Here is a 55340-nt window from a genome sequence, read left to right as displayed (position 1 = left end):
CCTTCAATTCCCGCACTGCCGCTTCATACGGCCCTTCTCCCTTCAGCGCGCTCCCTCCGGCGCCCGCTACGAATAATCCGGGAAACATTGCCTTATCCTCAGACCTCTGCATAAGAAGAAAACTACCGTCCTCATGTCTGACCACCACTTCACTGACCAGATGATAGCACCCTTCCGAGATTTCCTGCCCCCTTATCAGCTCTCCGCCGATTTTATTCCCCTGCCCGTCATAGGCATCCCACAATTCCATATTACTCCTGTCCACGCATTGCAGCATTAATGCATGCCATATCACCATGATTCCATTTCGTCATATGTTTCTATTCTAATCTCATCCTCTTCCAAAGTCACTTTCTTTTTCTGTTGTTTTTCCCAATCCTGGCATATAATCAACTCAGGGAGAATTCCCCGTAAAGAAATCATAACAACAGTTCAGACAGCTCTGAGCTGCTACGGCATCCGGCCATTAAAAAACGCTGCACAATGGACCGGATACCTGCCGTCACTGTATATTCTTATAGTCTGTGCAGAAAATGCGCAGACCTGCTGAACCGAAAGGAGACATCCCATGTCAAAAATATTCGGCATCCATTCCCGGCTCACAGAGCTTCCCGCTTTCCCGGAAGCCTCTGCGTCCGCACAAAACAATACGCCTGCCATAGAAATTCTTACGCCTGCGGAAGCCGCTTCAAACGCTTATCTGCAGGAGCATGGCTTTATGAATCTGAAATACCCCCAGGAAATCCATTTCTGCAAAGCGGAGGTGCATATGGACTTTTTATATGGCACCTTCGTCATTCCTCCCAAAGGGAAAAACACCCATGAGGCCTCCTTCCGCTATGCGATTTTTAAAGATCGCATCATATTCATTGATGACGGAGACTATGTCCTTCGTATCGTAGAAAAAATCCGCGATTCTATCACCCGGCCCAATCCCGGCATCGGCTTTTTCTTCGCAGATTTCCTGGATGCCTTGATTTCAGAGGATCTGCTCTGCCTGACCGATATTGAGAACCAGATTGCCCATCTGGAGGATGAAGTCCTGTCCGGCACTCTTGATAATTTCAATCACAAAATCATGAGCTGCCGCAGAAAAATCCTCATTTATTCCCACTATTATCTGCAGCTTTCCGACATCAGCAACGTACTGCAGCAGAATGATCACGGCTTCTTTAACCGCAGCGAACTGAATGCCTTCCGCCTTTTCAGCGAACGTGTGGGAAGGCTGCATGAGGAAGCGCTCATGCTCCGGGAGTATTCCACGCAAATCCGGGAGGTTTACCAGTCCCAGATCGACATCAGGCAAAATAAAATCATGAAAATCCTCACCGTCGTCACCACCATCTTTCTCCCCCTGACGCTCATTGCAGGCTGGTACGGCATGAATTTCAAATATATGCCTGAGCTGAATTGGAAATACGGCTATCTCACCGTATTCCTGCTCAGCCTTGCCATCGTCATCCTCTGCATCCGCCTCTGCCGGAAAAAACATTTTCTGTAAATTTTAATATGACATACCGCTGTCATATTTAATGTTATATAATGGCCTTAAAGACAGCAGCCCAAAGCGCCAGACTTACTCTGAAAAATTATTTTTGCACCGGCCGGAGGAAGGAATCATACAATGGAAATTATCACAATCACCGCGGACAATATTGACAGCGAGCACATCTGCTGCGCCGTTTCTGATAAAAAGGACAGTACAGGAGCCAATGCCAAAAAGTCCTGGATGAAGGACCGTTTTCAGGACGGCCTTGTATTCCGCCGCCTGGATGCGAGGGGAAAGGTTTTCATCGAATATATACCCGCGGAAAAAGCCTGGTATCCCATCCTAGCGGATGGCTACATGCATATCGACTGCTTCTGGGTATCCGGCCAGTTTAAGGGACAGGGGTATGCCAATCAGCTGCTTTCCCAATGTATTGAGGATGCCAGGTCGCAGGGGATGCATGGCCTCACCGTCCTTTCCTCCTCCAAAAAGAAGCCCTATTTATCTGATCCGGATTATCTGAAATACAAGGGCTTCCTTACTGCAGACACGGCCCATCCCTTTTTTGAACTCCTCTATCTTCCTTTTACGGACAATGCCCCCCTGCCCCGGTTTAAGGACTGCGCCAGAAAAGGAACCATCGAAGAAACCGGCATGGTGCTTTACTATACCGCCCAGTGCCCCTATACCTCCCAATATGTCCCTCTTATAGCCAAAGCCGCCCGCGCACGCGGACATGAACTCACGCTCCACCCCATAACGACAACAGAGCAGGCACAAAATGCGCCCGCTCCCTATACTACCTACAGCTTTTTTAACAACGGCCGGCTGGTTACCCATGAAATATTCTCTGAAAAAAAATTTGAAAAATTCCTGGACTCCCTGCCCGTGTAAGCACCCGCCAATCTCCGGCAGATACCATTTACTCCAACTATTTGTAAGCCTCCCGATTTTATTTTATCCACTGGTAAAAAATGCCTGCCGCTCCATCTGCCGGAGCCTTATCAACGCGGCAGGCATCTCTCCTGACTTTACTACAGCGTCCCCAGCATCTGCTCTGCATTCTCACCGGCCTTCACCTTGGTAAATGCCTGACGAATAATTCCCTCTTCATCAATCAGGTAGGTGGAGCGCACTACACCCATAACCTTTTTCCCGTACATATTTTTTTCCTGCCATACATCGTATGCCTGGATGACCTCCAGCTCCGGATCCGCCAGAAGCGCAAAAGGAAGATGATATTTCTCCGCAAATTTCTTATGAGACGCCACGCTGTCCTTGCTGACTCCCAGCACCACAGCCCCTTTCTCCTGAATCTGAGGATATCTGTCCCCGAAAGAGCAGGCCTGTGTGGTACAGCCCGGCGTATTGTCCTTGGGATAGAAATAAAGAATCACCTTTTTCCCACGGAAATCCTTAAGCGAAACCTCTTCTCCATCTTGATTTTTTAATGTAAATTCCGGTGCTTTTATTCCTGTTTCCAGCATAATCTGACCTCCTGTCAATTTCTGTAAATTAGTATTAACCGCCGGCTTTCTTTAATATAGAAAAGACACCAGCCTTTAAAATTAAGAATCTTACTGTCTCACGCAATATTTACAAAAAGCAGAACCGCCTCCCGGCAGATAACATGCTCACAACGCAATATCGTTTTATAAAAAGGTATTCTTCTGTCAGCCACCTGTCCCTTCTGTCTGCGCAATGCAGGGCGATACATGCTGCGGTCTACTTAACGACAGGCGGCCATTCACATATTTTCTCCCCGCCTGCCCAAAAGTATCCGGCAGCTTCTCAACTTCCCAAACTAACAGCTCCGTTTCATTCCTTCTGCACTCCGCAAATACCTTACCGTCCCTGTCAAAAAACGCCGTCGGTGCAGTCTGGAATGGACCTGCGTCATTCACAGCCAATACAGGCATCACGTTTTCCACAGCCCTTGTCCTCAGGTGTGCTTTTATGAGCTCATACCTGTCCGCATTTTCCGTCTCTGAAATATCACAGAAACAGACTACTCCCAAATCAGCCCCCTGCCTGTATAATTCCCGGAAATACTCCGGAAACCTTACTTCAAAACAAATACGGATGCCAATTCTTAAGCCATCGATATCATAGATTCCATCGCTGCCGCCTTCATAAAAATTCTCCCGGTCCCATCCCCAGAGTGCCCTTTTATCATAAGCCGGAAGTTCTCCTCCTCTCGGGGAAAATACCCTGACGGAATTAAATATCCTGCCGCCGCGCCGAACTGCACACCCCAACGCAATATACATACGATACTTCACCGCAAACATCTGCACCTGGGCACAGTATTTCTCCGCAGCCTCGAAATCAATACACTCCATACTGACTTCCAACGGCGGATATCCCGTCAATGCACATTCATAAAAAGCTAGGAACCGCACATCAGCCCCTGCCGCCTGCCGGATTCCCTCAGATATCTTTGCAAAATTATATTCCATGTCACCGCTTCCGGCAAACTGGAATGCCCCTATCTTCATTTTCCCCTGCCTTTCCGTCATAACCGAAGTCCTTTAATATCCTTCACCCTGGAAAGAATAATATTACAGCTCATATCCCGCACGCCGGGAAGACAGTGCATCGTCTGTTCCAGGAAGCTTTCCAGCTCTTCCTGGGAAGCCGCCACCGCATGAACATGCAGCCTGCTCCTCCCTGACACAAGATAAATCTGGGTCACCATCTCATTTTTTTCCAGAATATCAGTGACTGTCTTCAGACTGGAAGGCTCTGTCTCTATTTCAAAATAACAGGATACCGCGCCGCTCAGCTTCTGCGGATTAATTATCGTTGTATACTCTTCTATAATTCCTCTTTTCTCCAGAGCATCGATTCTGGACTTTACAGCCACACGGGACAGACCCACCAGTTCTCCCAAATCCGAATAGGAAATCCTGGCATTCCGTATCAGCGCCTCCACAATCTGCCTGTCCGTTTCATCCAATCCGCTCAAAAACATGCCGCCCTTTACCCCTTCCTACTGCCCATTACCTTTTGTCCCATTGCATAATGTTTTCTTTTATACCATTATAAAAATATTTTCTTCTATATCATTATAATAATGCTGCCTTTTATATCATTATAATAATTGACATGCCGCATGTAAAGTGTTATCTTTTACTTGCAAAATGTAAGTTTAAACTTTCAATATGTAATTACAAAAGGAGAATTCCCTTGGAGAAAAAACTTATTCACGGCCCCATCACCAAATCCATTCTGCTTTTTTCAGCTCCTATTATCCTGGGCAACCTGCTCCAGCAGCTTTATAATGTTGTGGACACTCTGATTGTCGGCCGTTTTCTTGGCGCGGATGCGCTTGCTGCCGTAGGCTCCTCTTTTACCCTGATGGTATTTCTGACCTCCGTTATCCTCGGGCTTTGCATGGGAAGCGGGATCAGCTTCTCCATACTGTATGGCGCCGGCAATACGCAGCGCCTTCATGCATGTTTTCTTCTTTCCTTCATTATGATCGGGCTGATTACTATTTTAATCAATCTTCCTGCCCTGCTCCTGCTGGATCCTATCATGACGCTCCTGCACATTCCTGTAAGCATACGCCCGGAAACCAGAAGCTACCTGCAGGTCATTTTATACGGACTTTTTTTTACTTTCCTGTACAATTATTTCTCATCGCTGCTTCGTGCTTTGGGGAATTCCCTTGTGCCGCTTCTTTTCCTTGCGCTTTCCGCGCTCATGAATATCGCGCTTGATTTACTTTTTGTGATTTCTTTTGGCATGGGAATTGCAGGAGCCGCATGGGCAACCATCATATCACAGGCATTTTCCGCCCTTCTATTGGCCGTTTATACCATACGCAGGCTCTCCCTGCACCGTATCCGGCCGAAAACCCTGCATTTTGATCGCCTGCTCTTAAAAGAACTTCTTCAGTATTCCCTCCTGACCAGCGTCCAGCAGTCTGTAATGAATTTTGGCATCCTTATGGTCCAGGGACTGGTCAACAGCTTCGGCGTCACGGTCATGGCCGCCTTTGCCGCCGCAGTTAAAATCGATTCCTTTGCCTACATGCCTGTTCAGGACTTCGGCAACGGTTTTTCCACCTTTATCGCCCAAAACCTGGGCGCCGGCAAAACTGACAGGATCCAAAAAGGTATCCGCTCCGCATTCCTGTGCTCCTTCCTGTTCTGCCTGTTTATCTCCGCCGTTGTCCTTCTGTTTGCAGAACGGCTCATGCTTATCTTTATACGCCCCGAAGAACTGGAAATCATAGCAATCGGCGCAGGCTACCTGCGTATCGAAGGCGCCTGCTATTTTGCCATTGGATTTCTCTTCCTGTTCTACGGCCTTTACAGAGGGCTTGGCCGGCCAGGAATTTCCGTTGTCCTCACCGTCATTTCCCTGGGAACCCGTGTTCTTCTTTCTTACATGCTCGCACCAATTCCGGCCTTCGGGACTTCCGCTATCTGGTGGTCCATCCCTATCGGCTGGTTCCTGGCGGATGCCGCGGGGGTGTTGTTTTTCTTCTTTAATAAGAAAAAGATTATAAAAATTCAATAATCATCTTCTAAGAAAAAGGCTGCTATCTGGACCTGAAACCATATTCTCTTTTCAGTCTTTCAAATATCTCAAAAGCCACCGGACAAACCTCAACAGCCTCCTATGTATAGACATAATAATCTTCATTCCGCCGCCAGGCGGCGGCACAAATAGTAATGAAAGGGCTACGTTTTGCATTTCAAAACGCTTATGCTGCTGGGCCGGACTACGCCCGGAAGCCATGAATCTGGTAGTAAAAAGAAATCTGTTTGGATTACACGTGCCGTAGTCTTCCTCAAACCTGCATTGGATTCGAATTTGTCCACCGTGAGCATGTCCTGCAAGTATCAAGGCGGCCTGTGAATTAACCTCCCCTGCAAAAAGTTAAAGTCTATGATATAACACCATCCTTTTACTAGGAGCTAATATTTTCCACAATCGACATGTCATGCAACCTTCTGGCAGGTCCATGTACTGACAGTACTGTAGTTGCCAGAATGACACCTATAATCAAGAACAATTCCAGCCACGGGATACTCCACGGAATTCCAAAAGTGCGTGTAATAAGGCTGGAATACAAAAACCAATGAAACCACAGTCCGAAAATACAGCCCAGAACAATACCCCCCACAGAATAGGAGGCAGATTCCGCAGCAATCATGCGTGTAAGCTGTTGATTGCTCATGCCGATAGCACGCATAACTCCATATTGGCGTGTACGCGCAGATACTCCCATTCTAATTGTATTCATAATATGGAAAACGGTAATAGCTACAATAATGGACAGGAATCCATATATCATTGCTGCAAATGCGTAATAAAGTCCTCGCTGTTGCTGCACCCTGCTCAAATTATCTGAAAAAGAGACACCTCCGTCAAAAAGTGATTCTACAACAGCTGCATCTTCTTCGTCAGCGCCAAAGTAAAACTGTATATCCAGAATAGTGTACCCCGTTGCTCCTGTCAGCCGGGTAAATGTTTCTTCAGAACAGATAATCGTTTCGATTCCATCCGCACGGGCCAGCGGGCTATCGGACAAAATACCACCGACAGTAACTTTTTTCTCCTTTCCGTTTATTGTCAAAAAGATGCTATCTCCAGGTTGTACCTCTGTATCACTACTGGCTACAAATAGAATTTGTCCGGGAGTATTCATCACAATTTCTATGGAACCGGAAGTTAACTGTTCCTTTGCCCAATGAAATTGATTTTCTTCATAGGATATTATATTACTGTTATAGGATGTTCCGTTTATTTCAATAGGAACGTCATAGGCGAACATTCGGCCAAATACACGACTGACACTGGAATTTTCAGCCACGGCATCCCTCCGGTCTGCGGGGATAGAGCAGGTGTTCGTTTTGCTGACAACAGAAATTTCAGCTGCCCATGCTTTCGGCATAAAAGCATTTTCTATAAAGGGAACCAGAGTACAGAACCCTAAAAAAAGCGTAATGCAGACGGCAAACGCACCGGTCATCAGAAAGAAACTTTTCCGCTTTGCTTTTGCATGATAAATCCCCAAGGCTGTCTCCACATGCCACCGATGAGTATTCGCCCCATGACGAAATGAGGTATTTTGCCGGGAATTGCCGGTGAATGCTTCCAATGGCGAAGCTTTGGCCGCCATTTTGGCCGGCGAACGGGCCGCAAGTAAAACGGTAATAAGCCCCAATACGCTACCGGCTCCAATACCCAACCAACTAATGCCGAAAACGGGCAGATAGCCGAACCATGCATTACTGAGCTGTCTCATAACCGCACACAGGCCCCAAACCACCACGATACTGAGGCCAGTGCCGATCGGTATGGCGGTAACGCACCATTGCAATGCCTCCCTGCGTACATAACGCAAAATCTGGCGTCGAGTAGCACCAAGGCAACGCATCAGACCAAAAAACTTGATTCTCTGACTGATATCACTGTTCAGACTACTGGAGATCATCATAATGCAGGTTCCCATCACTACGATTGAAAGCAACAATGCCATAGAATAAATTTCTGACACATTTGAACCCGGCACCTGTCCCAACATGCTAAGCAGTTCCATGTTTTGAACTACTTGTGTTTCAGATATTTTGTATTTCCGGATTATATCCGTGATGTTTGATAAAACATTACAAAACGGAGAGAAACGTACTGCGTATTGCCATTTCGCTGATAAATCAGATGAGTCAAAATCAGCCAAACCTTTGAGTGTCAATAATACAACATTTGTATTTTCCGTGGTCAGCGTGTCAGCGGCATTCTCATAAATACCGGAAATTGTCAGTTGTGACGGACTGCCATCAGGAGCATTTACTGTAATGGTATCACCTGTCACCAATCCTGCTGTCTGTGCCAATGTCACGGAAACTGCGGCTTCTTCGGCAGACTTTGGGCTATTTCCAGAAATGAAACTCCCCAAATATATATGAGAAAATATTGTTTCATCCATACCATAAAACGAAACAGGCTGCTCACAAAAAGAATATCCAGCTTCCGGGGGAATCGTTCCTTCCCAACCTGACAAACCTGTTTCAGGCCGTGCCGCAATATAATCAGATGTAATTTTGTCGATAGAAGTAAATTTACAATGCCAGTCTCCAGTCTGATGGCGTGTTTGTTCTGTCATACTTTGTATATCCATATCGGCCAACCCGAATATGACAGCGACCAGAAATACAGCCAAGATAATGCAGATACGGGTCATTCGGCTCTGTCTTCGGTGAACTTTTCCGGATATTGAAACTAACTCAAGATAGCTTTTCAATGAGATGGCACCCCCAATTCCTTCAACACACCGTCGGACATATTGATAATTCGATCTGCTGTGCTGGTGTGAAAAGCGCCCACTACATTCAAAAGGGGACTTTTGCCGGAACCGGATTCACCGATGATGGCGATAAATTCGCCTTTACGTACAGAAAAGGTTATATGTCTCAATGCGTGAACCGCAGATTCACCTGTACCATAGCTCTTACACAGGTCTTGTACTTCAAAAATATTCATTTTATATACCTCCTATCTTACAGGTTCATCATACCTCCTTTGGCTTACTTTCAAGTGACCCCTGTCTTACTCATTTGTAAGCTTGAAAAAATTCAATGTAAAAACAATTCCCTCATGCAATGTACTGATCACAGAAATTGTCTCTCCGTGCGCTTCTGTAATAGCTTTTGCCAACGGCAGGCCCAGGCCGATTCCATGCACATCTGATGAAAAACGACTACGGTAAAACTGTTTGAAGATGTTATACAAATCTTCATATAAAATTGATACAGGGAGGACACCTGAATTTATTGAAGGTAACGTATTCCAAACTTTTGTACAGTCCACTCCGATTACTGCTACATAGGTTAATCTGAAAAAACAACCCCTGCTGGAACCAAAGTCAAGCCCTCTGTGGCAGTTGCGGACAGCTCCTCTCAAAAAAATAACGGCCTGATAAACAGACCGTTGTTGGTTATTCAAATGATTCATCCTCATCATTTCAGTCTTGCTGAACTCCGTACGCCCAAAATAACGCCATTATTAAGCCATTTGTCAGTTACGTGTTAGTTACCCACAGATTCTAATAATATCCTACACTGTTTAATTACTCAAATTTTAGTTAAAGAACCGCCCTTACTCGCCAAAGTACAAGGGCGGTTTTACTATGTAGAACTACTTACAAAACAAAAAAACGAATGTAAGTAATGCCAAAAGGAACAGACCAAAAGTCATTATATCCTTAAAATCAAAATGATTTTCCATAAGCATCACCCCTATTCTCTAAGAATAGGAGTCAACTCACCCTGCAACACGATTATTCTTGCGTCCATTTTATCATATGGAGTATCTCAATACAATCTATAAATTATATTGATTTTCGATACCCGCTACTCTTTTTGCCCAGACTTCAAAACACCACTAATCAAATTTATTTCTGACAAACCTTTATTGACGCTTGTTGATCTACCACCATATAAGTCTGCCCGCATTTCTTTAATTAAGTTGGTAAAGGCTTCTGTGTATTTTGCTTCATAATCAGAAATATCGTCATATTTTAGATGCCTTATCATTAAATTTGAAAACTCATATAATGAAGACAAAACCGTAGGACTTGCAACAATGGTCAAGTTATTAAAAGCATAGTTATACCTTATTGTTGCTTCATCATATCCAGAATTCATATTTTCGCTTAATGCATATATGAACTCTAAATAATACTGCTCCTTTAATTTCCGTTCCTCAAATTTAAGCATACTGTTTTTGCTCAAAAAATTTGTGATAATGGCTGTTACAATAGCAGTAAGTGTTGCTAAAAGTGCAACAATTATTGTTGTATTCATTTTTATTTCACCTCATGCATATTATACCGCTCATCTCAACAAAAGTCTATTTGTATCATACAAATAATTTTGTCTTTTCTTATATCGCAAATACCCATTTTTTGTCTGTTATGTGTCAGTTACTTGTCTGTTACGAACATGTTTTCTTAACTTCTTAGGCTTTCACATAATTGCTTTAGACATAGAAAAACCCTTGAAAACACTGAGTTTTCAAGGGTTCTAATCATTTTCATATAATACTTCTTATTATCTCTTGCTGAACTGAGGCGCACGACGTGCCGCTTTGAGACCATATTTCTTTCTTTCTTTCATACGAGGGTCACGTGTCAGGAAGCCTGCTTTCTTCAGAGTAGGTCTGAATTCTGTATCAGCTTCAAGAAGCGCTCTTGCGATGCCGTGTCTGATGGCGCCAGCCTGTCCTGTGTATCCGCCGCCCTTTACGTTAACCAGAACGTCAAATTTGCCGTCTGTTTCCGTAGCTGTCAGGGGCTGACGAACGATAACCTTCAGAGTCTCCAGTCCGAAGTACTCATCGATGGGTCTTTTATTAATAGTAATATCACCTTTTCCAGGTACAAGATATACTCTTGCGATAGATTTTTTTCTTCTGCCAGTTCCGTAATATTTTGCTGCGTTAGCCATTTTCTATTTCCTCCTTAATAGATTCCTTTGGATTAAAATGTCAGTACTTCAGGTTTCTGAGCTTCATGCTTGTGCTCCGGTCCTGCATATACGTGAAGTTTCGTGTACATCTGTCTTCCTAAAGGTCCCTTGGGGAGCATACCCTTAACAGCCAGTTCGATAACCTGTTCAGGTTTCTTAGCCATTTTCTCTTTCAGGGTAACTTCTTTCATTCCGCCTACGTAATCGGAATGATGATAGTAAACCTTCTGATCCATCTTCTTTCCGGTTACCTGAATCTTCTCTGCATTGATTACGATTACGTAATCTCCTGTATCAACATGAGGAGTGAACTCCGGTTTGTTCTTTCCTCTTAAAACCTTGGCAATTTCGGATGCAAGGCGGCCCAGTGTCTGGCCTTCTGCATCAACAACATACCATTTTCTATCAATCTTAGCCGGATTAGCCATAAATGTCTTCATAGTATACCTCCATCGATTTGTACGGATTTGGACCCTTTGGTCCGTATGACTGGCTCACATGGTATCGCTCTGGGAATTGGAGCTTTCCACGTATTATTTATATATCAAAATGTCTTTCCGGGGCTTTGGTAAGACATTTTTCAACATCGTCACATTGAGTTATTATATTATACGGATCCGCGCGTGTCAATATCTTTTCTTAAGAAAATTCGCAGAAAATTGGCCTTTTTGCGCCTAAAACAGGGCATTTTCAGGTTCGTCCGTCCTACCCTTAGCTCCCAGGACCGTGTTTCTTATTTTTCCGATGGAAATATACCGCTCCAGGACCGCTTCCATATCCGTTCCGGGCGCCGCCGCTTTAGACGGGATCCCACAGACGGAAAGCTGCAGACCTCCCTCCGGGCCTTCCTCCACCAGATAATTATCCATATAAAACTGTGTTTTCTCCGGGATACGGTTTTCACGGATTCCCCGAAGCTCCCGCAAGGGGCAGCCGGGAAAATTCACATTCCATATTTCATCCGGCGCACACCCCGCCTCCAGCAGCTTTTGGGCGACAGGCAGAATATAGGCATCCGCCACCTCGCTCGTCCCGCCCCGTTCTTCGGAAAAAGCGATGGCCGGAATCCCGTTCAGCAGCGCCTCCATGGCTGCGCCCACGGTTCCTGAATATAAAATATCCACGCCCACATTATAACCGCAGTTGATTCCTGAAAATACCACATCAGGCCTGTCCTGCATAAGGTGGCGGATTCCCACCTTCACACAGTCGGCGGGCGTTCCCGCCACGCTGTAGGCCATGACGCCCGGTACCGGGAAATCCTCCTGCCTGATTTGCAGGCTTCCCCGCACCGTAATGCAGTGGGACATGGCGCTGCACTGCTGTCCGGGCGCCACCACCCACACCTCTCCCAGGTTCTTTGCCGCTGCCGCCAGCCTGACAATTCCTTCGGCGCCTATGCCGTCATCATTTACCACAAGTATCCTTCTCATACCGTTTTCTCCGATTTTTCCTCAGCCGCCTGCTGCCCGGCCTTCTCCTTCAGCGCAGGAAATTCATAGGAAATCAGCGTCAGCCCTCTGCCAGGTGCCGTGGGGCCTGCCGCCGCCCTGTTCTTAGCCGCCAGCATTTCCTTTACCGCTTCCGGGGGATATTTGCCGCTGCCGATTTCCATCAGCGTCCCCGCAATGATGCGTACCATATTATATAGGAAGCCCGCCCCCGAAATGCGGATGATAAGCTCCGTCCCTTCCCGCGCCACATCACAGCTGTAAATAGTGCGCACCGTGGATTCCACCTGGGCGTTGACGCTGCAGAAGCTTTTGAAATCATGCTCTCCCACAAACAGAAGCGCCGCTTCCCGCATTCTTTTTTCATCCAGCGGGATATAAGTAAAATGGCTGTAAAGCCGCTTCACCGGGTTGGGAAATTCTTCATTCAGGATGCGGTATTCATAGGTTTTTATGCTATCCGTTTTTCTGGGATGGAAATCCGCGGGCACCTCCCTGGAATCCCGGATGCGGATATCCTCCGGAAGACGCTGGTTCAATGCATAGGAAAACTTTTCCCCGGGCATGCGCGCCTGCGTGTCAAATACCGCAATATTCCCCCAGGCGTGCACGCCTGCGTCCGTCCGGCTGGCTCCTATGACCTGCACAGGCTCCTTCAAAAGCTGCGTCAGGCAGCGGTTTAAAACCTCTTCAATGCTGATTCCATTGGACTGCAGCTGCCATCCGTGATAGTTCGTACCGTCGTAGGCAACCGTCAGCATCACTCTTTTCATAGCAAAATCCTTCCTATTACAACAGCGGCCGCCAGGTAAAGCGCCAATATACCATAGGCGGTATAATCTCTCTTTTTATAAATCAGGGGCTTCATCTTCGTCCTGCCGTCCCCGCCCCGGTAGCAGCGCGCTTCCATCGCCATGGCAAGGTCATTGGCACGCCGGAAGGCGGAAATAAAAAGCGGCACAAGAAGAGGCACCATGCTTTTGGCCTTTTTAATCAGATTCCCGCTCTCAAAGTCTGCTCCCCTGGCAATCTGCGCTTTCATGATTTTATCCGTTTCCTCCAAAAGGATGGGGATGAAACGAAGGGCGATGGACATCATCATGGAAATTTCATGAACCGGCACATGGATTCTCTTCAGCGGATGAAGCAGGCTTTCCATTCCGTCCGTAAGATTATTCGGCGTTGTTGTCAGCGTCATGACGGAGGAGCCGATAATCAGAAAGCTCAGACGCACTGCCATTTTAATTGCCGTTATCAGGCCCTCTTTTGTAATAGTCAGCTTCCACAACGTAATCAGCGGTTCTCCCGGCGTCAGAAAAAGATTGAATACCACGGTCAGGATCAGCAGAAGCAATATCGCCTTCATGCCCTTGACCATGAATTTAAAGGGTACGTGGGAAAGACGGATAACGAGCGCCAGGAACCCTGCCGCCAGCAGATAGCCCCAGAAATTATTCACCACAAACAACGATATAATAAAAATCACCGTGGCCATCAGCTTGACCCTTGGATCCAGCCGGTGCACCACCGATTCGGTCTGATAATACTGCCCTAATGTAATGTCTCTTAACATAGCCTATTTTTCCTTCCCGCAGCCGCAGGCAGCCAGAATGGCATCCCTGGCCTCCGTCAGCGTGGTTGCGTCCGTTTCCACCGCAAGCCCCGCTTCCTTCAGCGTATGCATGATATAAGTCACCGAAGGGGCAGCAAGTCCCACCGCTTCCAGCTCTTTTACGTGGCGGAACACCTTTTTCGGTTCATCGTCATACATCACGCTGCCCTTGTTCATCACAATAATACGGTTTACATAATTAGCAACATCCTCCATACTGTGGGATACCAGCACAATCGTCATTCCTGTCTTTTCACGCAGTTCTGAGATCTCCCCCAATATCTCATCTCTTCCCTTCGGGTCCAGCCCTGCGGTAGGCTCGTCCAGGACAAGCACATCCGGTTTCATGGCAAGCACGCCCGCAATGGCCACTCTTCTTTTCTGCCCGCCGGACAGGTCAAAGGGTGACTGCTGATAATATTCCTCACCGATTCCCACAAGCTCCAGCGCTTCCCTGGCCCGGCCTTCCGCCTCTTCCCTGGAAAGCCCCAGGTTCTTCGGTCCGAAGCATACATCGGTAAAAACATCGATTTCAAAAAGCTGATGTTCCGGGTACTGGAATACCAGCCCAACCTTGCTGCGCAGCTCCTTCATATTATAATCTTTGTCATAAATATTCTTTCCATTATAATAGATCGCGCCGTCCGTTGCCTTCAGCAGGCCGTTCAGATGCTGCACCAGCGTGGATTTCCCGGAACCGGTATGCCCGATAAGCCCGATAAACTGCCCGTCCTCTATGGAAATGCATACATCCTTCAGCGCCGCCACAGACAGCTCGGTGTCCGCGCCATATATATAATTCACATGCTCCAGTTTAATCGCCATTTTGTTTCTCCGTAATTTTAAGCAGCTCCCTTTTCAGCTCTTCCGTGGTAAGGATTCCATCAGGCAGCATAAGTCCTTTCTTTTTCAGTTCATAGGCAAGCAGCGTCACCTGCGGCACATCCAGCCGGAGCTTCTTCAGCTCCTCCACCCTGGAAAAAACCTCCCGCGGCGTTCCTTCCATAACCACCTGTCCCTCATCCATGACAAAAACCTTATCCGCATGAATGACCTCTTCCATATAGTGGGTGATGAGAATAACCGTCACATTTTCCACATCGTTCAGCGCCCGTGCCGCGCGTATTACTTCCCTGCGGCCGCTGGGATCCAGCATCGCCGTAGGCTCGTCCAGCACGATGCACTTGGGATGCATGGCCAGGACACCCGCAATGGATACTCTCTGCTTCTGTCCGCCGGAAAGCTTATTGGGCGAACACTTCCTGTATTCGTACATTCCCACTGCCTTCAGGCTTTCCTCCACGCGTTCCCAGATTTCCTTTGTGGGGACTCCCATGTTCTCCGGTCCGAAGCCCACATCCTCCTCCACCACCTGCCCGATGATCTGGTTGTCCGGATTCTGGAACACCATGCCCGCCGTCTGCCTGATATCCCAGACATTACTTTCTTCAGCGGTTACCCTGCCGTCCACCCAGACGGTTCCCGAGGTGGGCACCAGCAGCGCATTGATGTGCTTTGCCAGCGTGGACTTGCCGGAACCATTGTGCCCCAGGATGGCGATAAAATCACCCTGCTTCACCTCCAGGCTCACATTGTCCACAGCCCGGATTGTCCCCTCCTCGTTTCCTTCCTCATCGTGCCTGATATAATCGAAGGTTAATTCCTTTGTTTTAATAATCTCTTTTACCGCTTCGTTTTCCATATGCTATCCTGTATCTGAAAATTGGTGCAGCCATAGGTATACAGCTGCAAATATTGGTTTCAATTACGGCCACCTTCCTATTTTACTAGAGTCTATAAAGAATTACAAGAGTAACAGTTCAGGCAGGTTTGCGCATTCACTGCACAAACCGTGAGAAAACGTGGAAGAAGCAGGCATCCGCCCCTCGCCGGAGGCGACTTATCATGGGCGGATGCAATAACAATTCGGCCCGGGCGGAGGCCGGACTGTTAATTACAAGAAAATGGTGATAATAATTCTTGCAGTTGGCGGCACAGTTGGTTATAATCTATAGCTGGTGCAGAAAATTCTTTCTACGCCAATTTATCCATCAGGGGGGAGCTATGAAAACACAAAAGAAGCATGTCAATGATTTTGGAAATGATTCCGTACCAGGACTGGTGCTCAGGGTATCCGTCCCGTTTATGTTCGCTCAGTTCGTCAACGTTATGTACAGCATCGTTGACCGCATTTATATAGGTAATATTCCGGCTGTCGGGGCCGATTCCCTGGCAGGGGCCGGCGTATGCGCGCCCATCATCACCCTTCTGTCCTCCTTTGCCACGCTCATCGGCATCGGCGGATCCATACTCTTTTCCATGCGTCTCGGACAGAATGATAAAAAAGATGCGGAAAAAATACTGGGGAACTGTTTTTCCACGCTGATTCTGTTTTCTGCGGCGCTGACCCTGATTTTCCTGCTCAGCAAGGGAATGCTTCTCCATTGGTTCGGCGCCAGTGATGTGACCTATCCTTATGCCAATACCTATCTGACCATATATACCTGCGGCACCTTTTTTGCACTGCTTTCCATGGGGATGAACTACTTTATTACCGCCCAGGGGTATCCGCTTTTAGGCATGGTGACCACGCTCATCGGCGCCATCCTGAACATTATACTGGACCCGTTGTTTATCTTTGTTTTCCATATGGATATCGCAGGTGCCGCGGTGGCCACGGTGCTTGCCCAGCTGGCTTCCTGCATTTTCGTTCTCTGCGTCCTTTACAGGAAAAGCATGCCGGTCCCCCTCCACCTGCGCAGGCCCGATCCTGTACTTGTCAAAAGGATCCTGGCTCTGGGTTTTTCCCCTTTCCTGATTCTGGCCACCGACAGCATTATCATCATTGCGATGAATGCGGTCCTGCAGTATCACGGCGGGCCGGGCTACGGGGATACGCTCATCACCTGCGCCACCATCGTCCAGAGCTATATGATGCTGATTACCTCCCCCATGCTGGGGATTACCGGTGGTTCCCAGCCGCTTATCAGCTTTAATTACGGTGCGAACAAGCCGGAGCGTATCCGGAAAATCGTGTTCTGCGTGCTTATGCTGTGTATCGGCTTCACTTCCTTTATGTTTCTGGTATCCAGGTTCCTGCCCGCGGCATTTGCAGGTATTTTTACCAATAATGCAGAATACATAGAGCTTTCCGTCTGGGGCATACGCGCCTTTACCATGATGATAATCCCCTTAAGCCTGCAGTATACCTTCGTGGATTCCCTTACTGCACTGGGAATGACCGGGCTTTCCCTGTTCCTGTCGCTGTTCCGCAAGACCACCTATTTTGTGGCCACCTGCCTGCTGCCCTTCGCTTTTACCGCGGCAAGCGCATTCTATGCGGAGCCGATTGCGGACGGCATTGCGGCGCTCACCTCAACCACCGCCTTTGCTATTGTGTACATGAAGTATCTGAAAGGGACCGGCAGCCTGATGGAAATTGGCACCGGACGCGGACAGGCGGCGTAAAAGCCCACGTTTTCCTTTTCTCATAAAAAAAAGCGTAATCAGAAAGGTCCGGCCCCTTCCGGCCGCCCTGCTGATTACGCTTTTGTTGTTTTTATGTTTTCGGCCTACGCCTCATCCCACAGCCTCTCCATAAACTCTCTGGCTGCCACCGCGTTCTCCGGCACGGTATCCTCCAGCGTCGCATGGATGTAAGGCTTATCCTTTTTCATAAAATGAATGAGATCGCTGTAGTCCATAATTCCCTGCCCTGCCGCCATGGAAATCACCTTTCCATCCTTCACGGTAAAGTCCTTGACATGGATCACCGCCACATCCTCTCCCAGAATATCAATGGCGTTCTTTACCACATCCTTCTGATTTGCAGCGTTGGATCCATCCAGAAGATTCACCGGATCCAAAATGATCTGCAGGTTCGGGGAAGCAATGGCACGAAGCACCTGCCTCGCCCGTTCCGGGCTGTATACAATGTGCTGGCATACCGGCTCAATCGCCACCACCACACCCATTTTTTCCGCATACTCCACCACGTAGGACAGATTCTTAATGAAAAAATTCAAAGCCTCCCGGGTACGCGCGGCCGGGTCCGGCGCATAGAACACATTGGGGTTCCCCGTCTCAGTCCCCACCACGCCCGCTCCCAGCCAGGAAGCGAAACGGATCTGCGCTTTGTAGGTTTCTATTGTTTTCGCAAGCTCCGTACTGTCCGGTGTGGCCAGGTTCAGATAACAGCCCAATACGGCCACATCCAGATCATTTTCGGCAAACAGCCTTTTCAGATACATGGCAAAGCCCGGTGTCAGTGTTGTGTTCTTTATGGGGAAATCATCAATCACCTTTCCCAGGGCCACATGGGCGCAGGTAAAGCCCTGCTCCCTGGTATGCGCTAGTCTCTGGGGAAGCGCCATTTTTACTGTATCATGCAAACGGATTCCTATCTGCATCGCATTATCTCCTCTGCGGTAACAGCCCGGATAACCGAACTGTTACCTTTTTAATCAGATATTCAGCATCTTCGTCGCGTAAGGCTCCAGCTGCGTCTCCACACTACCCTTCTGCGTCCGCACCGCCGTGGTCTGCGGCTGATCACTGTTGTTGATGACCACCAGACGGCCGCTTCCCGGATAATAAGCGCATTCCGTATTCGCATTATCCGTCAGGTAAAGACCGTTCAAATCCTCCCGTCCCGCCAGCAAAATCAGGTTCAGGAGCAATCTGGTATTTTCAATCGTCTTTTCAAAGGAAGCCAGATAAATTCCAAGGCCTTTTCCAAATTCATTGATTGTAAACACAGGCACGCCGCCGTCCTCTGCCAGAACCTTTGCTTTTCCGTCGGTGAGATAAGGAATTCCCTTGCGGTAATCTCCTTTCTTCTTTACAAAGCTGCCTTTCGGCATCAGGCCTTCTATGTTTTCTACGGCAAACTGCCATTTACCATGGCAGATACGCGCGCCGGTGTCCTCATCCACACCCAGCACAGGCGCCATACGGAAAAATGTATCATAGCCTTCCACCGCGGAAGGTTCATTCACGCCGATAAACGCGCCCCCTTCATAAACGAAGCGTGTCAGCTTCTCCACAACCGCAGGGTTCTTCCACACATCGCCGCCGCTCCATGCACTGCCTGCAAAGCCCGCATTAATAACTACGTCCACATCCTCAAGCGCGCCGTTTAACACGTCCTCAAAGCTGATAAAGGATACATCCACCGGCAGGCCGGATAACGCTTCATTGATATGTATCAAATCGTTCATATAGGTTTCATGGAAGTGTCCGGAAAGCGTCCAGGAACGCAGTTTTCCCCAATAATGCAGCACCGCCACCTTAGTCCTGATACTGTAAGGCTTTCCTTCCTCATGGAAGCTGCCAAAGGTGCGGAATTCATCCCCCACCTGTTCTATATAATCGCAGAAATCCGGATAATCCTGCACCAGATGCAGATATCCTCCCAGGCCGATCCGCTGTATCGGCTCACGCAGAAGCGCCCTTCTCACGCTGTTCCAGTACTTTTTCGCCTCCAGCGTGGGATCTCCGCCCTCCATAAAGGTAGGCGCGCCGCCAAGCCCCACAGGGAACAGATAAGGATGCAGGCGAAGCTCATGGGTATCCACCTTAACCCCCGCGCACAGCCTTGCTTCATAGCCTGAAAAAACACACTTAATCAATCCGTCAAAGCCGAACTCCTGGAACCTGCCGTTATAAGGCTCGATTCCCACCCAGCTGTCGTCGTAGAATACATATGCCTTTTTACCGTACTCATGCACCATATCAATCAGCTTACGGCCAAAGGAAATCACAAAATCATTGATAAACTCCATCCAGTCGGCCTTATGCTGATTTCCCGGCATATGAGTCACATGCAGCTTGCCCTGATTGACAAAATCCTCTGCCGTAAGCTCATATCCGTATTTATCCGCAAATGCGTTAAGCGCCCTCTCACTCACCGTGAAATCATAAGAGCCCCAGTCCGTAAACAGATTCCTGTTTCTTACATCGCTTCCCCAAATCCAAACGAAATTATAGAACATGGAGGTAAAACGCACTACCGTTGTCGCCGGATGCGTCTCGCACCACTCCTTCATCCAGCCCGTTAAAAACTCCTGAGTCTCCGGATACATGGGATCGATCTGCATCAGATGTTCCTTATCCCAATTGTTTGTCGTATGGTTATACATGGAGATTTCTTCCCAGATACGATAAGCCATAAAGCTCACCGTATAGGAATGAAAGGCTGCAGGCTCATTGACCGTCACACTGCCGGCCGCCTTGTCGTAGCTCCACTTCTCCCGCGGTACAAGCGTATCCGTAGTCCTGTCATATACCTGCCAGTAACGCATGGCATTTTCACTGTCATTAATACGGAACTGCTCCTCAAAAAAACCTTCCATCAGGCAGACAGTCAGCTTACCTTCCACTGCCACCGCCGGGCTGGTCATAAGGAAACACTGCTGCAGCTTATCCTGATTCTCCCTGGCCCATTCATTATGATCCCTTATCATGCAAATGGTGGAATAAATTCCATAGCCTGCATCTAAAATTTCATCTGACAGCACCGTTCCGTCACTGTCCCGGATCACATCCGCGCCCCATTTTTCCGCCAGCTCCAACGTCAGCTTCTCATAGCCTGCCTCACCGGGCAGGGTAAAATTCCCTTTTCTTTTCACTTCACACATCTTTTTACACTCCTGTCTGATTATAAAGCGCCGTCCTTCGCCGCATCATTGGCCGTAAGCAGCCCCGAGAAAAATGCCAGAGCCAGTCCCTGGCCCCAACCCTGAATCCAGCGTTTGGAAATCTCCCTGTAACCGTCCCGATCCTTCATTACTGCCGTACCGCCGGATACATTCATCACCTTGCCGTCCTTACTCACATTGGCAAGAAGCCCCTTGATTGCCTTGTTAATGTACTTGGAATGGAGAGGATTTCCTTTTTCCAGCATAGCCGCCGCTATTCCCGCGGAAGCAGAAACCTCTTCATAAGACTCCTCATCATCCAGAATGGTCCTCCACAGGCCATTTTCCGTCTGTAAAAGCTTCAGCGCCGCCAGCTGCTCATTCAGCGAACCCGTCACCTCCAGGAACTTCGGATACAGATAAGCCTCCGGAAGAATTGCCCCTACCTGAGACATGGTATACGCCGCCCAGGCATTCGCCCTGCCCCAGTAAAAACCGGACATATGATCCCCAGTTATATTATTGTAGCCATGATAATACAGCCCCGTTTCCGGATTCTGCAGATAATGGATATGCCAGTAATACTGATTCAGCGCATCCTCAATAATCTCCTCATCCTTCAGCTTCACGCCCACTCTGAGCAGGAAAAACGCCGCCATAAAAAGCGTATCGGCCCAGGCCTGTTCCGGGAAATCATTATTTGCGGAAACCGTATGCTGCAGCACATGGTCCCCAAACCGCAGCGCATCCTTACGCAGATAAGCCACCTTGCTCATCGCCACGTCCCAATACTTCTCATCCCCGGTCGCTTCATACAGCGTGATCAGGCAATGCCCCATAGCGCACGTATTCACCGTCCACTGCGGCGGCAGCCCCAGCTCCATATACTCATCCACCCTGTTTTTCAGAAGCTCCAGATACTCCTCATTCTTCGTAACCTCCCACGCCTTTGCGATTCCATAATAAGCCACACCGCAAGGCCAGTCCCAGGTCAGGTCCATATTCATTGTCTTATGGACAATCCTGTCAATAACCTCCGCTATCTCTTTCCTGTCAAAATCCAGTTTCAGCATCCCTGCACTCTCCTTCTCCGGATATCCCCGGTTTTATTATGTAAATAGGTAACTGTTCCATCTCACTACAGCTACTCCCACTTATTCTGCCATCTTCTCCAGCCTGTCTCTATCATAAATGATAATCCCCTCTATTTCTATTTATTTTCAATAATATACTTTGCAATTTCAACCATTTATGCTATCCTGATTTTAGATTCCGCGCAATATTTCATTCTTTTTTAGAGCTTTTAAAAATCAAAACCGTTAAAATGCTTATTTTTCAGGAAGGCAGACAATTTTTATGGTTTTTCTACACAATTTATAGCATATCCTGTTCGTTATTTTTTTGCCAAAGTGGTTGTAATTACTATCTTTTTATTCACATAGCCTTATTAGAGAATTGTAACCCCTATAGAAAATTTGAATTTATTGAAAGGGTGAATTGAGAGATGATAGCATTAATTGTAGCCCGTTCCCGAAATAATGTAATTGGAAGGAACGGTCAGATACCTTGGAAAATTAAAGGAGAACAGGCGCAGTTTAGAAAACTAACTACTGGTAATGTTGTTGTTATGGGACGTAAATCTTATGAAGAAATTGGTCATCCTCTTCCAAATAGAATGAATATCATAGTTTCCCTTAGTGCTAATTATTCAGGCGAAAATCTAGTAACAGTGAGTTCTCTTCAGGAGGCAATTGAAGCTGCTGGAGATGCTAATATTTATGTATGTGGTGGGTATGGTTTATTCATGGAAGCAATCCCTATAGTAGAAAAGATGTATATCACTGAGATAGACATTGAAATAAAGGATGGAGATGTGTTTTTCCCTGAATTCAATAAGGATGATTTTGATATAGTTGTTAGTAAAACAGAGGGTGAAGATATTAAATTTACCAGAACAATTTATACTCGAAAGAAATAGGCAACTTCCAGTTGATTGGGCAGACAATTTTGAAGTTGTGGAAGGGATAACTAAAAAGTATTAAGATTTCAGCATACGCCTTAAAGCTGCACAAATACCACCGCACCAGATATAATACCCAAAAAGAGGAACTTCATCATGCCAAAACAGAAAAATTCCGTCATGGAATACCGCAATTACTACCTTCCCGTTGACTTCCCCGTCCTGATTCTAAGCGGGGAGCATTGGAAAATATCCGATATTCCCAGCAGCCGCCTGCACTTCCACAACTGCCTGGAAATCGGCCTCTGCCATTCCTGCAGCGGCACCATGAAGTTCTACAGCGAACCCATGACCTTCAAAGCGGGGGATGTCACCTGCATCCCCCGTAATATTCCCCATACCACCTATTCGGACAAGGGTACGGAAAGCCGCTGGTCCTATATCATGTTTGATCCTGCCGAGCTGTTCCGCGCTCTGCTTCCGGCTTCCGAATCCGGCCCGGATCTTTCTCTGTTTTCCTATCGAAATTACAGACATATCCTGCCCCGGGCGGAATATCCCCATATCCATTACCTGACCCAATCCATCATAGATGAAATGGAGAACACACGCCCTAACTACCAGTCCTGTGTAAAAGGGCTGCTGCTCGCCCTTTCCATTGAACTGAACCGCATCCAGGAGCAGGCCAATGCCCCGGAAAATACCTGCGGCGGCCCGACTCCTTCCTCCGGGCCGGATGCAGTCCACTCCATCCCGGAAAATGCCCTGGTCATCTCACCGGCCCTGGATTATATCGAGGATCACTACAGCTCCCAGTTCCCCATCGAGGTGCTGGCCGATCTTTGCCACATGAGCCTCACCCATTTCCGGCGCGTTTTCCATTCCATCATGCAGACCAGCCCGCTGGATTACTTAAACAGCACCCGCATCATGAAGGCCTGCAACCTGCTGCGCAGCACGGAGGAATCCATTCTTTCCATTTCAGAAATGGCGGGCTTCGCCTCCGTTTCCAACTTCAACCGGCATTTTCACGCGGTGATCCACATGACGCCCCGGGAATACCGCAACCAGATGCTTTTTGCCCGCCAAAAGGAAGGGACCGATGTCCGCCATACCATCCTGGAATTCTCCGGCTGGATGGAACCGGAAAGCGATCCCCTCTAATATTCCTGCGAAACAGTTCAGCAGAGCCGGACTGTTTCGCTTTTTTCATTCATCCTTATAATACTCCGCCAGCGCTTCCTTTACGGCATAATAAGCCGGCTTGGGACGGCACTGCGTATCCACAATCCCCCAGTAACACTCGGCCGGACAGTCAGAGGCGCCGCAATGATAACAGTGATAGGCATCCCTCCAACAGAACATAAAGGACCCCAGACAATGAGGATGCTGCGCAAAAATCCTGTGGCCCCTTCTGAAATAATCCGCCTGAACCTCCGGGGTATGCCCGCCCTTCGCCTCATGAAACCACTTCTTCACATAGCATACCTCAGGAAGTCCCTTGGGCACCAGCGCCGGATCCGGCATTTCCTCCGCCAGCTCCCCGGCTGAGGAGTACCCCCATTCATTGGCCAGTACCGGAAGCCGGTATCTTTCATACAGCGCGTCCAGCACCCCAATCCAGTTTTCCGCATCCCCGGGCTGCCAGGAACCAAAATACTGATCCACGCCCATATAATAAAAAGAATGCCCTTCCCGATACACCAAATCCGCAATTCTCACCGCATTCTCATTATAGCAGGAAATATTGATACCACACCTGGCTTCCGGATTGCCCCGCCTGATTCCTTCCGCACATGCCCTGGCGGTATCTGCAAGAATGTCATCCGGGTAGTCATTGGAAAATACGGGAATGTCGATTTCATTCATACACTGCCAGTAAATCCCCGCTGCCTCCCCCAAATCCTCACAGATAAACCGCATGCTTTCCCTCACATTTTCATAAAACTCTTCCGTCCCCTTCTTTCCCACGAACTCCGGGAAATGCTCATGCCAGCATGTTTTTCCCTCCTCTTCATCATAGGTGAAACCGCCCAGCGGCGGTGTCGCAGGCATTACCTGGAAGCCTTTGGCATGGGTATCACGGATTTCCTGCCTGGCTGCTATGTATTCCTCGCTTAATGTCCCGAACATCTCATCCTTCCAGGGAAAACAGATGTTTAACCGCATCCATTCCACCCCCAGCTCCTTTACCATGTCATATTCCCCATTTGTGTCATAAGCAAATACAATCCCTTTAATTTTTTCAGATGCCTTCATACCCCATTTTACCTCCATCCTCTTCAATCAGGCGCAGCCATGCCATTTCGGCTCCCCAGACTGCCGCCAGCTCCTTTTCCTTCCTTGCTTCCTGTTTTCTCCCCAGGCCCGTCAGCGCATAGAACCTGGCCGGATGAGCCTTCCTGTGATTTGCCTTTTTTATACTGTGCTCTCCCGGCAGATTGGAGACAAAGCCTCCAAAATAAGGAAGCCTGTCTTCCTCCTTTAATATGGCATCCGCTCCGTCCAGCATCGACAGATACAACGCCGCCGCTTCCCGCTCTTTTCCCAGCCGCCGCAGCGCACAGGCCGTATAAAAATCACTCTCATCCAGCCGTCCCGTCTGATGGGCCGCCGCCTTTTCGTACCAGGCAAAGGCTTCCCTTTCCTCTCCTGCTGCCTCCAGCGCTTTCGCCATATGGAAATATACTGCCGCTTCCCGTGCAGTTACACCGCGGCCCTCCTGATAATTTTCCGGATATTCCAGAGCCGTTTTATAAAAAGCAATGGCCCCGGCATAATCTTTTTCCCGGAAAGCCCGCCTTCCCAGCTGAATATAAGCAAGAATATGCGCTTTTACCAGGATACCCTCTCCGCCCTCATATGGGTTGAAAATACGGTTCTTCAAGTACGTCGCCGCCTTTTCCGGCATTCCCGCCTCATTATAAAGCACCAGCTGTTGATGATACAGATCCTCTCTTTTATAAACCAACTGAGGATATGCTTCAAGAAGCTCCAGCAGCTTTTCTACCGGAACACCTGATTCCCTGCGTATTTCCATAAGCTCCAGAAGATACCGCCCGTCCTGATGCATGGCAAAGGCCTTTTCCATTTCCCGCCTTGCTCCCACCTTGTCTTCAAATACCTCAAGCAGGGCAAGGGCCATACATCTGTGGGCCTGATGCAAACCGTCTTCCCTGGTAACAGACACTTCCCAGCATTTCACGCCTTCTTCGCGGTTATCCCTTCCATAGAATAAACAGCCAAGATAATATGCGCTTTTCCCTCCATCCTTTCTTTGCGCAAAGGCATATTGGAGAACACGCCTATCCATATCCGTATATGGAAAGCAGTAATCCGGGGACATCTCCCCCGCCTGTGTAAGGAAATCTACTGCTTTTGCTTCTTTCCCAAGACCTGCCGCCGCATATGCCCTGTAATAACAGTTCATCGGATCCGCAGGCGCAATCCGGCCCAGCTCCAGCACCTCCTGCCAGGCTCCCAGCTCCAGATATTCCGCCATCAGGACACGCCATGCCGTTTTTCTCTCACGCAGCACATTTTTCAGTCTATCCAGTGCTTCCTTTTCATCCTGCAGAAACCAGCTTTCCCCCAGCAGACCGTATCCGAGCGGATCCACGGCCAGCATATCGCGGACCACCTTCCCCGCTTCTTTGCTTCTTCCCGATTTCCGCAGTATAAAAGCCTTCAGGAAGGAAAGCTCCGGGCTTTCCCCATTCACTGTGAGCGCTTCCTTGATACAGGAAAGCGCATCTTCAAAACAACCCTTACGCACATAAAGCTTCGCCGCCTGTTTTAGTCCGGCTCCCTTATACCCATAATTCCAGGCTGCTTTCCGGTAAAAACGGATCGCTTCCTCCTCCTGCCCATCATTCTCCAGCGCCCAGGCATAATTAAAACAGCATTCCCCATCCCTGGGATTGGGGTTTCTGAGCATACTGCGTTTTACCGCTTTTTCAAAAAACGGAAGCGCCTTTTTGTAGTCCCCCTTTCTCATCCACAGAAGCCCCATTCCATTATTGCAGCGGATATCTCCGTTGTCCCGTCGCAGCGCTTCCCGATAATAATCTTCTGCCCGAAGCGTTACATGCCGGTACTGCTCCAAATGAAGCCCCTCCAGATACAGCTCCTCCTGCGTGGGTATCTCCTCCGGCTTCCGTGCCGGCCTGTGAGGCGCCGGTTTTTTCCGGCCCTGGAAAAAGGACGGCCCGAAGGTATAGGAAACCAGGGTTTTCCCCGATTCATCAAGAAGAAACAGCGATATATCCTTTTCCTGCGTCCCCTCCGCCGTTTCCAGGCTCCGCAGGCACGGCTGTCCCGGTTCCAGGAAAAGGCATTCCTCCAGAAGCCGCTCTCCCTTCACCTCCACACAGATTCTCGCCTGTTTGTGAACCGCAGTCACCTGAAAAGCAGCCTCCAGCCTTCTTCCGTTTAAAACAAAGCCCACAGCCCCATCCTTTTCCGCATTTTTCAGCCCCGGCATATGGGCGGTGGCATACCAGGTCTGCTCAAAGGTCTTCGTTTCATCCGGTGCGATAAAGGAAAAATCCGGCTGGTTATCCGTATAGCAGCCCGTCATGATTTCCAGATAGGCGCCGTCCTCATCGGTCAGGTTACGGTGCCATACATCACCGAACTCCCTGCTTCCCCAGGTAAAAAACTTTTTGCCCACAGAAACGTTATGATCCGCCACATGCACTGTTCCCCGCTGTCTTCCGTGATCGAACCCGGCCATAAAATTATAATCTGAGTTCAGAATAAAAAAGGAGGCCGGAGAAGGAATATTTTTAAACCAGGTAATATCCGTTCCCTCACCGAAATCAGCTCTGGCAAATTCTCCCTTCACTACCGGGAATTCTGATACCGCATCCTTATAATGATAAGTAATGTAGTCAATATCCGGCGGAAACTGCAGCTGATAGTCCTCATTGGCATGCACTGCCAGATTGGCCCACCAGTGAAAAGTCTGCATGGCATTAGACGGATTATACAGCCTTGTTTTTACCGTCACATAGGATTTGTCCGGCCAGATGGTTACCCCCACCATCCCCTTCATGCCGAACAAAGGCTCATATTCTCCCATCCAGGCTGTCTGTGCTCCATCCTCCCCCTCTTCAATCACACAGTCCACAGGCATATACGTGGTAGGACGGTGATGCTGCGGCCAGTTGAATTCAATCCCCCCTGAAATCCATGCGCCGCACAGCCCTATCAAAGCTGGCTTAATCACCTGGTTTTTGTAGACGAAATTATAATCCAGCTTTTTATCGTAGCCTTCATATATCCGCCCTCCCAGTTCAGGCAGCACCGTCACCCGGATGAATTCATTTTCCAGCACAACAGCGTCATACTCCCTGTCCGTCTTCACGTTTTTAAAGGTATCGATCATGGGAATGGGATAAATGTTCCCCCGTGTCCCCTGATGATTCCTTACATCATAAAAATAGGGTGATCTCTCCGCCTCATCCATCTCATAGGTGGGAATCACAAGCTTTTGCCTGCAAATCATGCCTACCCCTCCCCTCTGCGCGCCGAAACGCGCATACGCATACATTTGTTATGCTTATATTGTAAAGGAGCCGGCGCATTTTTACAAATACACTGGCTCCTTTTTTCAGACAGTGCAAGCTATTACTGCTCTCTGTCCGCTTTTATTGCATTGTTCATATCAACAAGCTTGGCAACATCGTCGGCCTGAGCGAGGGCTTCATCATAGAAATACTGGAATACCTCATCCACATGATAATTTTTCTGCAGCTCCTCAATTATCTTTGTGCGGACGGCTTCAAATTCTTCATCACTCTTGGCTGCAACCGCAGTAACTACATTCTTGCCCACATAAGCATTGATTTCATTTACATACGATGCAATATCACCTTCCGGATCCCCAAAGGAAATATACATGCCGGCATCCGTAACAGGCGTTTCGGCGCGGTATACGTCAACCTGTGTTTCCTGTCCGTAATGGGAGATAAAATCCTTCACGGTATCGTTCATCTTTTTATCCAGCGCCTTCTGGGAGAACTGATACAGATCAATGGCAACACCATCGTCAGGATTAATTGTTCCGTTGCCGAAGCCGCAGAAATGATGGTAAACATTCACACCTGTTTCAGCGCCTAAGGCATCATCCTTGGTAACATTCAGATACTCATCCGTAGGTACCGGCTCTCCATCCTCTACATTCCAATAGGTGCCTTCCAGACCGTTCCATGCAGTTCTGGAGAAGTCATAGGTAGATAAGAAATCAAGCAAAGCAACGCATCTTTCCGGGTTCTCCGTATTGGCGTTTACCACATACTGTCTTTCACCGCGGTACATATTGCCGAATCTGTCTTCTGCATCACCACTCAGGCTGGGCAGGGAAATAAAAGCTTTCTGATTTCCTTCTGTCTTGTTGAATTCCAGATTGGCGTTTGCAGACATCCAGCCGGGTACGTTAAACATATATTTGCCGGCCTTCAGATTTTCTTCATAAATATCAGAGGTCATCGTAAAAGAGTCAGGGTCCAGCAGCCCTCTCTGGTTCGCTCTGTTATAAAAACGGACCGCTCTCCAGAAAATGCCTTCCGGATCAATCAGCTGATTGTTTTCCAGCGGTTTGGAATCCACTGTAGATACTCCCAGGACACGTCCGGTAGTTTCAATCAGGTTTACGCCCTCCTGAGGCCCAAGACCGAAGGTAAACACCCATTCACCCCAGCCCTGTCCTGCGCCGAACCATGCGCCGCAGCCATAGGTTTTCTGTCCGTCATCTGTTTCCGGCTCTGCCGCTACCATGGCTTCCATAACGTCCAGCAGATCCTCATCATAGGATTCCAGCTTGGGATAGCCGGCTTCTTTATAAACATCCCATCTGATATAGTGGCCGCAGGTAGGCACTGTGCCGTCATCCCATGACCCCTTGCACATTCCCCAAAGGTATGCGTTTCCGTCAGGGCTGTTGGCAGCCATTCTTTCAGCCTCAATCATCATTTTTCCTGCAGGGTCATTCATGGTATTCGGCGCGTACTCCTCCAGATAAGGCTCCAGATTCAGTGCGGATCCGGATTCCAGGAGCATGGGCAGCTGCTTGGTAGGATCGGATAACATGAAAATATCCGGCAAATCCCCATCCGCCATCATGGCCGACAGCTGGCTCGGCCAGTCCGCCTCCGTAACACCGGTCAGATACAGGTCGATGTTTAAAGTGTCCTCAATATACTTGCTGACGGGATCAGAACGCAGGCCATCCGCCTCCCCCCTTCCAACAAAGGCCACCACATCCAGGGCAACACGGTCCTCAAAATGTGGAATGATTACTCCTGAATCCGAGGCCTGTGCAGCCCCATCCGCAGTTTCTCCGGCAGCGCCCTCTTCAGCTGTTGTCTGTGCGGCTTCACTGGATGCCGGTGCAGGTTCGGCCGACGATTCATTGGAGGCGGAACCGCATGCCACAAGTCCGCCGAGCATGGTGACGGTAACTGTCATGGCAAGCACTTTTTTAAGTAAGTTCTTTTTCATATTCTCTCCTTCCTTTTCAGGCTGCTTTAAGCGCCCAAATCTCTTACTTTATTTAATTTCATTTTTGCAATGCGGAATCATCGCAGCAATGAAAGTAAGATCCTGTCATCCCTTTACGGCACCCAGCATAATTCCTTTGGTAAAAAACCGCTGCATATAGGGATATACACATAAAATCGGCACCACCGTAATAAAGCTCATTGCCATGCGAAGCGTAGTTGAGGTTACCTTGACAGCCGCACCTGCGGCAGCGCCGGCTCCGGTAGTGGAAACCACATTGGACTGCAGCTTGGTATACAGCAGGTACTGCAGGCAGTGAAGATTGGCCGCCTTCCTGCCCTGCATGAAGAACATGTCATCCGACCAGGTATTCCACTGATTTACCGCTGCAAACACGACGATACAGGCCAGAATCGGCTTGGCCAGAGGCAGTATAATCCGGAAAAAGACCTTTACCAGCCCCGCGCCGTCCATCTCCGCCGATTCCACCAGTTCCGATGGTATGGATTCAATATAAGTCTTAATCAGAATGATAAAATATGCCTGAACCGCATAAGGCAGTATGTATACAAGAAAATTATTTTTCAGTCCGATATTGCTGATTAACAGATAGTAAGGGATAAATCCTGCGTTCACATACATGGTCACTATGAAAAAACGGTACAGCAGCTTTCTGCAGGGCAAATCCCTGTTTGCCAGCAGGTATGCCGCAAAGCTGCAGCACAGCAGCGTAAGCAGCGTTCCAAGTATCGTACGGGCAAAGGCGATGCCGATACTGGAGGTCAGGCCCGGAATTTCCAGCAGATTCGTATAGGCCTCTGTGGAAAACTCCTGTGGAATAATGTACACCCCGCGGTTGACAGCCGCCGGAGAAGACCATGAGTTAATAAATATATACCACAGCGGATAAACACATATTAAAGTAAACAATCCAAGAATAATGGCATTTATTATGCCGGCAAAGGTAATCCTGTTTTTCTTTTTACTCATATTGCAACTTCCTTTCTTCCTTGCTTCCCATCGTCAGTGTCAGAATATGGACTCTCCCCTCAGTCTCTTGGAAGCCCAATTGGCAAATGACAGAAGGATAATGCTGACAACGGATTTAAAGATACCCATGGCAGTGGCAAGGGAATACTCCATATTTTTAATACCCATACGATATACATAAGTATCAAATACCTCCAGCTTATCCCAGGTCATGCCGTTTCCCAGCAGCCAGTACTGGTCGAAACCATTGGAAAGCATGTTGGAAATTGCCAGCAGCAGCAGTACAAAGAAGGTGGATAACAGTCCGGGAACGGTAACATGTACTATTTTCTGCCAGGTATTGGCGCCATCCACATCCGCCGCCTGATACAGCTCCTGATCAATTGATGTAATGGCCGACAGATAAATAATTGCATTGTAGCCCAGCGTCTTCCATGCTCCAATCGCCACCTGTATCAGCCATGCATGCTTTGCGTTTGTCAGCGGATTAACCGGCTCTTTGACTAATCCCAGTCCCATCAATATGTTGTTCAGAGCGCTGCTTTCCGAGGACAGGAGCATAAATACAATGGAATACACCAACACCCAGGAAATAAAGTTCGGTATGGAGGTACCAGTCTGTACCATCTTTGCATATTTCTTATTCTTCAGCTGCGAAATAGCTATGGCGAAAATTGCCGGCAACACAGAACAACAGATGTTCAAAAAAGAAATGCAAAGCGTATTACGCATTACATTCAGAAAATCCCTGGGGTTAGCCACGATTTTCTGAAAATATTTTAAGCCTACGAAATCAGAATCAAAAACGGAAACGCCAGGCTTAAAATCAACGAATGCATAGCTCCAGCCCAGAAGCGGTGCATAATTAAATATCAATACAAATACCATAAAGGGCAGTAGCAGCAATACCAACCGTATCTTCTTCAGCTGCCTACCCGTCAATTGTTTTTTACTCTTTTCCATTGCCTGTGCCATACGCAGTCCGCTCCTTTCTCCTCTTCCAATGTAACCGGTTTCGCATGAGTGCTTTTAAAAAGGTCCCGAAAAAAGTAACCTTCCTGTCATGACCAGATATTGCATTGTCATTTTTTCACTTATATGCTCTGTACAATTTCCTGTTTTATCACTTTTTACTCAAATAGCATTTTGCAAAATACACCAGTTTTGTTTATATCGCTTTAATTTGTTTATGTTACATAATATTTTTTGTGCGTTTTATCTATATGTATTATCTTATATTTACCAAGCTCTTTCATCCACTTTTTTGTCAAATAACTGTGCAGTTTTAACCATATTAACAGAATGGTTTTTTTATGCTATACTGTCCATATGTGCAATATGACTTAATATCAACAGAAAGGAGGCAATTATGCCGCTAAAAAAACCAAAACCGGTTGTTGAATATCGGAACTATTATCTTCCTTCCAGCTTTCCGGTTCTTCTGCTTACCGGAAGCAACTGGACAATATCTGACATCCGCAGCGAAAATCTGCACTTTCATAATTGCCTTGAAATCGGGATCTGCCATTCTCACGACGGCACCTTGGAATTTTATAACGGACTGAGCATTCCTTTTTCTGCAGGAGATATAACCTGCATACCCAGAAATATCCCTCATACTACCTATTCGTCTCCCTCCGTTAAAAGCAGATGGTCCTATCTGTTTTTTGACCAGCGTCAGCTTTTCAGGGATATCCTGCCTCCTGATTTCAGTTTTAATATGATACATGATGATATTCATAAATATCTGATACCTAACGGTGCTTCTTCCCGCATCCCGCTCCTTGCACAGGCATCCATTGAAGAACTCTCCGCAGAAAAGCCCGACCATCAACTGATAAAAAGCTATCTGTTCGCCCTGTACATGGAAATTATCCGTTTCCAGGATAAATATGCTGTAAATTATAATGTAGAAAATACCCCCCCCCTGGCAAAATCCACCAATATCCGGCATTAGCTCACTCAGTATTACGCCGGCGCTGGACTTTATCGAAGATAACTACATGAACAAGTTTCCTGTCGATAAGCTTTCGGAACTATGCCATATGAGCCCTACCCATTTCCGAAGAAGCTTTCAGGCTGTTATGCATACCAGTCCCCTGAATTACCTGAATACTATCCGGATTATGAATGCCTGCAACCTGCTTCGTAACACAAACCATACGATTCTCAATATTTCTGTTATGACAGGCTTCAGTACGCTGAGTAATTTCAACCGGCATTTTAATGAAATGATGAAGGTCTCCCCCAAAGAATACCGGAAGCAGACTCTGCAGGGTCGAAAACCCGGCGAAGTCCCCTCCATTATCGAATATTCCGGATGGATGGAACCGGATTAAGCACTTGTGCAGCGTATAAATGTCACGGTCGTTAATAAACGCAAAAAGGCATCCGCCAACGGAATTTTCTTCCGCGGCGGATGCCTCTTTTTTTAGGAAAGCAAAATGCTCTCTGCTATTTTTATTCCATAGCCGGCAGAACCGGCCTGTGGAAATATGGATTTGACTTATACAAGCTCCAGAACAACTTCCATTGCTCCGTCGCCCTTTCTCTGGCCAATCTTGATGATACGTGTATAACCGCCCTTGCGGTCAGCATACTTGGGAGCGATTTCATCAAAAATCTTAGCAGGCATATCAACCTTCTTGGTACCTTTCTTACGTCCGGCTGCAGTTGTCGGAACTTCGGTAATAGGGTACAGAACTTTCAGCATCTGTCTTCTGGCATGAAGTCTGCTGGGCATATCCTTCTTGATTTCCTTCTCCACCTCATCGTATACGGTAACCTTCTTGCCGTCTACAACTTCCTTTACTCTCTTGCCGTCTTTGTCTTTTCTGGCAACCTTGGCAGTAACCTTAACGGTTTCGTAGTTATCTCTTTCCTTTACGCCCATTGCAATGATGCCTTCAGCGATCTTGCGAACTTCTTTAGCTCTTGCTTCAGTGGTAACGATTTTTCCGTGATATAACAGATTGGTTACCTGGTTTCTCAGCAGAGCCTTTCTCTGATCTGAGGTTTTTCCTAATTTTCTGTACTTTGCCATTTTTCTATTCTCTCTTTCATTCTTGGTACATCCGGCCACGCTCTTTGGACTTACTTACCGAATGCTGTGTAAAGCCAAAGCCACCCTGCGGACAGCTTTGACCGCCAATCATGTGACAGGCATCCTGAAGGATGCCGTGACGCCTACCGTGCCGTTCGGACTTACCGGGAAACGCCGGAACTTTTATTCAGAATTATGCATTCACGTCATCGCTGGGGTTCAGCTGAAGACCGAGTTCCTTTAATTTAGCAAGAACCTCTTCCAGAGACTTGCGGCCCAGGTTACGAACCTTCATCATATCTTCAGAAGTCTTGTTAGTTAATTCTTCTACCGTATTGATACCAGCACGCTTTAAGCAGTTATAGGAACGAACGGACAGCTCAAGCTCGTCAATGCTCATTTCCAATACTTTTTCTTTCTCATCATCTTCTTTTTCCACCATAACCTCTGCGGTCTTGGCGTTTTCAGAAAGGTCGATGAAAAGGCTTAAATGTTCGCTGAGTACTTTTGCAGCAAGGCTGACAGCTTCGTCCGGAGCCAGAGTGCCATTGGTATAAACATCCAGTGTCAGTTTATCAAAGTCAGTTACCTGACCAACACGGGTATTGGCTACAGTCATGTTTACTCTTTCTACCGGGGTATAGATGGAATCAACAGCGATTACGCCGATAGGCAGGTCTTCGCTCTTGTTCTTCTCTGCGCTGACATATCCACGTCCCTTGGTAATGGTCAGTTCCATGTACAGCTTGCTTTCCTTGCCGCCGCTTAAGGTAGCAATTACCAGGTCGGGATTAAGAATCTCAATATCCTGGTCTGCCTGAATATCTGAAGCCCGGACAACACCTTCGCCCTCGTATTCGATATAAGCGGTCTTAGGTTCATTGGTTTCGCTGTTATTCTTGATTGCCAGACTCTTGATGTTCATGATGATTTCAGTCACATCTTCCTTGACACCAGGAATAGAGCTGAATTCATGCAGCACGCCTTCAATCTTGACCTGGCTCACAGCCGCACCCGGCAGGGAAGAAAGCATGATTCTTCTCAGTGAATTGCCAAGGGTGATACCGTAACCTCTTTCCAGCGGTTCTACAACGAATTTGCCGTATTTCTTGTCCTCAGAGATTTCAGCAACCTCGATATTGGGTCTTTCAAAATCAAACACTGCAAATACCCTCCTTTACGAACGAAAAGTTTCTTAATTGAAACGTTCACGCCAGTTACAAGAAATTACTTGGAATACAATTCGACGATAAGCATTTCGTCTACAGGTACATCAATCATTTCCCTGGTCGGAAGTTCCTTAATCGTTCCTTTGAAGTTTTCCTGATCTACATCCATCCACTCCGGAACAAGTCTTCCTGCTGTAACTTCGAGGATATCTTTATATCTCTGCATTCCTTTTGCTTTTTCCTTGATTTCAACCACATCGCCTGCTTTTACCAGGTAAGAAGGAATGTTGATGCACTTTCCGTTTACCAGTACATGCTTGTGATCTACTACCTGTCTAGCTTCTCTTCTGGTTCTTGCAAAGCCCATTCTGAAAACAACGCTGTCCAGTCTGCTCTCAAGAAGAGTCATCAGGTTTTCACCTGTCATACCCTTCATTTTGTCGGCTTTCTTATAGTAGTTTCTGAAAGGTTTTTCCAGAACGCCGTAAATGAATTTGGCTTTCTGTTTTTCTCTCAGCTGTGTGCCGTATTCGCTGACCTTCTTACCAGCTCTTGCGCTGGTTCTGTTGGACTTTTTATCGTATCCCAGGTACATGGGTTCAAGACCAAGGGTTCTGCATCTTTTTAAAACAGGGGTTCTGTTTACTGCCATTTAAAATTTCCTCCAAATATTGTTTACAGTACGCTCCGCCGGTCCTGCCGGCGAAAAGCCGTTTCCTCATGAAACAGCCTCACTCACTGTGCCGTACTTTCTTCCAACGTTTTCTCAATTTATTATTTACGCAACCATCCGTTCCCGGATGAAAATCACAAAATGCTGATTAAACTCTACGACGCTTGGGCGGGCGGCATCCGTTGTGGGGAACGGGAGTAACATCCTTAATGCTGGTTACTTCCAGACCACATGCAGAGAGTGCACGGATAGCAGCTTCACGTCCTGAACCAGGACCCTTTACAAAAACGTCCACAGTCTTCAGGCCGTGCGGAATAGCAGCCTTTGCAGCAGTTTCTGCAGCCATCTGTGCTGCGTACGGAGTAGATTTCCTTGAACCTCTAAATCCCAGACCGCCGGCGCTTGCCCAGCTTAAAGCATTTCCTTCAGTATCTGTCAGGGTAACAATTGTGTTATTGAAAGATGACTGAATATGTGCCTGTCCGCGTTCAACGTTTTTTCTGACACGTTTCTTTGTTACTTTTTTCGCAACTTTCTTAGCCATTTAAACTAACCTACTTTCCTCAATAAATTGATATTATTTCTTCTTGTTTGCAACCGTTCTCTTAGGACCTTTTCTTGTTCTGGCATTGTTCTTGGTATTCTGGCCGCGAACCGGAAGTCCTTTTCTGTGACGGATACCCCTATAGCATCCGATTTCCTGTAATCTCTTGATGTTCAGAGCGATTTCTCTTCTCAGATCACCTTCAACAGTCATTGTTTCATCAATAACAGCGCTGAGTCTCTTTACCTCATCGTCTGTCAGTTCCCTTACACGGGTGTCAGGGTTGACATTTGCCTTTTCGCAGATTTTTGTTGCGCTCGGTCTACCGATACCATAGATATAGGTAAGTCCGATTTCCACACGTTTTTCTCTTGGTAAGTCAATACCTGCAATACGAGCCATTTACGTTTCCTCCGTTTTCTTTCGCGCAATTCCCACCCGGAAGGCTCCGGGCCGCGCGTTTCTTCACTGCGCAGTCAAATAACCGGTCTTTATTTCCGCAGCCGGCAGCTCTGAACCATCCCTGGCTCCGCCCTCCGCCGCGGTCGTCAAATCCCTGCAGGCTTCCGCATATACCATCAGATATCTGCATTCCCTTAAAGTTCTTCAACTAAGTATTTAACGCGCAACGAGCACATGGCAGACTATCCCCTTCCACGTTCCACACGCTTCCGAGTGTATCACACCCTGTGCATACTAAAAAATAGTTACTAATTGACTGGGGTACTCCCATGAATCTCCCTTCCGGCGATAACCAAAAGCTCCCGTCAGCCATTTCTGGCCTCCAACAACTCTCTCTATCTCTCCCGGGAATCCAATAGGAAAAACAAAGCAAATCGGAGATTTGTTTTGTTTTTCGAGCGACTGCCCCGCAGTCGCTTACCCAGCCGGACATCCATCCGGCCTTTCCGATACTCCGGTATTCTCACGAATACTGAGGACGCTGTGCATCCTAATTTTCGGTATCAAAAAGTAATCTCCCGTAAACCCATGTAAGATTTTCTGCGGCTCTGCCGAAACATCGCCGCATCCCAACACGAATTGTCTTACGTTCAATTATCTACAAGCACCTTTTTTATAATTGGTGCTGATGCCGCCTGAATGGAGCGACAAGGATCAACCCTGTCTCTGTTTGTGCTTCGGGTTCTCGCAGATGATTCTGATAGCACCCTTTCTCTTGATGACTTTGCATTTTTCGCAAATCGGTTTTACTGATGATCTAACTTTCATGTTAAACCTCCTTTCAAAAAAGACCGTTTTAAATTATAACATGGGGCAACGGTTTATGCAAGCTGTTTTCACGAAATTAACCCGGTTTTTCCTGAAAAATCCGGTAATTTCCTGACAGCCGGCTGTAAGGACCTGAAACTCATTCATTCCAGTGTCCGGTTACACGGATTATTTATCTCTCCAGATAATACGTCCTTTGGACAGATCATAAGGAGAAAGCTCCAGAGTCACTTTATCACCGGGAAGGATACGGATAAAATTCTGTCTTAATTTTCCGCTGATATGTGCAAGCACTCTGTGTCCATTCTCCAACTCCACCTGGAACATGGTGTTGGGCAGCTTTTCAACTACGGTTCCTTCGATTTCAATTACATCTGCTTTTGACATATTTTGCTTCCTTTCTGTTTACAATCATTATCAATTTACTCAGGTTTCATTCTGCGGTTAAAAAGCTCTATCCTCTCTCTGATTTGAGTGTCGGCCCAGGCAGGATTTTGAAAGAAGCGTTCCAGCTCTTCTTCGGAAACACCTTTGTGTATCACCTGAATATGCCTTCGGTTCTTCTTCTTCGGATTCAGCAGACCGCGTTTACGTCCGTCCGCCAGATATACCGTATCCTGCTCTTCCTTTACAATCAGATAAAGCTTATCTTTGTCATGCCCCGCTTTTGAGAGCGCCAGTTTTCCAGTCATAGATTTCCTCATTTCAGCAGATTGTGAGAATCTCCGGCTCGCCTTCCGTTATCAGAATTGTATTCTCATAATGGGCGGAAAGGGAACCATCCCTGGTCACAACAGTCCATCCGTCATCCAGAAACTCCACCGGCCAGCCGCCCATATTGATCATGGGCTCTATTGCCAGAGTCATGCCGGCCTGCAGTCTTACGCCCCTGCGTTTCTGCCTGAAATTGGGGATCTGAGGATCCTCATGAAGCTGGGTGCCAATGCCATGACCAACTAAATCACGGACAATCCCATACCCAAATCCGCTCACATAATCATCAATCGCTTCGGATATATCATGAAGGTGGTTTCCTGCTTTCGCGAGTTTAATTCCTTCAAAAAAGCTCTGCCTGGTCACCTCAATCAGCTTTTTGGCATCTTCGCTGATATTGCCCACCGCATGGGTTCTTGCCGCATCGGAATGATACCCCTTGTAAATAAGTCCCGCATCCAGGCTGACAATGTCACCCTCCTCCAGGATATGGTTCCTGTTGGGGATTCCATGTACCACCTCATTGTTGACCGATACACAGATAGACGCCGGATACCCGTTGTAATTCAGAAAGTTGGGTGTACAGCCGTAGCTGCGTATTAATTTCTCGCCCAGCATATCAATGTCCAGCGTGGAAATGCCGGGACGGATAAAAGCACCGAGTTCTTCGTGGACCTCTGCCAGTATCCTTCCGGCCTCCCGCATAAATTCAATTTCTCTTGCAGATTTAATGGTCACTGCCATACAAATAACCTCCGAAGGCCGCTATCCTTAACCAAGGATTTTTACAATTGCATCAAAGACTTCTTCCATCGGAAGAGTGCCGTCAACTGTTCTCAGCACACCTTTGCCTGTATAATACTCAATCAGAGGCTGTGTCTGCTCATGATAAACCTTAAGACGGTTCTTTACTGTCTCAGGCTGATCATCATCCCTCAGCACCAGTTCGCTGCCGCATACATCGCAGATACCTTCTTTTTTGGGCGGTATGTTCACAATGTGGTAGGTAGCGCCGCAGTTAAGGCATGCACGTCTGCCGGACATTCTTCTGATAATATTCTCGTCGGGTACATCCACGTCAACTGCAAAATCAACGCTGTCACCCAGCTTGGTCAGTTCCTTGTCAAGAACCTCAGCCTGAGGAATCGTTCTCGGGAATCCATCCAGAACATAACCGTTTTTGCAGTCATCCTGGGCAACTCTGTCCAGAAGAAGGCGTACGGTGAGTTCATCCGGAACAAGGAGTCCCTTATCCATATATTCCTTGGCCTCTTTACCAAGCTCGGTACCATTTTTAATATTAGCCCTGAAAATATCTCCTGTTGAGATATGGGGAACGCCGTATTTTTCAGCAATCAGTTTCGCCTGAGTTCCTTTTCCGGCGCCAGGAGCACCTAACATAATAATTTTCATAGCATTTTCTCCACTTTGAGGACGCGTTTCTCCGGTAACTGTTTCTTGCCTGTACAGTTACCTCCTCTGTTCTATATCGCATTTTGGGACAAAACAAATGTTCTGTCCCAATTACCATTAGTATATATGATTAGTCATTCAAAAAGCCTTTGTAGTTACGCACAAGCATCAGGGATTCAATCTGCTTTAATGTTTCAAGAACTACGCTGACAACGATGATAAGGCTCGTTCCGCCAAAGGAAACGCTTGCGCCGAAGATACCGTTGAATACAAAGGGCAGTACACAGACAATTGTCAGGCCGCATGCACCGATGAAAATAATGTAGTTCAGGATTCTGTTCAGATAATCACTGGTGGGCTTGCCGGGCCTGATACCGGGAATGAATCCGCCCTGCTTCTTCATATTGTTTGCAATCTCAAGGGGATTGAAGGTAATCGATGTATAGAAATAAGCAAAAAAGATTACCAGAACAATATATACAACAAGGCCGATAGAATATACCGGCTCACTGGGCTTGCACCAGCTGCTTGAGCTTAATCCCTTCAGGATATGGCTCCATACGCCTGTTCCCTTATAGCCCAAAAGCTGAGCGATAATTACCGGGAACTGCATGATGGAGGATGCAAAAATTACGGGGATAACGCCTGCAGTATTCACCTTCAGCGGGATATTGGAGGACTGGCCGCCCACCATTTTCCTTCCCTGAACCTTCTTTGCATACTGGACCGGGATTTTCCGGGTTGCATCATTCAGGATTATAACCAGAATAACCATGGCAACAATAATAGCCAGAATGATAAGAGCCGCTAAAACAGCGGTTGCCACAGGTTTGCCCTTTACAAACTGATTATAAAGGCTTGCCAGATCCTGAGGCATTCTGGATACAATGTTGATGGTCAGGACTATTGAAATACCGTTGCCCACACCATTTTCCGTAATTCTCTCACCAATCCACATCAGGAATGCACTTCCTGCTGTAAGGGCAGCGATAACAGTAATTACGTTCAATGCATTGAAGTCTTCCAGCAGTCCGCTTCTGCCGAAGCCGATTGCCATAGCGGTTGATTCAATCAAAGCCAGACCAACAGTAACATATCTGGTGATTGCGGTCAGCTTCTTACGGCCGTCCTCACCGTCCTTCTGCATTTCTTCCAGCTTAGGGATGGCAATGGTTAAGAGCTGTATAATGATGGAGGATGTAATATACGGCGTAATGTTCAGGGCGAACAATGACATGTTCAGGAAAGAACCGCCGGTAAACGCATCAAAAAAATTGAATGCGTCACCGGTCTGCGCCGCAAACCATCTGGAAAAATAAGTTCTGTCAACCCCAGGCACAGGCAGCTGTGATCCTAAGCGGATCACAACCAGCATGGCGAAGGTGTAGAAAATCTTCTTCCGGAGCTCTTTCATTTTAAATGCATTTTTAAGTGTTGTAAGCATTACATCACCTCTGCTGTTCCACCAAGTGCTTCGATTTTTTCTTTTGCGGATGCGCTGAACGCATCAGCCTTAACATCGAGCTTTTTGGTCAATTCTCCGTTTCCGAGGATTTTTACTCCATCTTTGGGATTTTTAACAATGCCCTTTTCAATTAAGGTTTCTACGGTAACGGTAGTTCCGTCCTCAAAAACCTCCAGAGCGCTTAAGTTAATGCCTACGATAACCTTAGAGTTTCTGTTAGTGAAGCCTCTCTTGGGAATACGTCTGTATAAAGGCATCTGACCGCCTTCAAAGCCCGGCCTGGGAGCTCCTGAACGAGCTTTCTGACCTTTATGTCCCTTACCAGCTGTTTTGCCGTTTCCTGAACCATGGCCACGGCCTCTTCTGAAGTTATCGCTGTGCTTGGAACCTTCTGCAGGCTGTAAGTTTGATAATTCCATTCCTGACACCTCCTGTTCTTACGCTTCTTCTACTTTGAGCATGTAACCGACCTGCTGAATCATGCCTCTTATGGATTCATTGTCGGGCAGCTCAACTGTTTTGTGCATTTTGGTAAGTCCCATTGCCTTTACGGTAGCTTTATGCTTCGGAACCGCACCGATAGGGGACTTTACCAACGTGATTTTTAAAGTTTTCTCTGCCATTTTAAATTTCCTCCTTAAGCCATGATTTCGTCAACAGATTTACCACGGTTAGCTGCTACTTCTTCAGGAGTCTTTAACTGGCTTAAGCCTTCGATGGTAGCAAGTACGACGTTCTGCTTGTTATTGGATCCAAGAGATTTCGTACGGATATTTTTAATACCTGCAAGCTCGCATACGTTACGAACAGGGCCGCCGGCGATAACACCGGTACCATCAGGAGCTTTCTTGAGAAGAACGGTTGCAGAACCGAACTTGCCCAGGAAGTCATGGGTAATACTGTTGTTTTCATCCAGTGCAACGCTTACCAGATTCTTGGCAGCGTCTTCTTTTCCTTTGCGGATAGCTTCCGGAATTTCAGTTGCTTTTCCAAGGCCTACACCTACGTGTCCCGCGCCGTCGCCTACTACGACTAAAGCTGTGAAACGGAAGTTACGACCACCCTTTACAACCTTAGTTACACGTTTGATGGAAACTACTTTTTCAGTGAGTTCCAGATTGCTTGTGTCAATGATTGTATGTCTCATTTACGATGTGTTCTCCCTTCCTAGAATTCCAGGCCAGCTTCTCTGGCCGCATCAGCTAATGCTGCGATCTTACCCTGGTATATAAAGCCGCCTCTGTCAAAGACAACCGCTTTGATTCCTTTTTCCAGAGCCCTCTTTGCAATTACAGTTCCCAGGTATGCTGCCGCATCAACGTTATTGGTTTTTTCCAGTTCAGCCTTTACGTCTTTTTCAACGGTGGAGGCTGCAACAAGTGTATTTCCAACTGTATCGTCGATAATTTGAGCATACATATGATTATTGCTTCTGAACACAGCAAGACGCGGTCTTTCAGCAGTGCCGCTAAAACGGTTACGCAGTTTTCTATGCTTGTTCAAACGAACTTCTTGTCTTGATTTCTTACTAACCATTTTTACACTCTCCTTATCTATTTCTTACCAGTCTTACCAACTTTACGTCTGATTGTTTCATCAGCATACTTGATACCCTTGCCCTTGTAAGGTTCCGGTCTTCTCTTGTCTCTGATTTCAGCTGCGAATTGGCCAACTTTTTCTTTATCGATACCTTTTACGATGATGATGTTCTGTCCTTCCATCACTGTTTCAATGCCTTCGGGATCTTCCATCTCCACCGGGTGGGAATAACCTAAAGATAAGGTTAATTTATTGCCGGACTTTGCTGCTCTGTAACCTACACCGTTTACTTCCAGCTTCTTCTCGTAGCCCTGGGTAACACCAACAACCATGTTGTTGATCAGTGTTCTGGTCAGACCATGCAGGGATTTCATTTTCTTTAAATCATTAGGTCTGGAAACCACGATTTCGGTTCCTTCCATCTTGATTTCCATCTCAGCAGGGAGCACTCTTTCAAGTGTGCCCTTGGGACCTTTTACAGTCACTTTATTATTTTCTGCAATCTCTACAGTAACGCCTGCAGGAACTGCGATTGGCATTCTTCCTATACGTGACATGCCCGTACCTCCTATAATTTATTCAAAGCCAGCCCAGCATCCGGTTGATTACCAAACGAATGCCAGTACCTCGCCGCCTACCTGAAGTTCTCTTGCTTTCTTGTCTGTGATAACGCCCTGGTTGGTAGAGATGATAGCAATACCAAGTCCGCCCAGTACCTTGGGAAGTTCTTCCTTGCCTGCGTATACGCGGAGACCGGGTTTGGAAATTCTCTTTAAGCCTGTGATGATCTTATGGTTCTTGTCTTCACCATATTTCAGGGTGATATGGATGGTCTTGAAAGCACCGTCATCCAGAATGTCATATTTCTTGATATATCCCTCGTCCAGCAGAATCTGCGCGATAGCCAGTTTCATTTTGGATGAAGGTACATCTACTGTATCATGTTTTGCAGTATTTGCATTACGGATTCTTGTAAGCATATCTGCAATCGGATCGCTCATTGTCATTTGAATTGCCTCCTTCTTACCAACTTGCTTTCTTTACGCCGGGGATCTGTCCTTTATATGCCAGTTCACGGAAGCAGATTCTGCAGATTCCGTATTTTCTTAACACTGAATGTGGACGACCACAGATTTTGCAACGAGTATATTCTCTTGTGGAGAATTTAGGTTTGCGCTGCTGTTTAATCTTCATTGCTGTCTTAGCCATGAATGAACCTCCTTATTTCTCAAAAGGCATGTTGAATAATCTCAGTAATTCACGTGCCTCTTCGTCAGTCTTTGCAGTAGTAACGATGATAACGTCCATACCTCTTACTTTCTCTACCTTATCGTATTCGATTTCGGGGAAAATAAGCTGTTCCTTGATGCCCAGTGCGTAGTTTCCTCTTCCGTCGAATGCATCAGGGTTTACACCTCTGAAGTCACGTACACGGGGAAGCGCAAGGTTTACAAGACGGTCAAGAAAATCATACATTTTCTCACCACGGAGGGTTGTTTTACATCCGATTGCCATACCTTCTCTGATTTTGAAGTTAGCGATGGAGTTTTTAGCCCTTGTAAGTACTACATGCTGTCCTGTGATTGTTTCAAGGTCCTTCACGGCAGATTCCAGAGCCTTTGCATTATCTTTTGCTTCGCCAACACCCATGTTGATGACGATTTTATCCAGCTTCGGAACTTCCATAACATTTTTATATCCGAACTTTTTGGTCATTGCTTCTACAATCGTATCATTGTATAAGTCTTTCAGTCTACTCACGTTTACGGCCTCCTTCCTTAGAATTAATCAATTACGTCGCCGGTTGATTTAGCGAAACGTACTTTCTTGTCATTTTCAACTTTGAAACCGATTCTGGTCGGTTTTCCTTTGTAAACGTACATTACGTTCGATACATCAAGCGCAGCTTCTTTTTGAATAATTCCGCCGTTCTGGTTTGCAGCAGACGGTTTTGCATGCTTTGTTACCATGTTCACGCCTTCAACAACCACTTTGCCGTTCTTCTTATCTACGGAAAGAACTTTTCCTTCTTTGTCCTTATCCTTACCAGCGATTACTTTAACGGTATCGCCCTTCTTAATTTTCATTGTCGACATAAGGCACCTCCTATAATACTTCGGGAGCCAGAGATACAATTTTCATAAACTGTTTCTCACGAAGCTCTCTTGCTACCGGTCCAAAGATACGGGTTCCTCTGGGAGTCTTGTCATCTTTGATGATTACAGCAGCATTTTCGTCAAATTTGATATAAGAACCGTCTTTACGACGAGCGCCTTTTACAGTACGTACAACAACAGCTTTTACTACGTCGCCTTTTTTTACAACGCCGCCTGGTGTTGCATCTTTGACGCTGGCAACGATAACATCGCCGATATTCGCATACCTTCTTGTAGAGCCACCCATAACTCTGATGCACAGGAGCTCTTTTGCACCGGTATTATCAGCAACTTTCAATCTGCTTTCCTGTTGAATCATGCTAATTCTCCTTCCGCCAGGTTCACCCCTGATTTAGCTGGGCGCAGAACCTGTATTCCTATTATTGCAAACGTTTGAATTAACGTTAATTATTTTGCTCTTTCAATGATTTCCACAAGTCTCCATCTCTTGTCTTTGGACAGAGGTCTTGTTTCCATTACTTTAACGGTATCGCCGATGTTGCAATCGTTGTTCTCGTCATGAGCTTTCAGCTTGTAGGTTCTCTTAACGATTTTACCATAAAGAGGGTGTCTTACATGGTCTTCTACAGCAACAACGATAGTTTTCTGCATTTTATTACTAACGACTTTACCAGTACGTGTTTTTCTCAGATTTCTTTCTTCCACGTCGATGTGCTCCTTTCTGGAATGTTAACGGCTTACTGAGCAGCCTTGGCTTTTTCAGTAATGAGGGTCTGGATTCTTGCGATATTCTTCCGAACCTCTTTGATTCTTGCCGTGTTATCAAGCTGATTTGTTGCGTTCTGGAATCTCAAATTGAAAAGTTCTTTTTTAGCATTTACCAGTTCCTGTGCTAAATCAGCGTCGGATTTTTTCTTTAAATCTTCAACAAACTGTTTAGTTTTCATTTGATACACCGCCTTCCAAATCTGCTTTAGAAACAACTTTACATTTACATGGAAGCTTATGCATAGCAAGACGTAATGCTTCTTTTGCGGATTCCTCAGGAACACCTGCAATTTCAAACATTACACGTCCGGGCTTAACAACCGCTACCCAGTATTCCAGAGTACCTTTACCGGAACCCATACGTGTTTCTGCTGGTTTTGCTGTTACTGGTTTGTCAGGGAAAATCTTAATCCATACCTTACCACTACGCTTTGTATAACGTGTCAGCGCGATACGGGCTGCTTCAATCTGATTGGACTTGATCCAGCACGGCTCTGTTGCTACCAGACCGTACTCACCATAAGTAATGGTGTTGCCGCGCATTGCTTTGCCTGCCATAGAACCGCGGAACTGTTTACGACGTTTAACTCTTTTAGGCATTAACATTATTTATCGCTCCCTTCCTTGTTTCCTTTCGCAGGAAGTATTTCGCCCTTGTAGATCCATACTTTGACACCAACTTTACCGTATGTGGTATCTGCTTCTGCAAATCCATAATCGATATCAGCTCTCAGTGTCTGAAGCGGGATGGTTCCTTCACTGTAGAATTCGGTACGAGCCATATCAGCTCCGCCAAGACGGCCTGCACATGCAGCCTTGATACCCAGCGCGCCGGCCTTCATGGTTCTGCCCATGCAGGATTTCATAGCTCTTCTGAAAGACACACGGTTTTCCAGCTGCTGAGCGATGTTCTCTGCAACCAGCTGTGCATCCCTGTCAGGTCTCTTGATTTCTTTGATGTCAACAAGAACCTTTTTGTCTGTCAGCTTGGACAGCTCTTTCTTGGTAACCTCGATTTCCGCACCGCCCTTACCGATAACAACACCCGGCTTCGCAGTGTAGATGATAACCTTTACTCTGTCGGATGCTCTTTCGATTTCAATCTTGGAAACACCGGCACTGTAAAGTTTTTTCTTTAAATATTTTCTGATATTGTAATCTTCTACTAAAAAGTCTGAAAACTCAGCGTCCGCATACCATCTGGAATCCCAATCTTTGATGACGCCGACTCTTAAGCCATGAGGATTAACTTTCTGTCCCATATTTTCTCCTTTCACGTTTGCCCCGTCCGGGACAATTCCTTCCTCGGATTATTTCTCATCCAGCACTAAGGTGATGTGGCTCATTCTCTTTTCGATTCTGTAAGCCCTTCCCTGTGCTCTGGGGTGTACTCTCTTCATTGTGGGTCCCTTATTTGCATAACACTGCGCAACATACAGGTTGTCTTTGTTCATACCGTTGTTGTTTTCTGCGTTTGCAATTGCAGATTCGAGTAATTTCTTAATCAGGCTGGATGCATATCTGGGATTGTATTCCAGGATAGCCAGTGCTGTCGTAACGTCTTTGCCTCTGATGGCATCCAGTACGAAGCATGCTTTCTGTACAGAAACCCTTGCGTAAGATAACTTTGCAGAAGGTCTTGTATCTTTATTTGCATTTCTTTCTCTCTTAATTTGAGTTCTGTGTCCTCTTGCCATGGATAAAACCTCCTTTCAATTATCTCAGTTTGGATTTCTTTTCGTCTTTTCCATGTCCTCTATAGGTTCTGGTTGCTACAAACTCTCCGAGCTTATGTCCAACCATATCTTCTGTTACATATACAGGCACATGTTTTCTTCCGTCATGGACAGCAATTGTGTGTCCAACAAAGGACGGGAAGATTGTGGAACGGCGGGACCAGGTTTTGATAACCTGTTTCTGTCCGGCAGCGTTCAGTGCATCTACTTTTTTGAGGATGCTTGCGTCAGCAAACGGTCCTTTTTTCAGTGATCTAGCCATTGATTCTTTCCTCCTTATTTAATAGCCTTACCGTCTCTTCTTCTTACAATCAGCTTGTTGGACGCTTTTTTCTTCTTACGTGTCTTCAAGCCGAGTGCAGGTTTGCCCCAAGGAGTACTCGGGCCCGGACGGCCGATACCGGTCTTACCTTCACCACCACCATGAGGATGGTCGTTAGGGTTCATGACGGAACCGCGGACTGTCGGGCGGATGCCCATGTGACGCTTACGTCCTGCTTTACCGATGTTGATCAGGTTGTGGTCTCCGTTGCCTACAACACCTACGGTTGCGCGGCAGATTACGGGCACCATTCTCATTTCACCGGAGGGAAGTCTCAATGTTGCATATTTTCCTTCTTTAGCCATCAGCTGTGCGCCGTTTCCAGCGGAACGAACCAGCTGACCGCCCTTGCCGGGATATAATTCAACGTTGTGTACCTGAGTACCAACAGGAATTTCAGATAAAGGAAGGCAGTTTCCGATTCTTACTTCTGCGTGAGGGCCATTCATGATTTTCATGCCATCCTTCAGTCCTTCAGGAGCAAGGATGTAAGCCTTCTCACCGTCTGCATAGCAGATTAATGCGATGTTAGCAGTTCTGTTCGGGTCGTATTCGATGCCGACTACAGTTGCAGGGACATCATCTTTGTATCTCTTGAAATCTATTATTCTGTATTTTCTTCTGTTTCCGCCGCCGCGATGTCTCACGGTAATCTTGCCCTGATTGTTACGGCCTGCATTCTTATTCAGAGAAACGCAAAGGCTCTTCTCAGGAGTGGACTTTGTAATCTCAGAGAAATCAGAACCAGTCATATTTCTTCTGGAAGGTGTATATGGGTTATATGTCTTAATTCCCATGATTTTTTCTCCTTTTCTTCATCATTTATTGTCGTGCTTGATTTGCACTTAAGCGGAGGCCGGAGCGGTTAAACCGTACCGTGTGTCTCCTGATGCAAGTACAGAAACGTGCCTGCACCCGCGCTTCTTACAGACCGGCGAAGATTTCGATATCTTTGCTTTCTGCTGTCAGCTGAACGATTGCTTTCTTGGTCTTGGCAGTTTTGCCCACTACCATGCCGCGTCTTCTGTTCTTGCCTTCGCAGTTCTGTGTGTTTACGCTCTTAACCTTGGTTCCTTCGAACATTTTTTCCACAGCTTCTTTAATCTGGGATTTGGTTGCTTCGGGATGAACAAGGAAAGTATATTTCTTATCTCCCATACCAGCCATACTCTTCTCAGTGATGACGGGTTTGAGGATGACATCATAATATTTTACGTCAGCCATTATGCGTACACCTCCTCGATAGTCTTAACAGCATCCTTGGTAAGAACTACGGTGCCGGCTTTCATTATATCATATACATTCAGTGTGCTTGTCAGAGTTGTATTGACTTTAGCCAGGTTCTTAGCGCTCATTACCACGTTCTTGTCATTTTCATTGATAACAACAAGGCCTTTTACAACCTTCAGGTTATCCATAACCTGCTTGAAGTCCTTAGTCTTGATTTCATCAAATTTCAGTTCATCTACAACGATGAGTTTGTTTTCCTGTACTCTGCTTGTTAATGCAGATTTGAGAGCCGCTCTCTTTTCCTTCTTGTTCAGCTTGAAGGAATAGTCTCTCGGAACGGGAGCAAATACCACACCGCCGCCGGTCCACTGGGGAGCTCTTGTTGAACCCTGTCTTGCATGACCGGTCCCTTTCTGTCTCCAAGGTTTTCTTCCGCCGCCGGAAACTTCAGAACGGGTCTTCGCTTTCTGTGTTCCCTGACGCTTATTGGCAAGCTGCTGAACGACTGCCATGTGTACCAGGTGTTCATTTACTTCAACGCCGAATACTGCATCGCTTAAGTCGATTGTTCCGACTTCCTTGCCTTCCATATTATAAACAGCTACGTTAGCCATTGTTAGTTCCTCCTTTCACCCCTAATTTAAGCATCCATTCTTGTGGTTTCTTTGATTGTTACCATTGCTTTCTTAGGGCCCGGTACTGCGCCTTTCACCAAAAGCAGATTCTTTTCTGCGTCAACCCTTACAACTTCCAGGTTCTGAACTGTAACCTTTACGCAGCCCATATGTCCAGGCATTCCTTTTCCTTTGAATACACGGCTCGGTGAGGAGCATGCACCATTGGAACCCTGATGACGGTGGAATTTGGAACCGTGAGCCATGGGGCCTCTGTGCTGGCCATGTCTCTTGATGGCGCCCTGGAATCCTTTACCTTTGGAAACAGCAGTTGCATCCACTTTATCTCCGGCAGCAAAGATATCAGCTTTGATTTCCTGAGCCAGTGCATATTCGGACGCATTGTCAAATTTGAATTCCCTTACATATCTCTTGCAGGAAACTCCGGCTTTATCGAAGTGGCCTTTTTCAGCCTTGTTAACACCATGTCTGTGAATAACTTCTTTCTTACCGCCCTTGTCTTTGTTGACAATCTTTTCTTTCTTGTCTACGAATCCAACCTGTACTGCGCTGTAACCGTCGTTCTCAACTGTCTTAATCTGGGTTACCACACAGGGGCCGGCCTGAAGTACGGTTACCGGAATCAGGGAACCATCTTCATTGAAAATCTGAGTCATTCCGACTTTGGTAGCTAAAATCGCTTTGTTCATGATTTTTACCTCCTTGTTGTCTACATAGCGGAACAGCGTCTATCCCCCAGTTCTGCCCTCACCTTTAATACTTTATAAAGAAGAAGGATGAAGTCCTGCGAAATAAGACATTGTTCATACGTCTTTGTAGAGGTTTCGTTGTGTTGAATTATTTGGTTTTCATTTTGATGTCGATGTAAACACCGGCAGGCATTTCCAGTCTCTGAAGAGCATCTACCGTCTTGTTGGTAGGAGCTATGATGTCGATCAGTCTCTTGTGGGTTCTCTGCTCGAACTGTTCTCTGGAGTCTTTGTACTTGTGTACGGCTCTCAGAATTGTAACAACTTCCTTCTTAGTAGGAAGCGGTACAGGTCCGCTCACCTGTGCTCCGTTCTTCTTGACTGTTTCGATGATTTTCTTGGCAGACGCATCAACCAGCTGATGGTCATAAGCTTTCAATGTAATTCTCATTACCTGATTTGCCATAAAAAAAGTCGCCTCCTTTTCGCACTTTTTGTTGAAGTACGACAAGCGGTGACTGTACACTCTCCCGTGTGTGTCCTAATTGTTAACGTGTTTAAACGCTTTGCGACTATCGGAACCTCATCAAGTTCCATTTGGACTTTTCACTCGGTTGTTTCTGTTTATTAACAGACTTCATTGCTTGTACAGTGACTTGTCGTCAGTTTCCTAACTTGACATTCGCTCCACGGAAAACCTGCCACAGTGGGCAGCAACCTCACGCTTCATTGCTATCATGTCACAGCATTTGTTATTATACTGATATTCTGCCAAAGATGCAAGCTTTTTTTCTAAAAAAATCAAGTTTTTTTCGTTGATGACAAGAATTATGTTTTTTTGTGCAAAAACCGGAGGAAAAAGGCATTTCTGCCCCTTTCCTCCGGAGGTTTTCCGCCGCAAAAATACCCTTATCAGCGGCGGCTGCTCTTACTAAGCCTGGATTTTGGCGGCCTTCCCCGCGCGTCATTCGGATAATTCTGGTTCGGGCCGCAGCGTCTTTCTTCCTATATAAAAGGAAATGTAAAAACTAATCCGTTGCCCGGTTCGTCTGCGTCCCCCTGATTATCAGCAGCACAATAATGAGCAGGGCCAGTCCGATGGGAAGCGTAATCCACGCATTCTGTACAAAGCCAGCCAGCAGGTACGTCACAAAAGAGACTGCGGCCACAGTGATAACATAAGGAAGCTGGGTGGTCACATGATTCACATGATCGCACTGCGCTCCTGCCGAAGCCATAATCGTGGTATCCGATATGGGCGAGCAGTGATCGCCGCACACTGCCCCCGCCATACAAGCGGCAATGGAGATTATCATCAGCTTCGGATCGGATTTTTCAAAAACAGCGACAACAATGGGGATCAGGATTCCGAAGGTCCCCCAGCTTGTCCCTGTAGCGAAGGCAAGGAAACAACCTACCAGGAAAATGATGGCCGGAAGCAGGTTCATCAGGCCTCCCGCTGCCTTCTCCATCGCGGCCGCAACGAAAGCCGCCGCACCCAGGCTGTCCGTCATCGCTTTCAGCGTCCATGCGAAGGTCAGTATCAGGATGGCAGGCACCATAGCCTTAAAGCCGTTCGGCAGGCATGCCATGCAGTCCGTAAAGCCCAGCACTCTGCGTACGCAGTAAAAAAGGATGGTGAGCACCATGGCAAAGAAGCTTCCCAGAGCAAGGCCCACCGAAGCATCACTGTTGGAAAAAGCCGTGACGAAATCAGCGCCGGAGAAGAAACCGCCAGTATAAATCATCCCCACAATACAGCAGATAATCAGCACAAGAATGGGTACTACCAGATCCACCACACGGCCTCTGGGATTTGCAGTTTCCACTTCCACCTCTTTTTCATCCTTTTTCCCGGAAGAAAAAAGATCTCCGTTCTGCGCATTTTTTTCATGAGCTGCCATCGGTCCGAAATCAAACTTCATCACCACCAGGCAGACCATCATGGCAATCGTCAGAAGCGCATAAAAATTATAGGGAATCGCCTGAATGAAAATGGAAAATCCATCCTCTCCTTCCACAAAGCCCGTTACCGCTGCGGCCCAGGAGGAGATCGGCGCTATGATGCAGACAGGTGCAGCCGTTGCATCAATGAGATACGCCAGTTTCGAGCGGGATACATTATGTCTGTCCGTTACCGGGCGCATTACGCTTCCCACTGTCAGGCAGTTAAAATAATCATCGATAAAAATCAAAACGCCCAAAACAATTGTAGCCAGCTGCGCACCGGCCCGGCTCCTGATTTTTTCTTTTGCCCAGCGTCCGAAAGCCGCCGATCCTCCTGCCCGGTTCATCAGGCTAACCATGGCGCCCAGAATAACAAGGAACATCAGAATGCCCACATTATAGCCGTCAGACAGCACCGCAACAAATCCATCCTGAAAAATATGGGTAACCGTGCCCTCAAACCGGAATCCTGAATAAAAAAGGCCGCCTACAAGAATCCCTATAAAAAGAGAGCTGTAAACCTCCTTGGTAATCAGGGCCAGGACAATTGCCACTACGGGCGGAATCAATGATGCAACAGTGGCATACAATGCAGGCTCGGGCGCATCCGTTCCCGCAGCCAGCACGGTCACAGAGCAGAAGGCCGCCAGCAGGAATATCAGCCCCAGCCCTCCGGCCAGTTTCTTTCCATGTCTTTTCATATATAAAATCCTCTCTTTCCCCTCAGCCGCTTTGTGCAGCTATTTTACGTACGCAAAAAAAGAACCGTGAACATAAGGCTGTGCGCACTCCCATTCACGGTTCCTGTCCTGATCTTTTCGGCAGTAAATTACAGATAGCGCTCCACATCCTTGTGACAGTCCGCAGCATATTCTGCTACGCCCCAGAAAAGCTTCCCCGGACCGGGAAACAATTCTTCGGCGGTCTTTCCTTTCCCATATGGACGGCTGTCCTGTTCCTTTGCCCAAATGGTACTGATAAAGCCCGCGCCTCTATCATATCTATTCTATTTTCTGTACGTATACTGGCATTTTACCACCCTTGTCTGTAAAAAACAAGATAAAACCTCATTTTTCCACAGGCGGTGGTTGCAGACCACAATTCATTCGTGTATAGTGTTATCAGATACTGTCCGGGCAGGATTTTATTTTTGCCCGGTCATGGATGACAGAGAAATATTATTACGAAAAGGAATGGAGCAAACATATGTGGAAAGCTGAAAACTGGAAGGATTATGAGGTGCTGGATACCGGAAACGGTGAAAAGCTGGAGCGTTGGGGGGATTACCTGCTTGTCCGCCCGGATCCTCAGGTAATCTGGAATTCTCCCCGCAGGCACCCGGGCTGGTCAAAAAAGAACGGACATTATCACCGCAGCAGCAAGGGCGGCGGCGAATGGGAATTTTTTAATCTTCCCCAGGAATGGAGCATCCATTACCGTGATCTCACCTTCCGGCTGAAGCCATTTAGTTTCAAGCATACTGGATTATTTCCCGAACAGGCGGTAAACTGGGACTGGTTTTCGGACATCATCCGTAAGTCCGGCCGGCCTTTGAAGGTTCTGAATCTGTTCGCCTATACCGGAGGCGCAACGCTCAGTGCCGCTAAAGCCGGGGCCAGCGTCACCCACGTGGACGCGTCCAAGGGCATGGTTTCCTGGGCAAAGGAAAATGCGGCGGCCTCCGGTCTTTCAGATGCTCCCATCCGCTGGCTGGTAGACGATTGTGTCAAATTCGTGGAACGTGAAATCCGCCGAGGGAACACTTATGACGGCATAATTATGGATCCTCCCTCCTACGGAAGAGGCCCTAAAGGGGAAATCTGGAAAATCGAAGAGAGCATATTCCCTTTTGTACAGCTGTGCACCCAGCTGCTGTCCAGGGACGCCCGTTTCTTTCTTATAAATTCCTACACTACCGGCCTGCAGCCCGCCGTATTGTCCTATATGATGAATCTGTGTATCGTCCCGGTTCTGGGAGGACATGTGGATGCGGAAGAAATCGGCCTTCCGGTAACGGAAAGCGGCCTGATTCTTCCCTGCGGCGCATCAGGGCGCTGGAACAGCTGAAGGCTGCAGCTTTAAAAGGCTGTAACATAATTGCCGGATTGGTTAAACCAATCCGGCAATTACACCTGCTACTATGACCATATATAAAATAAATCCAAGTGCGGCCACCACCGCTGTCCAAATCAGCGCCGCCTTGCAGAAATTAGCTTTGCTACGGTTTTCCGTCGTGCCAAAGCCCCATATAAAAAGCATGATGATATTCACACAGGGAATGGCAAGCACAAGCAAGGTGAGAACCCAGTCGGATACCTTCATCGGCGGTTCCGGAGCCTCCTGGCTGATAGGAGCAATCGGCGCTCCCTGATAAGGACTTTCCTGATAGGCTCCGCCATACGGATAACCGTTTTGCCCATTTGGACGGCCATAACCGTTTCCGTTCCCATATACATTCGCATTCGTATATGTATTATTGGGCGCGCCATTGCCGCCCTGCTGAAAGAAATTGGGATTCTGATAGGTATTGGCGTTCTGGTTTCCATAGGAGGGTCCGTTCTGATAACCGACAGAATTCTGATAACCAGTAGGATTCTGGTAACCAGCAGGATTCTGGTAACCAGCCTGGCTCTGATACATATTGGTGCCATAACGGATATTGGCATCCTGATAACCGCTTCCGTTCTGTCCGGCCGCATTCTGATATACGTTATTATTGCTGCCTCCGGTATTCTGAAATGCATTATCCGTTCCCGCATTTCCCTGACTGCCAATGGCCTCTTCCGCCGTCTTCCAAGCTGACGGCCCCTGCGTCGCAGACTCCTGCGCTGTTTTTTCCTGCGCCATACCTTCCTGTGCTGCCGCATCCACTGCCGTCGGCATATCTTCCTGAGTCGCCGTATCCCCGGCCGCCGGCATACCTTCCTGAGCTGCTGCATCCTCGGCCGCCGGCATACCTTCCTGAGCCGCCATATCCC

Annotated in this window: 63 protein-coding genes, 4 pseudogenes and 1 riboswitch (1 of these 68 running past the window's edge); of the genes and pseudogenes, 10 read left to right on the top strand and 57 right to left on the bottom strand. The window is 47.2% G+C overall.

Features of this window, described 5'->3' with window-relative positions:
- Positions 1 to 250 carry the 5' end (the start) of an NUDIX hydrolase gene (locus tag HMPREF1548_RS00980; protein WP_051358286.1) on the bottom strand. 284 nt of this gene lie to the left of the window's left edge, so the window shows 250 of its 534 coding nt (coding positions 1-250); it begins with the start codon at positions 248 to 250; its stop codon lies off the left edge, out of view.
- A gap of 318 nt (positions 251 to 568) precedes the next feature.
- Here HMPREF1548_RS00980 and HMPREF1548_RS00975 point away from each other — a divergent pair, with 318 nt between their 5' ends.
- On the top strand, positions 569 to 1501 hold the full coding sequence (locus HMPREF1548_RS00975) for a magnesium transporter CorA family protein (protein WP_021633762.1): 933 nt from the start codon (positions 569 to 571) through the stop codon (positions 1499 to 1501).
- Positions 1502 to 1624: 123 nt separating this feature from the next.
- On the top strand, positions 1625 to 2383 hold the full coding sequence (locus HMPREF1548_RS00970; protein WP_021633761.1) for an N-acetyltransferase: 759 nt from the start codon (positions 1625 to 1627) through the stop codon (positions 2381 to 2383).
- 140 nt (positions 2384 to 2523) lie between these two features.
- Here the strand turns inward: HMPREF1548_RS00970 and bcp are convergent, their stop codons facing one another.
- The 3 genes from bcp to HMPREF1548_RS00955 all read right to left on the bottom strand — a co-directional run bounded on the left by bcp (position 2524) and on the right by HMPREF1548_RS00955 (position 4463).
- Positions 2524 to 2976 (bottom strand): thioredoxin-dependent thiol peroxidase, encoded by a 453-nt coding sequence (gene bcp, locus HMPREF1548_RS00965; RefSeq protein WP_021633760.1) that lies wholly within the window; start codon positions 2974 to 2976, stop codon positions 2524 to 2526.
- A 186-nt stretch (positions 2977 to 3162) separates the two neighbouring features.
- On the bottom strand, positions 3163 to 3987 hold the full coding sequence (locus tag HMPREF1548_RS00960; RefSeq protein WP_198168595.1) for a carbon-nitrogen hydrolase family protein: 825 nt from the start codon (positions 3985 to 3987) through the stop codon (positions 3163 to 3165).
- A gap of 17 nt (positions 3988 to 4004) precedes the next feature.
- On the bottom strand, positions 4005 to 4463 hold the full coding sequence (locus HMPREF1548_RS00955) for an Lrp/AsnC family transcriptional regulator (protein ID WP_021633758.1): 459 nt from the start codon (positions 4461 to 4463) through the stop codon (positions 4005 to 4007).
- 215 nt (positions 4464 to 4678) lie between these two features.
- Between HMPREF1548_RS00955 and HMPREF1548_RS00950 the strand changes: the two genes are divergently transcribed.
- Positions 4679 to 6019, top strand: a complete 1341-nt coding sequence (locus HMPREF1548_RS00950; RefSeq protein ID WP_035320486.1) for an MATE family efflux transporter — start codon at positions 4679 to 4681, stop codon at positions 6017 to 6019.
- Positions 6020 to 6188: 169 nt separating this feature from the next.
- Positions 6189 to 6307, top strand: a pseudogene (locus tag HMPREF1548_RS31015) (transposase); the annotation flags it as partial.
- A gap of 106 nt (positions 6308 to 6413) precedes the next feature.
- Here the strand turns inward: HMPREF1548_RS31015 and HMPREF1548_RS00945 are convergent.
- From HMPREF1548_RS00945 to HMPREF1548_RS00900, 11 genes and pseudogenes are all read right to left on the bottom strand, one after another.
- Entirely contained in the window at positions 6414 to 8750 is a 2337-nt protein-coding gene (locus HMPREF1548_RS00945; RefSeq protein ID WP_035320485.1) for an ABC transporter permease, read from the bottom strand.
- 47 nt (positions 8751 to 8797) lie between these two features.
- A pseudogene (locus HMPREF1548_RS00940) lies at positions 8798 to 8989 on the bottom strand (ATP-binding cassette domain-containing protein); the annotation flags it as partial.
- Between the two features lie 66 nt (positions 8990 to 9055).
- Positions 9056 to 9298: pseudogene (locus HMPREF1548_RS31010) on the bottom strand (ATP-binding protein); the annotation flags it as partial.
- A gap of 560 nt (positions 9299 to 9858) precedes the next feature.
- Positions 9859 to 10311 (bottom strand): hypothetical protein, encoded by a 453-nt coding sequence (locus tag HMPREF1548_RS00935; RefSeq protein WP_021633752.1) that lies wholly within the window; start codon positions 10309 to 10311, stop codon positions 9859 to 9861.
- Positions 10312 to 10557: 246 nt separating this feature from the next.
- Positions 10558 to 10953 carry a 30S ribosomal protein S9 gene (gene rpsI, locus HMPREF1548_RS00930; protein ID WP_021633751.1) on the bottom strand — a complete coding sequence of 132 codons (396 nt, stop codon included), beginning with the start codon at positions 10951 to 10953 and terminating at the stop codon, positions 10558 to 10560.
- Between the two features lie 32 nt (positions 10954 to 10985).
- Positions 10986 to 11414, bottom strand: a complete 429-nt coding sequence (rplM, locus tag HMPREF1548_RS00925; RefSeq protein WP_021633750.1) for a 50S ribosomal protein L13 — start codon at positions 11412 to 11414, stop codon at positions 10986 to 10988.
- Positions 11415 to 11648: 234 nt separating this feature from the next.
- On the bottom strand, positions 11649 to 12407 hold the full coding sequence (gene surE, locus HMPREF1548_RS00920) for a 5'/3'-nucleotidase SurE (RefSeq protein WP_021633749.1): 759 nt from the start codon (positions 12405 to 12407) through the stop codon (positions 11649 to 11651).
- Positions 12404 to 13198: a tRNA pseudouridine(38-40) synthase TruA gene (truA, locus tag HMPREF1548_RS00915; RefSeq protein WP_021633748.1), complete on the bottom strand. Its 795-nt coding sequence runs from the start codon at positions 13196 to 13198 to the stop codon at positions 12404 to 12406. The genes surE and truA overlap by 4 nt, the downstream gene beginning before the upstream one ends.
- On the bottom strand, positions 13195 to 13998 hold the full coding sequence (locus tag HMPREF1548_RS00910) for an energy-coupling factor transporter transmembrane component T family protein (RefSeq protein ID WP_021633747.1): 804 nt from the start codon (positions 13996 to 13998) through the stop codon (positions 13195 to 13197). Before HMPREF1548_RS00910 ends, truA begins: the two co-directional genes overlap by 4 nt.
- Before the next feature lie 3 nt (positions 13999 to 14001).
- On the bottom strand, positions 14002 to 14862 hold the full coding sequence (locus HMPREF1548_RS00905; RefSeq protein WP_021633746.1) for an energy-coupling factor transporter ATPase: 861 nt from the start codon (positions 14860 to 14862) through the stop codon (positions 14002 to 14004).
- Positions 14852 to 15739 carry an energy-coupling factor transporter ATPase gene (locus HMPREF1548_RS00900; protein WP_021633745.1) on the bottom strand — a complete coding sequence of 296 codons (888 nt, stop codon included), beginning with the start codon at positions 15737 to 15739 and terminating at the stop codon, positions 14852 to 14854. The genes HMPREF1548_RS00905 and HMPREF1548_RS00900 overlap by 11 nt, the downstream gene beginning before the upstream one ends.
- Before the next feature lie 362 nt (positions 15740 to 16101).
- Here HMPREF1548_RS00900 and HMPREF1548_RS00895 point away from each other — a divergent pair, with 362 nt between their 5' ends.
- Positions 16102 to 17505 (top strand): MATE family efflux transporter, encoded by a 1404-nt coding sequence (locus tag HMPREF1548_RS00895; RefSeq protein ID WP_035320482.1) that lies wholly within the window; start codon positions 16102 to 16104, stop codon positions 17503 to 17505.
- Between the two features lie 104 nt (positions 17506 to 17609).
- Here the strand turns inward: HMPREF1548_RS00895 and HMPREF1548_RS00890 are convergent, their stop codons facing one another.
- Genes HMPREF1548_RS00890 through HMPREF1548_RS00880 form a run of 3 tightly spaced genes read right to left on the bottom strand, consistent with a single transcriptional unit; the run spans position 17610 to position 21748 of the window.
- Positions 17610 to 18446 carry a sugar phosphate isomerase/epimerase family protein gene (locus HMPREF1548_RS00890; protein WP_021633741.1) on the bottom strand — a complete coding sequence of 279 codons (837 nt, stop codon included), beginning with the start codon at positions 18444 to 18446 and terminating at the stop codon, positions 17610 to 17612.
- 54 nt (positions 18447 to 18500) lie between these two features.
- Complete coding sequence (gene gnpA / locus HMPREF1548_RS00885; protein ID WP_021633740.1) at positions 18501 to 20675, bottom strand: 1,3-beta-galactosyl-N-acetylhexosamine phosphorylase; 2175 nt, start codon at positions 20673 to 20675, stop codon at positions 18501 to 18503.
- A gap of 20 nt (positions 20676 to 20695) precedes the next feature.
- Positions 20696 to 21748 (bottom strand): glycoside hydrolase family 88/105 protein, encoded by a 1053-nt coding sequence (locus HMPREF1548_RS00880; protein WP_021633739.1) that lies wholly within the window; start codon positions 21746 to 21748, stop codon positions 20696 to 20698.
- A 431-nt stretch (positions 21749 to 22179) separates the two neighbouring features.
- Here HMPREF1548_RS00880 and HMPREF1548_RS00875 point away from each other — a divergent pair, with 431 nt between their 5' ends.
- Entirely contained in the window at positions 22180 to 22653 is a 474-nt protein-coding gene (locus HMPREF1548_RS00875; RefSeq protein WP_021633737.1) for a dihydrofolate reductase, read from the top strand.
- Between the two features lie 138 nt (positions 22654 to 22791).
- Positions 22792 to 23799, top strand: coding sequence for an AraC family transcriptional regulator (locus HMPREF1548_RS00870; RefSeq protein WP_035320479.1), 1008 nt, complete (start codon positions 22792 to 22794; stop codon positions 23797 to 23799).
- A 45-nt stretch (positions 23800 to 23844) separates the two neighbouring features.
- Here the strand turns inward: HMPREF1548_RS00870 and HMPREF1548_RS00865 are convergent, their stop codons facing one another.
- The 5 genes from HMPREF1548_RS00865 to HMPREF1548_RS00845 all read right to left on the bottom strand — a co-directional run bounded on the left by HMPREF1548_RS00865 (position 23845) and on the right by HMPREF1548_RS00845 (position 32103).
- Complete coding sequence (locus tag HMPREF1548_RS00865) at positions 23845 to 24894, bottom strand: hypothetical protein (protein ID WP_035320476.1); 1050 nt, start codon at positions 24892 to 24894, stop codon at positions 23845 to 23847.
- A complete protein-coding gene (locus HMPREF1548_RS00860; RefSeq protein WP_051358284.1) occupies positions 24881 to 28144 on the bottom strand; it encodes a DUF5107 domain-containing protein in 3264 nt (1087 codons plus the stop codon). Before HMPREF1548_RS00860 ends, HMPREF1548_RS00865 begins: the two co-directional genes overlap by 14 nt.
- 122 nt (positions 28145 to 28266) lie before the next feature.
- Positions 28267 to 30138, bottom strand: a complete 1872-nt coding sequence (locus HMPREF1548_RS00855; RefSeq protein ID WP_021633732.1) for a type 2 periplasmic-binding domain-containing protein — start codon at positions 30136 to 30138, stop codon at positions 28267 to 28269.
- A 105-nt stretch (positions 30139 to 30243) separates the two neighbouring features.
- Positions 30244 to 31128, bottom strand: a complete 885-nt coding sequence (locus tag HMPREF1548_RS00850) for a carbohydrate ABC transporter permease (RefSeq protein WP_021633731.1) — start codon at positions 31126 to 31128, stop codon at positions 30244 to 30246.
- 39 nt (positions 31129 to 31167) lie between these two features.
- Entirely contained in the window at positions 31168 to 32103 is a 936-nt protein-coding gene (locus HMPREF1548_RS00845) for an ABC transporter permease (RefSeq protein ID WP_021633730.1), read from the bottom strand.
- A gap of 394 nt (positions 32104 to 32497) precedes the next feature.
- Between HMPREF1548_RS00845 and HMPREF1548_RS00840 the strand changes: the two genes are divergently transcribed.
- Both HMPREF1548_RS00840 and HMPREF1548_RS00835 read left to right on the top strand, forming a co-directional pair.
- The gene (locus HMPREF1548_RS00840) at positions 32498 to 33085 is read left to right on the top strand and encodes a cupin domain-containing protein (protein WP_021633728.1); all 588 of its coding nucleotides are present in this window, start codon (positions 32498 to 32500) and stop codon (positions 33083 to 33085) included.
- Positions 33086 to 33131: 46 nt separating this feature from the next.
- Positions 33132 to 33467 carry a helix-turn-helix transcriptional regulator gene (locus HMPREF1548_RS00835; protein ID WP_021633727.1) on the top strand — a complete coding sequence of 112 codons (336 nt, stop codon included), beginning with the start codon at positions 33132 to 33134 and terminating at the stop codon, positions 33465 to 33467.
- 167 nt (positions 33468 to 33634) lie between these two features.
- Here HMPREF1548_RS00835 and HMPREF1548_RS00830 read toward each other — a convergent pair whose 3' ends face one another.
- The 33 genes from HMPREF1548_RS00830 to HMPREF1548_RS00670 all read right to left on the bottom strand — a co-directional run bounded on the left by HMPREF1548_RS00830 (position 33635) and on the right by HMPREF1548_RS00670 (position 53063).
- Positions 33635 to 34171: a bL17 family ribosomal protein gene (locus tag HMPREF1548_RS00830; RefSeq protein ID WP_021633726.1), complete on the bottom strand. Its 537-nt coding sequence runs from the start codon at positions 34169 to 34171 to the stop codon at positions 33635 to 33637.
- A 193-nt stretch (positions 34172 to 34364) separates the two neighbouring features.
- Complete coding sequence (locus HMPREF1548_RS00825; RefSeq protein ID WP_021633725.1) at positions 34365 to 35333, bottom strand: DNA-directed RNA polymerase subunit alpha; 969 nt, start codon at positions 35331 to 35333, stop codon at positions 34365 to 34367.
- A gap of 65 nt (positions 35334 to 35398) precedes the next feature.
- Positions 35399 to 35992, bottom strand: coding sequence for a 30S ribosomal protein S4 (gene rpsD / locus HMPREF1548_RS00820; protein WP_025487410.1), 594 nt, complete (start codon positions 35990 to 35992; stop codon positions 35399 to 35401).
- Positions 35993 to 36161: 169 nt separating this feature from the next.
- On the bottom strand, positions 36162 to 36557 hold the full coding sequence (gene rpsK / locus HMPREF1548_RS00815) for a 30S ribosomal protein S11 (RefSeq protein ID WP_021633722.1): 396 nt from the start codon (positions 36555 to 36557) through the stop codon (positions 36162 to 36164).
- Between the two features lie 33 nt (positions 36558 to 36590).
- Entirely contained in the window at positions 36591 to 36959 is a 369-nt protein-coding gene (gene rpsM, locus HMPREF1548_RS00810) for a 30S ribosomal protein S13 (RefSeq protein WP_021633721.1), read from the bottom strand.
- A gap of 714 nt (positions 36960 to 37673) precedes the next feature.
- On the bottom strand, positions 37674 to 37787 hold the full coding sequence (gene rpmJ, locus HMPREF1548_RS00805) for a 50S ribosomal protein L36 (protein ID WP_023353537.1): 114 nt from the start codon (positions 37785 to 37787) through the stop codon (positions 37674 to 37676).
- 168 nt (positions 37788 to 37955) lie between these two features.
- Positions 37956 to 38174, bottom strand: coding sequence for a translation initiation factor IF-1 (infA, locus tag HMPREF1548_RS00800; protein WP_009256116.1), 219 nt, complete (start codon positions 38172 to 38174; stop codon positions 37956 to 37958).
- Positions 38175 to 38209: 35 nt separating this feature from the next.
- Positions 38210 to 38479, bottom strand: a complete 270-nt coding sequence (locus HMPREF1548_RS00795) for a KOW domain-containing RNA-binding protein (protein WP_198168594.1) — start codon at positions 38477 to 38479, stop codon at positions 38210 to 38212.
- A gap of 13 nt (positions 38480 to 38492) precedes the next feature.
- A complete protein-coding gene (gene map / locus HMPREF1548_RS00790) occupies positions 38493 to 39245 on the bottom strand; it encodes a type I methionyl aminopeptidase (protein WP_021633717.1) in 753 nt (250 codons plus the stop codon).
- Positions 39246 to 39272: 27 nt separating this feature from the next.
- Entirely contained in the window at positions 39273 to 39914 is a 642-nt protein-coding gene (locus tag HMPREF1548_RS00785; RefSeq protein ID WP_021633716.1) for an adenylate kinase, read from the bottom strand.
- A gap of 130 nt (positions 39915 to 40044) precedes the next feature.
- Positions 40045 to 41358 carry a preprotein translocase subunit SecY gene (secY, locus tag HMPREF1548_RS00780; RefSeq protein ID WP_021633715.1) on the bottom strand — a complete coding sequence of 438 codons (1314 nt, stop codon included), beginning with the start codon at positions 41356 to 41358 and terminating at the stop codon, positions 40045 to 40047.
- Positions 41358 to 41798, bottom strand: coding sequence for a 50S ribosomal protein L15 (gene rplO, locus HMPREF1548_RS00775; RefSeq protein WP_021633714.1), 441 nt, complete (start codon positions 41796 to 41798; stop codon positions 41358 to 41360). Before rplO ends, secY begins: the two co-directional genes overlap by 1 nt.
- Positions 41799 to 41816: 18 nt before the next feature.
- Entirely contained in the window at positions 41817 to 42002 is a 186-nt protein-coding gene (rpmD, locus tag HMPREF1548_RS00770; RefSeq protein ID WP_021633713.1) for a 50S ribosomal protein L30, read from the bottom strand.
- Between the two features lie 14 nt (positions 42003 to 42016).
- Positions 42017 to 42526, bottom strand: coding sequence for a 30S ribosomal protein S5 (rpsE, locus tag HMPREF1548_RS00765; protein ID WP_021633712.1), 510 nt, complete (start codon positions 42524 to 42526; stop codon positions 42017 to 42019).
- 20 nt (positions 42527 to 42546) lie between these two features.
- Entirely contained in the window at positions 42547 to 42915 is a 369-nt protein-coding gene (gene rplR / locus HMPREF1548_RS00760; RefSeq protein ID WP_021633711.1) for a 50S ribosomal protein L18, read from the bottom strand.
- Between the two features lie 17 nt (positions 42916 to 42932).
- Complete coding sequence (rplF, locus tag HMPREF1548_RS00755) at positions 42933 to 43475, bottom strand: 50S ribosomal protein L6 (protein WP_025487414.1); 543 nt, start codon at positions 43473 to 43475, stop codon at positions 42933 to 42935.
- A 48-nt stretch (positions 43476 to 43523) separates the two neighbouring features.
- Entirely contained in the window at positions 43524 to 43925 is a 402-nt protein-coding gene (gene rpsH, locus HMPREF1548_RS00750) for a 30S ribosomal protein S8 (protein WP_021633709.1), read from the bottom strand.
- 16 nt (positions 43926 to 43941) lie between these two features.
- A complete protein-coding gene (locus HMPREF1548_RS28750) occupies positions 43942 to 44127 on the bottom strand; it encodes a type Z 30S ribosomal protein S14 (protein WP_009256127.1) in 186 nt (61 codons plus the stop codon).
- 12 nt (positions 44128 to 44139) lie between these two features.
- Entirely contained in the window at positions 44140 to 44679 is a 540-nt protein-coding gene (gene rplE, locus HMPREF1548_RS00745) for a 50S ribosomal protein L5 (RefSeq protein ID WP_021633708.1), read from the bottom strand.
- A gap of 23 nt (positions 44680 to 44702) precedes the next feature.
- Positions 44703 to 45014: a 50S ribosomal protein L24 gene (gene rplX / locus HMPREF1548_RS00740; RefSeq protein ID WP_025487415.1), complete on the bottom strand. Its 312-nt coding sequence runs from the start codon at positions 45012 to 45014 to the stop codon at positions 44703 to 44705.
- Positions 45015 to 45024: 10 nt separating this feature from the next.
- On the bottom strand, positions 45025 to 45393 hold the full coding sequence (gene rplN, locus HMPREF1548_RS00735) for a 50S ribosomal protein L14 (RefSeq protein ID WP_021633706.1): 369 nt from the start codon (positions 45391 to 45393) through the stop codon (positions 45025 to 45027).
- Between the two features lie 89 nt (positions 45394 to 45482).
- Entirely contained in the window at positions 45483 to 45740 is a 258-nt protein-coding gene (gene rpsQ / locus HMPREF1548_RS00730; RefSeq protein ID WP_009256131.1) for a 30S ribosomal protein S17, read from the bottom strand.
- A 32-nt stretch (positions 45741 to 45772) separates the two neighbouring features.
- Positions 45773 to 45982 (bottom strand): 50S ribosomal protein L29, encoded by a 210-nt coding sequence (gene rpmC, locus HMPREF1548_RS00725; protein WP_021633704.1) that lies wholly within the window; start codon positions 45980 to 45982, stop codon positions 45773 to 45775.
- Complete coding sequence (gene rplP, locus HMPREF1548_RS00720; protein WP_021633703.1) at positions 45972 to 46409, bottom strand: 50S ribosomal protein L16; 438 nt, start codon at positions 46407 to 46409, stop codon at positions 45972 to 45974. The genes rpmC and rplP overlap by 11 nt, the downstream gene beginning before the upstream one ends.
- Positions 46409 to 47065, bottom strand: coding sequence for a 30S ribosomal protein S3 (rpsC, locus tag HMPREF1548_RS00715; RefSeq protein ID WP_021633702.1), 657 nt, complete (start codon positions 47063 to 47065; stop codon positions 46409 to 46411). Before rpsC ends, rplP begins: the two co-directional genes overlap by 1 nt.
- 48 nt (positions 47066 to 47113) lie before the next feature.
- A complete protein-coding gene (rplV, locus tag HMPREF1548_RS00710) occupies positions 47114 to 47500 on the bottom strand; it encodes a 50S ribosomal protein L22 (protein WP_021633701.1) in 387 nt (128 codons plus the stop codon).
- A gap of 19 nt (positions 47501 to 47519) precedes the next feature.
- Positions 47520 to 47801, bottom strand: coding sequence for a 30S ribosomal protein S19 (gene rpsS, locus HMPREF1548_RS00705; protein WP_021633700.1), 282 nt, complete (start codon positions 47799 to 47801; stop codon positions 47520 to 47522).
- A 14-nt stretch (positions 47802 to 47815) separates the two neighbouring features.
- The gene (gene rplB, locus HMPREF1548_RS00700; RefSeq protein WP_025487416.1) at positions 47816 to 48658 is read right to left on the bottom strand and encodes a 50S ribosomal protein L2; all 843 of its coding nucleotides are present in this window, start codon (positions 48656 to 48658) and stop codon (positions 47816 to 47818) included.
- Between the two features lie 127 nt (positions 48659 to 48785).
- The gene (gene rplW, locus HMPREF1548_RS00695) at positions 48786 to 49085 is read right to left on the bottom strand and encodes a 50S ribosomal protein L23 (RefSeq protein ID WP_021633698.1); all 300 of its coding nucleotides are present in this window, start codon (positions 49083 to 49085) and stop codon (positions 48786 to 48788) included.
- Positions 49085 to 49705, bottom strand: coding sequence for a 50S ribosomal protein L4 (rplD, locus tag HMPREF1548_RS00690; protein WP_021633697.1), 621 nt, complete (start codon positions 49703 to 49705; stop codon positions 49085 to 49087). Before rplD ends, rplW begins: the two co-directional genes overlap by 1 nt.
- 26 nt (positions 49706 to 49731) lie before the next feature.
- Complete coding sequence (gene rplC / locus HMPREF1548_RS00685; protein ID WP_021633696.1) at positions 49732 to 50415, bottom strand: 50S ribosomal protein L3; 684 nt, start codon at positions 50413 to 50415, stop codon at positions 49732 to 49734.
- Between the two features lie 148 nt (positions 50416 to 50563).
- Positions 50564 to 50881 carry a 30S ribosomal protein S10 gene (gene rpsJ / locus HMPREF1548_RS00680; protein WP_009256142.1) on the bottom strand — a complete coding sequence of 106 codons (318 nt, stop codon included), beginning with the start codon at positions 50879 to 50881 and terminating at the stop codon, positions 50564 to 50566.
- A 562-nt stretch (positions 50882 to 51443) separates the two neighbouring features.
- Entirely contained in the window at positions 51444 to 53063 is a 1620-nt protein-coding gene (locus tag HMPREF1548_RS00670; RefSeq protein WP_021633693.1) for a Na+/H+ antiporter NhaC family protein, read from the bottom strand.
- A 127-nt stretch (positions 53064 to 53190) separates the two neighbouring features.
- Positions 53191 to 53365, bottom strand: a riboswitch (Lysine riboswitch).
- Positions 53366 to 53568: 203 nt separating this feature from the next.
- Here HMPREF1548_RS00670 and HMPREF1548_RS00665 point away from each other — a divergent pair.
- A complete protein-coding gene (locus tag HMPREF1548_RS00665) occupies positions 53569 to 54429 on the top strand; it encodes a class I SAM-dependent methyltransferase (RefSeq protein ID WP_025487420.1) in 861 nt (286 codons plus the stop codon).
- Positions 54430 to 54471: 42 nt separating this feature from the next.
- Here HMPREF1548_RS00665 and HMPREF1548_RS30315 read toward each other — a convergent pair.
- Positions 54472 to 55340: pseudogene (locus tag HMPREF1548_RS30315) on the bottom strand (hypothetical protein); the annotation flags it as partial.

It is taken from the genome of Clostridium sp. KLE 1755, from assembly GCF_000466465.2.
GTDB lineage: Bacteria > Bacillota > Clostridia > Lachnospirales > Lachnospiraceae > Eisenbergiella > Eisenbergiella porci.
The sequence above is the reverse complement of the archived record's forward strand: the minus strand, read 5'-3'. Positions and strand labels throughout refer to the sequence as shown.

Bases quoted from the DNA above. Each gene is read 5' to 3' on its own strand.
- rpsM (WP_021633721.1), bottom strand. From the start codon at position 36,959: ATGGCTCGTATTGCAGGTATTGACTTACCAAGAGAAAAACGTGTGGAA.
- rpsH (WP_021633709.1), bottom strand. From the start codon at position 43,925: ATGACAATGAGCGATCCGATTGCAGATATGCTTACAAGAATCCGTAAT.
- HMPREF1548_RS00960 (WP_198168595.1), bottom strand. From the start codon at position 3,987: ATGAAGATAGGGGCATTCCAGTTTGCCGGAAGCGGTGACATGGAATAT.
- HMPREF1548_RS00850 (WP_021633731.1), bottom strand. From the start codon at position 31,128: ATGAGTAAAAAGAAAAACAGGATTACCTTTGCCGGCATAATAAATGCC.
- rplW (WP_021633698.1), bottom strand. From the start codon at position 49,085: ATGGCTGACGTAAAATATTATGATGTCATCCTCAAACCCGTCATCACT.
- HMPREF1548_RS00975 (WP_021633762.1), top strand. From the start codon at position 569: ATGTCAAAAATATTCGGCATCCATTCCCGGCTCACAGAGCTTCCCGCT.
- HMPREF1548_RS00935 (WP_021633752.1), bottom strand. From the start codon at position 10,311: ATGAATACAACAATAATTGTTGCACTTTTAGCAACACTTACTGCTATT.
- HMPREF1548_RS00835 (WP_021633727.1), top strand. From the start codon at position 33,132: ATGAACAAGTTTCCTGTCGATAAGCTTTCGGAACTATGCCATATGAGC.
- rpsK (WP_021633722.1), bottom strand. From the start codon at position 36,557: ATGGCTAAGAAAGTTGCGAAAAAAGTAACAAAGAAACGTGTCAGAAAA.
- rpmC (WP_021633704.1), bottom strand. From the start codon at position 45,982: ATGAAAACTAAACAGTTTGTTGAAGATTTAAAGAAAAAATCCGACGCT.
- surE (WP_021633749.1), bottom strand. From the start codon at position 12,407: ATGAGAAGGATACTTGTGGTAAATGATGACGGCATAGGCGCCGAAGGA.
- HMPREF1548_RS00840 (WP_021633728.1), top strand. From the start codon at position 32,498: ATGCCGCTAAAAAAACCAAAACCGGTTGTTGAATATCGGAACTATTAT.
- HMPREF1548_RS00900 (WP_021633745.1), bottom strand. From the start codon at position 15,739: ATGGAAAACGAAGCGGTAAAAGAGATTATTAAAACAAAGGAATTAACC.
- HMPREF1548_RS00785 (WP_021633716.1), bottom strand. From the start codon at position 39,914: ATGAAAATTATTATGTTAGGTGCTCCTGGCGCCGGAAAAGGAACTCAG.
- gnpA (WP_021633740.1), bottom strand. From the start codon at position 20,675: ATGTGTGAAGTGAAAAGAAAAGGGAATTTTACCCTGCCCGGTGAGGCA.
- HMPREF1548_RS00795 (WP_198168594.1), bottom strand. From the start codon at position 38,479: ATGACTGGAAAACTGGCGCTCTCAAAAGCGGGGCATGACAAAGATAAG.
- rpsE (WP_021633712.1), bottom strand. From the start codon at position 42,526: ATGAGACATACAATCATTGACACAAGCAATCTGGAACTCACTGAAAAA.
- HMPREF1548_RS00905 (WP_021633746.1), bottom strand. From the start codon at position 14,862: ATGGCGATTAAACTGGAGCATGTGAATTATATATATGGCGCGGACACC.
- rpsJ (WP_009256142.1), bottom strand. From the start codon at position 50,881: ATGGCAAATCAGGTAATGAGAATTACATTGAAAGCTTATGACCATCAG.
- rpmD (WP_021633713.1), bottom strand. From the start codon at position 42,002: ATGGCAGAGAAAACTTTAAAAATCACGTTGGTAAAGTCCCCTATCGGT.
- HMPREF1548_RS00860 (WP_051358284.1), bottom strand. From the start codon at position 28,144: ATGATTTGCAGGCAAAAGCTTGTGATTCCCACCTATGAGATGGATGAG.
- HMPREF1548_RS00830 (WP_021633726.1), bottom strand. From the start codon at position 34,171: ATGGCAAAGTACAGAAAATTAGGAAAAACCTCAGATCAGAGAAAGGCT.
- HMPREF1548_RS00845 (WP_021633730.1), bottom strand. From the start codon at position 32,103: ATGGCACAGGCAATGGAAAAGAGTAAAAAACAATTGACGGGTAGGCAG.
- infA (WP_009256116.1), bottom strand. From the start codon at position 38,174: ATGTCAAAAGCAGATGTAATTGAAATCGAAGGAACCGTAGTTGAAAAG.
- rplC (WP_021633696.1), bottom strand. From the start codon at position 50,415: ATGAACAAAGCGATTTTAGCTACCAAAGTCGGAATGACTCAGATTTTC.
- truA (WP_021633748.1), bottom strand. From the start codon at position 13,198: ATGAAAAGAGTGATGCTGACGGTTGCCTACGACGGTACGAACTATCAC.
- rplD (WP_021633697.1), bottom strand. From the start codon at position 49,705: ATGGCTAACGTAGCTGTTTATAATATGGAAGGCAAGGAAGTCGGAACA.
- rplP (WP_021633703.1), bottom strand. From the start codon at position 46,409: ATGTTAATGCCTAAAAGAGTTAAACGTCGTAAACAGTTCCGCGGTTCT.
- HMPREF1548_RS00955 (WP_021633758.1), bottom strand. From the start codon at position 4,463: ATGTTTTTGAGCGGATTGGATGAAACGGACAGGCAGATTGTGGAGGCG.
- HMPREF1548_RS00665 (WP_025487420.1), top strand. From the start codon at position 53,569: ATGTGGAAAGCTGAAAACTGGAAGGATTATGAGGTGCTGGATACCGGA.
- rplM (WP_021633750.1), bottom strand. From the start codon at position 11,414: ATGAAGACATTTATGGCTAATCCGGCTAAGATTGATAGAAAATGGTAT.
- bcp (WP_021633760.1), bottom strand. From the start codon at position 2,976: ATGCTGGAAACAGGAATAAAAGCACCGGAATTTACATTAAAAAATCAA.
- rpmJ (WP_023353537.1), bottom strand. From the start codon at position 37,787: ATGAAAGTTAGATCATCAGTAAAACCGATTTGCGAAAAATGCAAAGTC.
- rpsS (WP_021633700.1), bottom strand. From the start codon at position 47,801: ATGGCTAGATCACTGAAAAAAGGACCGTTTGCTGACGCAAGCATCCTC.
- HMPREF1548_RS00970 (WP_021633761.1), top strand. From the start codon at position 1,625: ATGGAAATTATCACAATCACCGCGGACAATATTGACAGCGAGCACATC.
- rplO (WP_021633714.1), bottom strand. From the start codon at position 41,798: ATGGAATTATCAAACTTACAGCCTGCAGAAGGTTCCAAGCACAGCGAT.
- rplR (WP_021633711.1), bottom strand. From the start codon at position 42,915: ATGGTTAGTAAGAAATCAAGACAAGAAGTTCGTTTGAACAAGCATAGA.
- rplB (WP_025487416.1), bottom strand. From the start codon at position 48,658: ATGGGAATTAAGACATATAACCCATATACACCTTCCAGAAGAAATATG.
- HMPREF1548_RS00895 (WP_035320482.1), top strand. From the start codon at position 16,102: ATGAAAACACAAAAGAAGCATGTCAATGATTTTGGAAATGATTCCGTA.
- HMPREF1548_RS28750 (WP_009256127.1), bottom strand. From the start codon at position 44,127: ATGGCTAAGACAGCAATGAAGATTAAACAGCAGCGCAAACCTAAATTC.
- rpsC (WP_021633702.1), bottom strand. From the start codon at position 47,065: ATGGGACAGAAAGTTAATCCTCATGGCTTAAGAGTCGGCGTCATCAAA.
- HMPREF1548_RS00880 (WP_021633739.1), bottom strand. From the start codon at position 21,748: ATGCTGAAACTGGATTTTGACAGGAAAGAGATAGCGGAGGTTATTGAC.
- rpsI (WP_021633751.1), bottom strand. From the start codon at position 10,953: ATGGCTAACGCAGCAAAATATTACGGAACTGGCAGAAGAAAAAAATCT.
- HMPREF1548_RS00875 (WP_021633737.1), top strand. From the start codon at position 22,180: ATGATAGCATTAATTGTAGCCCGTTCCCGAAATAATGTAATTGGAAGG.
- rplF (WP_025487414.1), bottom strand. From the start codon at position 43,475: ATGTCACGTATAGGAAGAATGCCAATCGCAGTTCCTGCAGGCGTTACT.
- HMPREF1548_RS00910 (WP_021633747.1), bottom strand. From the start codon at position 13,998: ATGTTAAGAGACATTACATTAGGGCAGTATTATCAGACCGAATCGGTG.
- rplV (WP_021633701.1), bottom strand. From the start codon at position 47,500: ATGGCAAGAGGACACAGAACTCAAATTAAGAGAGAAAGAAATGCAAAT.
- HMPREF1548_RS00865 (WP_035320476.1), bottom strand. From the start codon at position 24,894: ATGAAGGCATCTGAAAAAATTAAAGGGATTGTATTTGCTTATGACACA.
- rpsD (WP_025487410.1), bottom strand. From the start codon at position 35,992: ATGGCAGTAAACAGAACCCCTGTTTTAAAAAGATGCAGAACCCTTGGT.
- HMPREF1548_RS00870 (WP_035320479.1), top strand. From the start codon at position 22,792: ATGCCAAAACAGAAAAATTCCGTCATGGAATACCGCAATTACTACCTT.
- HMPREF1548_RS00890 (WP_021633741.1), bottom strand. From the start codon at position 18,446: ATGCAGATAGGAATCCGTTTGCATGATACAGTAAAAATGGCGCTTCCC.
- map (WP_021633717.1), bottom strand. From the start codon at position 39,245: ATGGCAGTGACCATTAAATCTGCAAGAGAAATTGAATTTATGCGGGAG.
- rplN (WP_021633706.1), bottom strand. From the start codon at position 45,393: ATGATTCAACAGGAAAGCAGATTGAAAGTTGCTGATAATACCGGTGCA.
- secY (WP_021633715.1), bottom strand. From the start codon at position 41,358: ATGCTTACAACACTTAAAAATGCATTTAAAATGAAAGAGCTCCGGAAG.
- HMPREF1548_RS00855 (WP_021633732.1), bottom strand. From the start codon at position 30,138: ATGAAAAAGAACTTACTTAAAAAAGTGCTTGCCATGACAGTTACCGTC.
- HMPREF1548_RS00670 (WP_021633693.1), bottom strand. From the start codon at position 53,063: ATGAAAAGACATGGAAAGAAACTGGCCGGAGGGCTGGGGCTGATATTC.
- rplX (WP_025487415.1), bottom strand. From the start codon at position 45,014: ATGTCGACAATGAAAATTAAGAAGGGCGATACCGTTAAAGTAATCGCT.